The organism is Pseudomonas sp. HMSC066A08 (assembly GCF_001813025.1).
In the GTDB taxonomy this organism is placed as follows: domain Bacteria; phylum Pseudomonadota; class Gammaproteobacteria; order Pseudomonadales; family Pseudomonadaceae; genus Pseudomonas; species Pseudomonas aeruginosa.
The window spans coordinates 90878-147013 of the sequence record NZ_KV811323.1; the positions used below are offsets into that span (position 1 = coordinate 90878).

Sequence of the window (56136 nt, forward strand, 5' to 3'; positions counted from 1 at the left end):
TTCTCCACCACCACGATGGCGTCGTCCACCACGAAGCCGGTGGCGATGATCAGCGCCATCAGCGACAGGTTGTTCAGGCTGAAGTCGCACAGGTACATGACCGCGAAGGTGCCGATCAGCGAGACCGGCACCGCCAGGCTGGGGATCAGCGTGGCGCGGCCGTTGCGCAGGAACAGGAAGACTACCAGGATCACCAGCGCCACCGAGATCAGCAGGGTCAGCTCGGCCTCTTCCAGCGACGCGCGGATCGACGGGCTGCGATCGTCCATCACGTTCAGCTTGACCTGCGGCCCGAGCAGTTCCTGCAACACCGGCAGTTGCGCGTGGATGGCGTCGGTGGCCTCGATGATGTTGGCGCCGGGCTGGCGGGTGACGATCAGCAGCACCGCCGGCAGGTCGTCGGAGAAGCCGGCGTTGCGCACGTCCTCCACCGAGTCGCTGACCTTGGCCACGTCGCCGAGGCGCACCGCGGCGCCGTTGTCGGCGTTGTAGTGGATCACCAGCGGCTCGTACTCGCGGGCCTTGCGCAACTGGTCGTTGGCGTCCACCTGCCAGTGCTTGTCGTCCTTCTCGACGGCGCCCTTGGGGCCGTTGCTGTTGGCCGCGGCGATGGCCGTGCGCACGCTGTCCAGGGACAGCCCGTACTGGCTCATGGCATCCGGGTTGAGGTCGACCCGCACCGCCGGCAGCGAGCTGCCGCCGATGCTCACCTGCCCTACCCCCTGCACCTGCGACAGCTTGGGCGCCAGCACGGTCGAGGCGAGGTCGTACATCTCGCCGCGACTCTGGGTCTCCGAGGTCAGGGTGAGGACCATGATCGGCATGTCCGAGGGGTTGGCCTTGCGGTAGCTGGGATTGTTCGGCATACCGCTGGGCAGCAGGCTCATCGCGCCGTTGATCGCCGCCTGCACCTCGCGGGCGGCGCCGTCGATGTCCTTCTCCAGGTCGAACACGAGCACCACGGTGGTCGAGCCCAGCGAACTGCTGGAGGTCATCTCGCTGATCCCGGCGATCCGCCCCAGCGAGCGCTCCAGCGGCGTGGCCACCGACGAGGCCATGGTTTCCGGGCTGGCGCCCGGCAGGCTGGCGCTGACCACGATGGCCGGAAAGTCGACGTTGGGCAGCGGCGCCACCGGCAGCAGGCCGAACGACAGGGTGCCGGCCAGCAGCAACGCCAGGGTCAGCAGCGTGGTGGCGACCGGGCGGCGGATGAAGGGCGTGGACAGGCTCATCGCCCGGCGTCCCCGTCGAACCCGGCCTCGGTGTTCAGGTCCAGCCCGCGCTGCTTGCGCCAGGCCGCCCAGCGACGGGCCAGGCGGTCGAAGTAGAGATAGATCACCGGGGTGGTGAACAGGGTCAGGACCTGGCTCAGCAGCAGGCCGCCGACCATGGTGATGCCCAGCGGCTGGCGCAGCTCGGCGCCGGCACCGCCGGCGAGCATCAGCGGCAGCGCGCCGAGCAGCGCGGCCATGGTGGTCATCAGGATCGGCCGGAAGCGCAGCAGGCAGGCCTGGTAGATCGCCTCATGGGGCGGCTTGCCTTCGTTGCGCTCGGCGTCGAGGGCGAAGTCGATCATCATGATCGCGTTCTTCTTGACGATGCCGATCAGCAGGATGATGCCGATGATCGCCACGATGCCGATCTCCTGCCCAGCCAGCATCAGCGCCAGCAGCGCGCCGACCCCGGCCGAGGGCAGGGTCGAGAGGATGGTCACCGGATGGATGAAGCTCTCGTAGAGGATGCCCAGGACGATGTACATGGTCACCACCGAGGCGAGGATCAGCAGCAGCGTGTTCGACAGCGAAGCCTCGAAGGCCAGCGCCGCGCCACGGAAGCTGCCCTGCATGCTCAGCGGCAGCTCCAGGCTGGCCTCGACGCCACGGATCGCCTCGACCGCCTCGCCCAGGGAGTAACCCTTGGCCAGGTTGAACGACAGGGTCGCCGAGGGGAACTGGGCGATATGGTTGATCGCCAGCAGGGTATGCCGCTCCTCCACCTTCGCCAGGCTCGACAGGCGCACCTGGGTGCCGTCGCTGGAGGGCACGTAGAGCTGCTCCAGGGCCTGCGGGCCGAGCTGGAACTGCGGCGCCACCTCCAGCACCACGCGGTACTGGGTGGCCTGGGTGAAGATGGTCGAGATCAGTCGCTGGCCGAAGGCGTTGTAGAGCACGCTGTCGATGTCGGAGAGCTTCACGCCTAGGCGCGAGGCGGTGTCGCGGTCGATGTTCAGGTAGGCCTGCAAGCCCTTGTCCTGCCAGTCGCTGGCGACGTCGGCGAGCTGCGGCAACTCCTGAAGCCGCGCCACCAGCTTCGGCACCCACTCGGCGAGCACGTCCGGGTCGGCGTCCTGCAAGGTGAACTGGTACTGGGTGCGGGCGACCCGGTCTTCGATGGTCAGGTCCTGCACCGGCTGCATGTAAAGCTTGATCCCGGGCAGTTGGTCGAGTTCCGGCTGCAGGCGCTGGATCACTTCGCTGGCGGTGACGTCGCGCTCGCTGTGCGGCTTGAGGTTGATCAGCAGGCGGCCGGTGTTGAGGGTCGGGTTGCTGCCGTCGACGCCGATGTAGGAGGACAGGCTGGCCACCGCCGGGTCCTTCAGCACCACCTCGGCAAGGGCGCGCTGGCGCTCGGACATGGCCTGGAAGGAGATCGACTGCGGCGCTTCGGCGACGCCCTGGATCACCCCGGTGTCCTGCACCGGGAAGAAGCCCTTGGGCATGGCCAGGTAGAGCAGCGCGGTCAGCGCCAGGGTGGCGATGGCCACCAGCAGGGTCAGCGGCTGGTGCCGCAGGACCACCCGCAAGGCCTTGGCGTACTGTGCGATCAGGCCATCGATGACCCGTCCCGCGGCGCGCGCGAAGCGGCCTTGCTGGTCCTCGTCGATGTGGCGCAGCAGCTTGGCACTGAGCATCGGCGTAAGGGTCAGGGAGACGAAGCCGGAAATCAGGATCGCCACCGCCAGGGTGATGGCGAACTCGCGGAACAGCCGCCCGGCGACGTCGCCCATGAACAGCAGCGGGATCAGCACGGCGATCAGCGAGAAGGTCAGCGAGATGATGGTGAAGCCGATCTGCTTCGAGCCCTTGAGCGCCGCTTCCAGCGGCGAGTCGCCCTGCTCCAGGTAGCGGGCGATGTTCTCCACCATGACGATCGCGTCGTCGACCACGAAGCCGGTGGCGATGGTCAGCGCCATCAGGGTCAGGTTGTTGATCGAGAAGCCGGACAGGTACATCACGCCGAAGGTGCCGATCAGCGACAACGGCACGGCGAAGCTGGGAATCAGGGTGGCGTAGACGTTGCGCAGGAACAGGAAGGTGACCATCACCACCAGCGCCACCGCCAGCGCCAGCTCGAACTGCACGTCCTTGACCGAGGCGCGGATGGTGGTGGTGCGGTCGGTCAGCACCTGCACGTCGAGATTGCCCGGCAGGGTCGACTGCAGCTGCGGCAACAGCGCCTTGATCCGGTCGACCACCTCGATCACGTTGGCCCCCGGCTGGCGCTGGATGTTCAGCACCACCGCCGGCAGGTTGTTGGCCCAGGCGGCCAGGCGCACGTTCTCGGCGTCGTCCTCGACGCTGGCGACGTCGCGGATGCGCAGCGGCGAGCCGTTCTTGTAGGCGATGATCAGGTCGCGGTAGGCATCGGCCGAGCGCAACTGGTCGTTGGCGTCCAGGGTCGAGGCCCGGGTCGGGCCGTCGAAGCTGCCCTTGGGGCCGTTGAGGTTGTTGCTGGTCACCGTGCTGCGCAGGTCCTCCAGGCTCAGCCCGGCCGCCGCCAGCGCCGTCGGGTTGGCGCGCACCCGCACCGCCGGGCGCTGGCCGCCGCTGATGCTGACCAGGCCGACCCCGGAGATCTGCGAGATCTTCTGTGCCAGGCGGGTATCCACCAGGTCCTGGATCTGCGGCAGCGGCATGCCGTCGGACATCACCGCCAGGGTCAGGATCGGCGCGTCCGCCGGGTTCACCTTGCTGAACACCGGCTGGTTCGGCAGGTCGTTGGGCAGCAGGCTCTGCGCAGCGTTGATCGCCGCCTGGACCTCCTGCTCGGCGACATCGAGGTTGCTCTGCAGGCTGAATTGCAGGGTGATCACCGAGGCGCCGCCGGAACTGCTGGAAGACATCTCGTTGAGCCCCGGAATCTGCCCGAGCTGGTTCTCCAGCGGCGCGGTGATCGACGAGGTCATGATCTCCGGGCTGGCGCCGGGGTACAGGGTGACCACCTGGATGGTCGGGTAGTCCACTTCCGGCAATGCCGAGATCGGCAGGAAGCGGTAGGCGATCAGGCCCGAGAGCAGGATCGCCACCATCAGCAGGGTGGTCGCGACCGGCCGCAGGATGAACGGGCGGGACGGGTTCATTCAGCGCTCCCGCTACCCACCGAGTCGCCCTGGAGGCCGCTGGGGCGGCCAGTCTGCGGTTTCTGCGGCTCGCCCTCGAGGACCTGCGGGGAAGCCTCGGCGACACGCACTTCCATACCGTCGCGCAGGCGGTCGGTGCCTTCCACCACCACCTGCTCGCCGGCCTTCAGGCCGCTTTCCACCACCACCCGCTCGTTCTCGCTGGTACCGATGGCGACGCTGCGCTGGCTGACCTTGTTGTCGGCGCCGACCACGTACACATAGATGCCGTTGGTGCCGCGCTGCACGGCGTTGGCCGGAATGGTCAGCACGCCCTTGAGGGTCTGCGCCAGCAGGCGCACGTTGACGAACTGGTTGGGGAACAGCTTGCCGTCGGCGTTCTCGAAGCGCGCCTTGAGCTTGACCGTACCGGTGGTGGTATCGATCTGGTTGTCCAGGGTGGTCAGGGTGCCTTCGGCGAGAACCTTGTCCTGGTTGCGGTCCAGCGCGGTGACCGCCAGCTTGCCGGGGCCGTTCATCTGCTCGACGACGGTGCCGATCTGCTGCTGCGGCAGGCTGAACACCACCGAGATCGGCTTGACCTGGGTGATCACCACCAGCGGCGTGGTATCGCCGCTGGTGACCAGGTTGCCGATGTCCACCTGGCGCAGGCCGAGGCGCCCGGAAATCGGTGCGCGGACCTCGGTGAAGGTCAGGTTGAGGCGGGCGTCGTCGACCTGGCCCTGGTTGGTACGGATGGTGCCCTGCAACTGGCGGACCTGGGCTTCCTGGGTATCCAGGGTCTGCTTGGCGATCGAGTCCTCGGCGTACAACCCCTTGTAGCGCTGCAGGTCGATCTCGGCGTTCTTCAGCTGCGCCTGGTTCTGCATCAGCGTGCCCTCGGCCTGGGCCAGCGCCGCCTTGTAGGTACGCGGGTCGACCACCGCAAGCAGGTCGCCGGCCTTGACCTCCTGCCCCTCCTGGAACAGCACCTTGACCAGCTCGCCGTTGACCCGCGGCTTGACATTCACCGTGTTGAAGGCGGTGACGGTGCCAAGCGCGTTGAAATGCAGCGCCAGGTCGCCCTGCTCCACCCTGGCCACGCCGACGGTGAGCGCGTTGGCCTTGGGCAGCGCGGCGCCCGGCTTGCCGCCGCGACCGGGTCGCCCGTCGGATGACGGCGCCGAGGCGGGCGCCGCCAGCCACATCACCAGGCCGATCACGGCGGCGAAGGCCAGGGCGGTGATCAGCCACGGGCGCAGGGTACGGAACTTGGATTTACCGGTCGTTGGAGTCATGGTTCTTCTTCAGGCTTAGAACGGAGGCGCTTTTTCCAGGCTGCACGATAAGCATTGCGGGGGCCCAGGCAAAGCCTCTTTACCCGCTATTTACCCTTGCTTTACCGATAGTTAGGCATTCCGCCCGCATGCTTCGGCGAGCCACCCGCAGCCTGGCACCAGGCTATGACAACAAACGGCTTGCTCCGTTACGGGCGAAGGCTTGAAATAGAGCGCTCTCCATCCGCCCACTCCGCAATCGGCCAGGGACGCACAGATGATCGACCAGTTGCAACAGCGGTTCGCGGCGCTCCGCAGTCGCGCCGAATTCCACTCCTTGCGCTACGTCCAGCGTAGCGGCGAGTACCTCTCGGTGCGCCGCAACGTCAGCGAGCCACCGCACTTCAGCCAGGACCGCGGCGCCATGCTCTGCGTACGCTTGAACGGCGTGGAAGCCTACGCCGCCACCAACGATCTCTCCCCGGCCGGCCTGCAAACCGCCCTGGAGCAGGCCGAACGGCAAGCCGAGCTCATCGCCCGGCATGCCCTGGTCGACGTCCGCGGATTGCCGCCGGCAAGCGGCCGCTCGCAGTATCGCTCGCCGAACCAGGACGCTCCCTTCCCCTCCCTCGCCGAGTGCTACGAACTGCTCGCCGAGGAGTCCGCCAAGGTACCGCGCGACGAGCGGCTGGTGAACTGGAGCGTATTCCTCGAAGTCAGTCGCCAGGAACAGCTCTACCTGAACAGCGCCGGCGCCGAGCAGTACCACGAGCAGCGCTTCGTCTATCCCGGCGCCAGCGTCACCGCCTACGACGGCCATGACAGCCAGACCCGCAGTTTCGGCGGGCACCATGCCGGCCAGCAGGGCGGCGCCGAAGTGATCGAGCGCCTCGGCCTGGTCGGCGCCGCGCCGCGCATCGCCGACCAGGCCCTGCAACTGCTGGCGGCGCCGAACACCCCGAGCGGCCGCTGCGACCTGCTGCTGATGCCGGACCAGATGATCCTGCAGATCCACGAGTCGATCGGCCACCCGCTGGAGCTGGATCGCATCCTCGGCGACGAGCGCAACTACGCCGGTACCAGCTTCATCAAGACCGAGGACTTCGGTCGCTACCAGTACGGCTCCAGCCTGCTCAACGTCAGCTTCGACCCGGAAATCCCCGAGGAGCTGGCCAGCTACCGCCAGGACGACGACGGCAGCCCCGCGCGCAAGGAATACCTGATCCGCGAAGGCCGCCTGCTGCGTCCGCTCGGCGGCGCCCTGTCACAACACCGCAGCGGCCTGGAGGGCGTCGCCAACAGCCGCGCCAGCAGTTGGAACCGCGCGCCCATCGACCGCATGGCCAATCTCAACCTGGAGCCCGGCGACAAGAGCTTCGCCCAACTGGTGGGCGGTATCGAGCGCGGGGTGCTGATGTCCTACAACCGCTCCTGGTCGATCGACGACGCACGCAACAAGTTCCAGTTCGGCTGCGAATGGGGCCAGTTGATCGAGGACGGCGAACTCAAGGGCGTGGTGAAGAACCCCAACTACCGGGGCATCTCCGCGCAGTTCTGGCGCAACCTCAGCGCGGTGGGCGACGCCGGCACCTTCGAGGTGCTCGGCACCCCCTACTGCGGCAAGGGCGAGCCGAACCAGGTGATCCGTGTCGGCCACGCCTCGCCGGCCTGCGTATTCAGCGATGTGGACGTATTCGGGGGAGACGCCTGATGCACCAGAGACAGCATTTCGAAGCCCTCGCCGAGGACCTGCGCCGGCATCTGGCCGAGGGCGAGGACTTCACCCTCTGGTACAGCGCCGAGGACTCCGAGTTCATCCGCTTCAACCGGGCGCGGGTGCGCCAGGCCGGCCGGGTGCGCCAGGCCAGCGCGCTGCTCCGGCTGATCCGCGACGAACGCCAGGCGAGCCTCGACCTGACGCTCTCCGGCGCGCCGGAAGAAGACCGCCAGCGTCTGGCCGAAGGCCTTCGGCAACTGCGCCAGAGCCTGGCCTGGATTCCCGCCGATCCCTATCTGCTGCTCGACACCTCGGCCTGGCAGCGAGAGCACCAGGACCTCGGCGAAGCGCCCGACAGCGGCGCGCTGCTGGCCAGCCTCGAACGCCAGGCGCGCGACCTCGACCTGGTCGGCATCTATGCCGCCGGACCGCTGTTCCGTGGCTTCGCCAACTCCTGGGGCGCCTTCGGCTGGCATGCCGGCAGCAGCTTCAATTTCGACTGGAGCCTGTTCCATGGCAACGGCCAGGCGGTGAAGGCCGACTACGCCGGCCAGCGCTGGGACGACGAAGCCTTCGCCCGACGCTTCGAACGGGCCCGGGAACAGCTCGGCCACCTGGGCAAGCCGCTGCGCCAGTTGCGCCCCGGCGACTACCGCGCCTACCTGGCGCCGGCGGCGCTCGAGGAAGTCATGCAGATGCTCTGCTGGGGCGGTTTCTCCGCGCGCGCCCTGGCTACCGGCGAAAGCCCCCTGCAACGCCTGCAGAACGGCGACGCCCTGCTCAGCCCGCTGCTGAACCTCGCCGAGCGCCCTGCCACCTCGCCCTCCCCGGCATTCAGCGCGGAAGGCTCGCCGCGCGCCGAGGTCGAACTGGTCGGCAACGGCCGCCTGAGCGGACGCCTGGTGAGTTCGCGCAGCGCCCGCGAATACGGCCTGGTAGCCAATGGTGCCGGGGCCAACGAGGCACCCACGGCGCTGGACATGGCCGGCGGCAGCCTGGAGCAGGCGCGCATCCTCGAGGCCCTGGATACCGGCCTGTACATCGGCAACCTGTGGTACCTGAACTACTCGGACATGCCCGCCGCGCGCCTGACCGGAATGACCCGCTTCGCCACCTTCTGGGTGGAAAACGGCCAGATCCGGGCACCGGTCAGCACCATGCGCTTCGACGACAGCCTGTACAGTTTCCTCGGCGCCCACCTGGAAGACCTCGGCCACGAGCGCGAACTGCGCCTGTCCAGCAATACCTACGGCGAACGCCAGACCGACTCGATGCACCTGCCGGGCGCGCTGACCGGGCGCTTCACCCTCACGCTCTGAACCCGCGCGGCGCTCCCGGGCGGCGAGCCGCCGGGGAGCGCCTGGTGCGCAATCCGAAGATCGCCCGCCGATATTCCGGCGCCATTATCACGCCACCATAAACGGACCGGCTCCCTCCTCGTTATCCACTCTGGTGACACACGCCCGAGAGGAACCCACCGCACGCATATCCCATTCGGTACACGGAGGTGAAGCTATGCCCGCTTTGAGTCGTCGTTCGTTCGTGACCCTGACCGCCCTGGCCTCCAGCAGCATCCTGCTGAGCCCGCGAGCCTTCGCCGGGAGCGGCGCGACAAGCGCCGCCGGCAAGCCGCAAGAGACCTTCCTGGATTTCAACGAAAGCCCCTACGGCCCCTCCGCCAAGGCCAGGGCCGCCATGCAGCGGGCGGCCGCGCTCTGCGGCCGCTACGACTACGACGCGCAGGACGCCCTGGTCGGCCTGTTCGCCAAGCAGAACGGCATCCCCGCCGAATGCGTGCACGCCTACTGCGGCTCGCGCCAGCCGCTGCAATACGCCGTCGCGGCGTTCACCGGCAAGGAGCGCGGCCTGGTCATCGCCGATCCCTCCTACGACTCCGTGGTCGGCGCCGCCCAGGCCCAGGGGGCGAAGGTCGCTGCCGTGCCGCTGGACGCCGAGGCGGCCCACGACATCGAGCGCATGCTCGCCGCCGCGCAACGGGACGCCGGGCTGATCTATATCTGCAACCCGAACAACCCGACCGGCACCCTCACCCCGCACGAGCGGATCGTCAGGGCGATCGAACGCAAGCCCGAGCACAGCGTGGTGCTGGTCGACGAGGCGTATATCCATTTTTCCGACGCACCCAGCGTCGTCGGCCTGGCCGTCCAGCGCCAGGATGTGCTGGTCCTGCGTACCTTCTCGAAACTCTACGGGATGGCCGGCGCCCGGCTCGGCCTGGCCATCGGGCATCCGCAGCTGCTGGCGCGGCTGGAGCGCTTCGGCGGCCACAACGTGGTGCCCTCGCCGACCGCCCACGCCAGGCTGGAAAGCCTGCGTGACGACGACCTGGTGCCACGGCGCAAGCAGCAGAACGCAGAGGTCCGCGAGCGCACCATCGCCTGGCTGCGCCAGCAGGGCTTCCGCTGCACCGCCTCGCAGTCCAACTGTTTCATGGTGGATATGCGCCGCCCCGCCGAGCTGGTCATCGCCGAACTGGAGAAACAGCGGGTGCACGTCGGCCGCCCGTGGGCTTCCTGGCCCAACTGGGTCCGCGTGACGGTAGGCAGCGAGGAAGAGATGCAGGCGTTCCGGAGCGCCTTCGCCAGCGTCAGCCGGCGCCACCAGGTCGCCATGCGCTAGCGCTGCGTCTCTACGACGCAGGGCGGATGACCGCGCCGCGATCATCCGCCCTGCTCATGACCCGAGGCGAGCAGCCAAGGGATTCGGGTTCGCCCGTTACCAGCCAGGCAGGCTGACGGTCATGGGACGAAGCGGGTTGGTCGTGGGGCTCAGAGAACCGCCAGGGCCGCCGCGTAGTTCGGCTCGTCGGCGATTTCGCCGACCAGTTCGCTGTGCAGCACCTTGTTCTGCTCGTCGAGCACCACCACGGCGCGGGCGGCCAGGCCGGCCAGCGGGCCGCTGGCGATGGCCACGCCATAGTTCTCGAGGAACTCGCGACCGCGCAGGGTCGACAGGTTGACTACGTTCTCCAGGCCTTCGGCACCGCAGAAGCGCTTCTGCGCGAACGGCAGGTCGGCGGAGATGCACAGCACCACGGTGTTGGCCAGCTTGCCGGCCTCGACGTTGAACTTGCGCACCGAGGTGGCGCAGGTCGGGGTGTCGACGCTGGGGAAGATGTTCAGCACCTTGCGCTTGCCGGCGAAGTTTTCCAGGGTCACGTCGGCGAGGTCGCCGCCGACCAGGCTGAAGGCCGGAGCCTGGGCGCCTTTCTGCGGGAGCTGGCCATCGACGTTGACCGGGTTGCCCTTGAGAGTCACTTGAGCCATTGCGTTGATCCTTCTAGTCAGTGAGAAGCCGCCGGCCCTGTGGCCGGCGGCGGAAGCATTCGGGGCCGGCGACGATGCTAGCACGCTTTACCCGAGCGAAAACCTCGGGTTTGAGCGCCGCCGTCCCCTGCGGCTCAGCTCCTGGCCTTGGCGAAATACTCCCGGGTCAGGCGGAACACCACCGGACTCAGCAGCAGCAAGGCGATCAGGTTGGGAATCGCCATCAGCGCGTTGAGGGTATCCGCCACCAGCCAGGCGAAGTCCAATTGGGTCATGGCGCCGAACGGAATCGCCAGGGTCCAGACGATCCGGAACGGCAGGATCGCCCGGGTGCCCATCAGGTACTCCCAGCAGCGCTCGCCGTAGTAGCTCCAGCCAAGGATGGTGGTATAGGCGAACACCACCAGGGCCAGCGACAGGATGTAGTGGCCGACGCCCGGCATCGCCGCCTCGAACGCCGCCGAGGACAGCGCCGCGCCGCTGGCGCCGCTGGTCCAGACGCCCGAGGTGATGATCGCCAGGCCGGTCAGGCTGCAGATGATCAGGGTATCGATGAAGGTGCCGAGCATACCGATCAGGCCCGAACGCACCGCGCTATGGGTCGTGCCGGCGGCCTGGGCGATGCCGGCGGTGCCGAGGCCGGCCTCGTTGGAGAAGATCCCGCGTGCGACGCCGAAACGGATCGCCGCCATCACCGCTGCGCCGGCGAAGCCGCCGGTGGCGGCGATCGGCGTGAAGGCGTGGGTGAAGATCAGTTGGAACGCGCCGGGAATCGCCTCGGCATGGACCACCAGGACGATCACCGAGGCGACGATGTAGCCGACGCACATGAACGGTACCAGGGCTTCGGCGACCTTGCCGATACGGCGGATGCCGCCAAGGATCACCAGCCCGGTGACGAGCATGGTGGCGACCCCGGTGACCCAGTCGGGCACGCCGAAGGAAACCTCCAGGGCATCGGCCATGCTGTTGACCTGGACCATGTTGCCGATACCGAAGCCGGCGAGCCCGCCGAACAACGCGAAGGCCGCGCCGAGCCAGGCCCAGCGCTTGCCCAGACCGTTCTTGATGGCATACATCGGACCGCCGACGTGTTCGTTGCGCTCATCCTTCTCGCGGTAGTGCACCGCCAGCACCACTTCGGAGAACTTGGTGGCCATTCCCACCAGCGCGGTGCACCACATCCAGAACAGCGCGCCCGGGCCGCCGAGGAAGATCGCCGTGGCCACCCCGGCGATGTTGCCGGTACCGACGGTGGCCGCCAGGCAGGTCATCAGCGCCTGGAACGGACTGATCTCGCCGCTGCTCTCGTCATCCTTGCTACGCCCCTGCCAGAGCAGGCGAAAGCCGACTCCCAGGCGCACCAGGGGCATGAACTTCAACCCCAGCATCAGGTACAGGCCGGTGCCGAGTATCAGCACCAGCATCAACGGCCCCCAGACCACGCCGTTCAGGTCGACCACCCACTTCTGCAAACTTTCCATCAGCCATCCTTATTCTTGTTCGAATGAGTGCGGCCTGGCGGCAGCGGGCATCCGGAACTCGGACGAACGTCCCTGCTCGACAGGCCAAGGCTGCCGATCCTAACGAGGTTCTCCCGGCGAAATCGAGAAAAATCTTCGCCCGGAAAGCCTGCGTCTCATTGCGTCTCGCCGGCCGCCTGGCGACCGAACAGTTCCACCAGCCAGTCGACGAACACCCTCACCCGCGGCGACAACTGGCGCTGCGAGGGATACACGGCATGCAGCGGCAGCGATGGCGGCAACCATTCGCCGAGCACTTGTCGGAGGCTGCCGTCGGCCAGGCCGGCGGCGACGTGATAGTGCGGCGCCTGGATCAGTCCGAGCCCGGCCCGGCAGGCGGCGACGTAGGCATCGGCGTTGTTGACGCTGACCCGGCTGCGCATCGGCAACGTGCGCAGGCGCCCGTCGACCCTGAACTCGAAGTCGAAGGTACGCCCGCTGGAAGGCGATTGGTAGTTCACCGCCAGGTGCCCGCCGAGTTCGGCGAGCTGCCGCGGATGGCCATGACGCTCCAGGTAGGCAGCGCTGGCGCAGGTCACCTGCGGCAGCTCGGCCAGGTGCCGGCCGACCAGGCTGGAATCGTGCAGCTCGCCGACCCGCAGCACGCAGTCCGCACCCTCGCGCAGCAGGTCGACCAGGCGATCGTTGCTGCTCAACTGCAGCTCCAGTTCCGGGTAACGCTCGCAGAACTCCGGCAGGAACGGAATCACCCGCATCCGCCCCAGTGCGCCCGGCAGGTCGACCCGCAAGCGCCCGCGCGGGTTGTTCAGGACGCGTGGAAAGCAGCTTTCCGCCTCCTCCAGGTCCGCCAGCAAGCGCACGCAACGCTCGTAGTAGGCCTGCCCGTCCAGGGTCAGGCTGACCTGCCGGGTGGTGCGCTGCAGCAACTGCACGCCAAGGTGCGCCTCCAGTTGCTGGATCGCCTGGGTCACGCTGGCGCGCGGCAGCTCCAGGCTGTCCGCGGCCTTGCCGAAGGCGCCCAGCTCGACGATGCGGGTGAAGGCCTGCATGGCCTGGAAACGATCCATCGGACACCCTCGATTATTTGGAAAATACGAATGGTAAAACCGTAATTATGGGCTTTATCCAGACCAATGCGGAGCGAAGAATGACGGCGTTTTCCTTCCCTCCCGCGAGGCTCGACACATGAAAACCCGTCAACTCGGCCACAACGGCCCATCCGTCTCCGCCATCGGCCTCGGCTGCATGGGCATGACCGACTTCTACACCACCGGCGGCGACCGTCAGGAGGCCATCGCCACCCTGCATCGCGCCGTGGAACTCGGGCTGAACTTCTTCGATACCGCCGACATGTACGGCCCGCACAGTAACGAGGAACTACTCGGCGAGGCCCTGCGCGGCAAACGCGAGCAGGTGTTCCTGGCCAGCAAGTTCGGCATCGTCCGCGACCCTGCCAATCCCCAGGCGCGTGGCGTCGACGGCAGCCCGGCGTATATCCGCCGCGCCATCGAAGGCAGCCTGAAGCGCCTCGGTACCGACCGCCTGGACCTGTACTATCAGCACCGCATGGACCCGCAGGTGCCCATCGAGGACAGCGTCGGCGCCCTCGCCGACCTGGTGAAGGCCGGCAAGATCCGCCACATCGGTCTCAGCGAAGCCTCGGCGGAAACCCTCGAGCGTGCCCACCGGGTGCACCCGATCAGCGCGTTGCAGAGCGAGTACTCGCTGTGGACCCGCGATCCGGAGGACACCGGGGTGCTCGCCGCCTGCCGTCGCCTGGGCATCGCCTTCGTCCCCTACAGCCCGCTGGGCCGAGGTTTCCTTACCGGCACCCTGAAGCGCCCGGAAGACTTCGCCACCGACGACTACCGTCGTTTCAGCCCACGCTTCCAGGGCGAGAACTTCGCGAAGAACCTGAAGCTGGTGGACAAGGTCGGCGAACTGGCCGCGGCCAAGGGCGTGAAACCCTCGCAACTGGCGCTGGCCTGGGTGCTGGCGCAGGGCGATGACCTGATCCCGATTCCCGGCACCAAGCAGCGGCGCTACCTGGAGGAGAACGTCGCCGCGACGGAACTGCGCCTGAGCGCGGCGGAACTGGCCGAGCTGGATGCGATCTTCCCCGCCGAGGCGGTCGCCGGCAGTCGCTATAGCGAGGAAGGCATGCGCCTGGTCAATCTCTGAGGCAGTGAAGCTGCGGTACTCGATAGATGCCGTCCACTCGTCCCCTCCGCAACGATTTCGCTCGATCTCCTGACCGGGCGGATTCGCTGCCCACGTGGAGTGGCGAGCATGACTTCGTGCCTGCACGCCCCCATATGCCGGAGCCTGGTTGTAGGGCGAATCACCGCTTGCGGTTATCCGCCGCTTATCCGGGGTATCGGCGGATACCGCCTGTGGCGGTATTCGCCCTACGGGTCTCTATCGCTCGCAATTTCCTGGCTGCCTACACGGTGGGGAAACGGCAACGGGGCGGCCGCCATCGGCAACCGCCCCGCTCCCCTCGGCGCCAGGCGAACCTCAGGGGGTCCACCAGTAGCGCACCACGTGGAAGAAGATCGGCGCGGCGAAGCACACCGAGTCCAGGCGGTCGAGCATGCCACCGTGACCTTCGATCATGTGCCCCCAGTCCTTGACCCCACGGTCGCGCTTGATCGCCGACATCACCAGGCCGCCGAAGAAACCCAGCAGGTTGATCAGCAGCGCGATCAGCGCCGCCTGCCAGAGGTTGAACGGCGTGATCCACCACAGCGAGGCGCCGATGGCGGTGGCCAGGGCGATACCGCCGACGAAGCCTTCGACGGTCTTCGACGGCGACAGGTTGGGAGCGATCTTGCGCTTGCCGAACAGCTTGCCGCAGATGTACTGCATCACGTCGGAGAGCTGCACGACGATCACCAGATAGGCGATCAGCAGCAGGTTGCGCCCCTCGAAGCCGGGGATGTCGAGGGTCAGCAGCGCCGGCACGAAGGAGATACAGAACACCGCCAGCATCAGGCCCCACTGCACTTTCGAGGCGCGCTCGAGGAAGTGCTTGGTGTCGCCGCCCAGCGAGGCGAGGATCGGCAACAGCAGGAACACGTACACCGGGATGAAGATCGAGAACATGCTGTACCAGTCGATGTAGATCAGCAGGTACTGCATCGGCAGCACGAAGTAGAACGCCGCCACCAGCGCCGGGTAGTCGCTGCGCCGGGTCGGGGTGAGGGTGATGAACTCGCGCAGGGCGTAGAACGACACGCCGTAGAACAGCAGGATCACCGCCGCCTGGCCAAGCCAGAAGGCGAAACCGATCACCAGGACCATCGCCCACCAGGCGTTGATCCGCGCGTTCAGGTTGTCGATCACCGCATTCGGGCCGGGGCCAGCGCGCCACTTGAGGACGAAGCCGACCAGCGAGGCGAGCAGCAGCAGCGCGCCGATCCCGCCGAAGAGCATCCAGGTCTGTTCGTTCATCTCAGGCCTCCTCTTCCGGCGCCAGGTCCAGCAGGGCCATGCGTGCTCGTTCGAGGAACGCCTCCTTGCCCTCTTCCGCCGTGGCGACCAGCGGCTTGCCGAAGCTCAGGGTGCAGAGCAGCGGCAACGGCAGCATGCGGCCCTTGGGCATGACCCGGTTGAGGTTGGCCAGCCAGACCGGCACCAGCTCGACGTCCGGGTGGGCCAGGGACAGGTGGTAGATACCGCTCTTGAATGGCAACAGCTTGACCTCGTCGTCCAGGTTGCGGGTGCCCTCGGGGAAGATGATCAGCGAATCGCCGCCGTCCAGGGCGCGGTCGAGGGGTTCGAGCGGATTGGCATTGGCATCGCTGCGCTGGCGGTCGACCAGCACGCCGTTGAACACCTTGTTGATCACGTAGCTGCGCAGGCCGGCCTTGTTCCAGTAGTCGGCGCCCGCCACCGGCCGGGTACGCCGCCGCACCTCCGGCGGCAACGAGGCCCAGAGCAGGACGAAGTCGCCATGGCTGCTGTGGTTGGCGTAATAGATGCGTTGCTTGGGGATCGGCGTGGTGCCCAGCCAGAGGCTGCGCAAGCCGGTGATGGCGCGGGCGCCGGCGATGATGCCATAGGCGACGACTGATTCGAGCATGGGAAGACTCTTCAGGTTTGAGCGTTGAATAGAGGGATCGACAACAGGCACGACAAGGCCAGCAGGAACTGGGCGCCACAGGCCAGCGCCTGCCAGCGTAGCAGGCGCAGGGCGCCGCGGCTGCGCTGGATCCAGGTGCGCCCCGCGGCGTCCGCGCGGGCCAGGCCGAGATCGGCCAGGGCCCGGTCCAGGTCTTGGGTCTGCGCTTCCAGCCTGTCGCCGACGCGGCTGAAACGTTCGAACAGTTCGGCGTCCAGGGCCACCCGCAGCGCCCAGTACTTCTGCCACAGGCCGAGCATGGCGATCGCCAGCATCGCCACCGCGAAATAGCGCCAGCCGACGCCCTGCACGGCCTGGTACAGGCCCAGCCCGATGGCCAGCAGGGTCAGCGCGGCGGACAACCGGTCGATCTCGCGGCCACGGCGCAGCAGCGCCGCCACCAGGGCCAGGGATTGCTCAGGCATGGTGCACCTCGCCCAGTTCCGCCGATGGCTCCGGCGCGGTCCCGCTCAGCGCCGCGAGGGTCCGCCGCTGGGCTTCGCCCAGCACCACTTGCGGTCGCGCCCGGCGTAACACCGCCACGGCCGACTCGACGTCCGCCGCGCGACCGCTGAGCAGCAGCCAGGCGGCGACCAGCGTGGCGCTGCGCGAATAGCCCAGGGCACAGGCCACCAGCAGCGGCCCTTGCGCCAGCAGTTCGTCGATCAGCGCGGCGGCGTGCCGGCAGTCCTCGACGTCCGGCGCGACCAGGTCGAGCAACGGCAGGCTGCGATAGGCCAGCCCCTGCGGCTCGCAGGAAAGTTCGGCGGTAGCGTCGAGCAATGCGCGGAAGCGGCCGTCGGCCAGTTCCGCGGACGACGGCAGGCGCCCCAGCCAGAGGCCCGGCAGCACCTCGTCCGGCTGCGGCCGGCGACGGGTCCAGAGCCAGGCGTTGATCCGCGCCGCAAGCAGATACGGCGCCAGCAGCCAGCGCGCGGCGACGCTCAGGCGGCCAGTGCTGCCCTTCTGGAAGCCGGCGGCGCCGAACAGCAGGTAGTTCAGCGCCACCAGCGCCAGCGCCAGCGCCGGCCAGCACAGCCACAACGCCGCACCGCCGAGGGCGAAGGCGACGGCGGCGCAGGCCAGCGCGCCGAGGCCATAGCGAGCGGCCAGCCGCCGCCGTTGCCGGTCGAGGCTCAGGCTGGCGCGGGCGAACGGCGCGGGCTGCGCCTGCGGCCACAGCCAGACGCACAGCCAACCGGCCAGCGCGCCGGTGGGCACATCGATGAAATGGTGCTGCCAGGTGGTCAGCACCGATAGCCCGATCAGCGCGAACCAGCCATGCAGCAGCCAGCGCCAGGCGCCGCTGGCGTAGCGCGCGTAGCAGACCCAGAGCACTACCAGCAGGGCGATGTGCAGCGACGGTGCCTGGTTGAACGGTTTGTCGAACCCCATCAGCACGTCGAACAGCCAGCCGAACACGCCGCCCAGTTCCGGCCGTTCGAAGGTGAAGCGCAGGGGGAACAGCAGGAAGCAGGTCACCGACAGCACCTGGGCGCTGAGCAGGCGCAGGCAGTGGATGTCCAGCTCGCGCTTGTCCCGCGGCAGCAACAGCGACAGGCCGTAGAGCAGGTCGATCGACCAGTACGGCAGGATGGTCCAGGGCCACAGCGGCATCCCGCGTTCCCAGTCGAAGACCAGGCTGCCGACGTCGCCGCGCCGGCTGGTCAACCAATTGGCCAGGCCATAGCTGGCGAAGAAGAACGGGCCGAGGAACAGCAGCCAGAGCACCGCCCGCTTCAGTACCCCCGGCTCGCGCGGCACCATCAGCGGGCGACCTTCTGCGCCAGCGATACGCTGAAGATGCCCCACTGGTCGACCCGCTGGGTGATCTTGCGGAAGCCGGCGGCGGCCACCAGTTGGTCCATTTCCGCCTGGGTCCGGCGCCGCATCACCCAGGCCTGGCCCTGGCGGTGACTGGTCAGCGCACGGGCGATCAGTTCCAACTGCGGGTGCCAGGGCTGTCCGGTGTAGACCAGGTAGCCGCCCTCCTCCAGCGCCTCGCCGAGGCCGGCGAGGGAGTCGCCGACCATGCGGTTGTCGGCGAACAGCTCGTAGAGCCCGGAAACCACCCCGAGGCTCGGTTTCGGTTGCAGCGCCGCCAGGTCGGCGCGATCGAAGGCGTCGCCCTTGACGAAGCGGGCGATGCCGGCGAGGCCCTTGCTTTCGATCAGGGCGCTGCCGTCACGCACGTTGATCTCGCTGTAGTCGCGCAGGAGGACGCTTTCCGGCAGCGGCTCGACGCCCTGCAGGGCTTCGAGGATGTAGCGGCCGTGGCCGGCGGCGATGTCGACGATGCGCACCTCGCGCTGTTCTTCGCGCAACCGCTGCATGGCCAGGCGCAGCAGTTCCTCGACGTGCAGCTTGCGCTGGCGGATGCCGCGCCAGCCGATGGAGTCCAGGTAGTTGCGGTCGATCAGGCGACCCAGCGGGCCGCTGCCGCTGGGCTGGTTGCGGTAGACGTAGTCGAGGGTGCTGCCGGAATCGAAGCCGGTGTCGAAGCCCAGCTTGACCCCGTCCGACCACAGGCTGCCCAGGCGCAGCCCGGCACGGGTGGCGCGCCAGTAGAGATCGCGCGGCGAGTTCTTCGGCAACGGCGCGGCCAGCGCCTCGGCCTCGGCGCAGGTATGACCCAGGCGGTCGGCATCGAGCAGGCTCGGTCGTTCGGGTGCCGTGGCGAATGCCTCGAGGAGGAAGCGCCGGGCACGGGCGACGGCCAGGTGACGATCGCGCTCGCCAAGGGTGTCGTGGAAGAAGCCGGGCAGGATGTGCTTTTCCTTGCGCAGGCTGCCGAGACGCTCGAAGAAACGCTCCTGCGGCGCACGATGGACGACGAAGTCGGCCCCGGAAATCAGCAGTTGGGTGGGAATCTGGATCGCCTGTGCGTCCGCTACCACCCGCTCGGCAGCTTCGTAGAGGCCGAGCAGGACGTTCACCGAGATCGCCTTGGCGATCAGCGGGTCGCTGTCGTAGGAGGCGATTCGCTGCGGGTCGTGACTGAGGAAGCGTGCCTTGACATAGCTGTTGACGAAGAAATTGCCGCGCCACAGACGCATCAGTTTCAGCCCGCTGCGGGCGAACGGCACGTAGAGCTTGACCTGGAACGCCGGCGAAGCCAGCACCAGTGCGCGCACCTTCGGCGCGTAGTCGTGGGCCCAGGTGGAAACCAGCACCGCGCCGACGCTCTGCGCCACCACCGCCATACGCTCTTCGGCGACACCATGGACGGCCTGGATATGGTCGACGAAGGTCTGCACGTCGCGCACGCTGGTGGCGAAGCTCGGGCTGTCGCCGCGGGCGCCTGGCGAGAGGCCGTGGCCACGGGCGTCCCAGGCGAAGAAGTCGTGTTCCGGCAGGTCGAGTTCGTCGACCAGGTGGGCGATCCGCCCGGAGTGCTCATGGCCGCGGTGGAACAGCAGCACCGCCTGGCGCGTGCCGTCCGGCGCCGGGCGGCTGGCCGGCCAGTGGCGGTAGAAGAGCTCTACCCCGTCGTGGGTGGTGAAACGCAATTCCTGTACGTCGCGCATGTGATGTCCCTATGTCGTTGCCCCGGCCGGGATCCCGGCCGGGTTGCTTCCTGCGGGCGCCCACCTCCATGGCGTTCGCCCGTTCCCTCTCAGGCCTGGCCGTCGCTGCCCCGTCGACTCGCGGCCAGCTCGGCCAGGCCCTGGCGCACGCGGTTGCCGATGGTCAGCAACAGCAGGGCCGCGATCAGCAGCATCAGCCAGTCGATCCAGGCCAGCGGCAACAGGCCGCTGGCCACCCCGGCGCCGATCACGCCGAAACACAGCGCCCGGTCGCTCTTGCCCATCGGGCCGTCGTAGCGGCGCGAAGCGCCGACCATGGTGCCCAGCGCGCCGGCATATTCGCTGATCAGCGCCAGCAGCACCACCAGCACCACCCACAGCGGGTTGACTCCCGGCAACAGGGCGAACGGCAGGTACAGGCCGCTGTCGGCGATCACGTCGGTGAGTTCGTTGAGGTAGGCGCCCAGGTCGGATTTCTGGCCGAACTCGCGGGCGAGCATGCCGTCCACCGCGTTCAGCGCCATGCGCAGGAACATCCACAGCGGAACGAGAGCGAACAGCCAGAGATGGCTGGCGAAACCGGCGACCAGCGCGCCGACCAGCAGCGACAGCAGGCAGGCCGCCAGGGTCACCTGGTTGGCAGTGATGCCGCGCCGGTAGAGGCGCTGCACGCCGGGACGAAGAAGATTCTGAAAGCGCGGTTTGAGTTGATAGACGGAAATCATGTCAGCCAGTCCTTGTGCCGAGTTGCTACGGGCACCGACCTGGCGGTCGGCGCCCGCTCCATTCTACGACGTCGATGCGCCGCTAAAAGTGACACACTTTTATGCGTTACGCATGGTCCGTATCAGCGCATCCGTCAGAAATCGCGCTTGAAGAACAGGTCCAGCGAACTGGCCAGGCCGCTCGCCGCTTCGAGATAGAGGCGTTTGCTCAACTGGTAGCGCAAGGCGATGGTATTTGCCGGTTCGAACACTCCAACACCATAGCGCAGGCTGAGCTTGTCGGTGATATTCCCGCTGGCGACCACGCTGGTGCTGTTGCCGGTGCCCTCGGTGTCCAGCTGGAAGTCCTGGATGCCGAGCTGCTTGGCGATCTCCCCGGTGAGCGGCGCGCTGCCGGCCAGGCCCAGGGCCAGGGCCGCCTCGCCGAGCATGTTGCTGTCTTCGCCGGTGCTCATCGGCCGCCCCAGCACCAGGTAGGACAACGCCTGCTCCTGGCTCATCGCCGGTTCGGAGAATACCGCGCTGGTCGGCTGCTCGGCGCTGCCGGTCAGGCGCAGGCCGGCGACCACGTCGTCGACCCGGCGGATCGCCTCGATATCCAGGTACGGCTGGTCGATCGGTCCGGCGAAGAACAGCCGCGCCCTACGGATCGTCAGGCGCTGGCCGTAGGCACGATAGCGGCCCTTGTTCAGGTTCAGCTCGCCGCGGGTATCCAGGTTGTCGCCGATGTGCAGGTGGCCGGCCAGTTCGGCGCTGAGGCCGAAGCCGGAGAACGCCAGCTTGTCCTGGCCGACCTCGACATCGATGTCCATCTTCATCTTCAGCGGCTGCTGCTCGGGCTGCTCGGAGCCGACGATCACCGCGTCGTCGGAGACCTTGACCGTGGATGGCGGCAACTGGCGGATGGTGATGTCGCCACGCGGCACCAGGACCTTGCCGGAGATCGCCAGCTCCTGCCCGGCCATGCCGATCTTCAGGTCCGGCTCCACCTCCAGTTGCGCATAGGGATCGACCACCACCGGCAGGCGGTTGCCACGGATGTTCAGGGCGACGTTCAGCGCCTCGCCCCAGCTCAGGTTGCCGGACAGGCTGCCCTGGCCGTACCTGCCGCTGCGCCAGCCGCCGCCGAGTTCCAGGCTTTCGCCAGCGATGCGAGCGTCGAGGGAAAGGTTCTCGAAGCTGGTCGGCAGCTCGCCGCCGCCGATGTTGCCGTCGCTCAGCGTCACCCGTCCGTCGACCCGCGGCGCCAGCAGGCCGCCGGACAGCCGGCCGCTGCCGTTCAGCCTGCCTTGCAGTTTCTCCACCATCGGCACGAACGGGCGCGCCAGCGACAGGTCGAGGCCGGCCAGGCTGAACTCGCCGCTCAGCGGCTTGCTCGCCGGGCGCGGGTCGATCTGCGCCTGCATCCGCAGCTCGCCGAGCTTCGGTCCGCGGAAGTCGAGGGAGGTATCGACGCGGTTGGGCGCCAACCGGCTCTCCAGGCGCAGGCTGTCGTAGCCGACGTCGACCCACTGGCCCTGGTCGCGCAGGCGCAGCGTACCGCTGCCGGCGTCCAGGCTGACCACGCCGCTCGGGCCGCGGGCCGGAACGTCCAGTTGCAGGTCGCCGTTCAGCTTGCCCTGCCAGGCGAAATCCTCGGGGAACCATTGCTTCAGGCTGTCCAGCGGGAAGTCGCGCAGGGTGTAGCGCAGCCGCGGCTCGGGCAGCAGGCGCTGCTCGCCGCCGCAAAGGCTGGCGGCGCCGGATACCCAGCAATGTGCGCCGAAATTGACCTTGCCATCGGCCAACCGCTCCAGGCGCGCCGGCTGCTGTAGCTTCCAGTCCTGGCCGCCGCTGCTCAACTCGCCGCGTGCCAGGCGACCGCGCCAGTTGCCGCGCTCCAGTTGCCCGTCGAAGGCCAGGCCGAGCTTGAGCAAGGCGCCTTGCAGGTCCAGTTCCAGTTGCTGGCGGCGTTGGTCGCCGCGGGCATTGGCCTTGAACAGGCCGAGATCGGTTTCGCCGCTGCGCAGGCCGGAAGCGACCAGCGCCAGGGTACCGTTCTGCCGGGCATCGAGGTTCGCCTGCAGGTCGAGGCCGGCGATGCGCTGTTCGGCGTAGGCGATCCGCTGTCCCTTGAGGTTCAGCCTGCCTTGCGGCGCCGCGAGGCTGCCAGCCAGGTCGAGGTGTCCGTCGAGGCGACCGAAGAGTTGCGGCCAAAGCTGGCCGAGACGGTTCAGGGCGATGTCCAGGCGGCCTTGCAGGCGCTGGTCGAGCGCCCCGCTGCCCTGCACCTTGTTATCCCCCAGACGCAGATCGAGGTTGCCCAGCGTCCAGCGCTGCCCCTCGCCCTCGACGCGCGCCTGGAATAGCGCCGGCTGGCCGCGCAGGCGGCCCTTGACGTCGAGATCCATACCCAACGCCAGCCGCTCGTCGCGAACACTTCCCTGGCTGCGCAAGGGACCGGCCAGTGAACCCGGCAACTCGGCGACCCAGTAAGCCGGATTCAGTTCGCTGAGCTGCAGGGCGGTATCCCAAGCCACGCCATTGTCGAAACGCAACGTCACCCGCCCCTCGGCCTGGCCTTGCCCGGCGCGGAGCTGCAGCGACGGCAGGTTGAGCTGGACGAGGTCGCCGGACACCGGCCCGGCCAGCGTGAAATCGCCCGCCGGACCGCTCGCCGCCGCGCTGAAATTGCCCAGGTAGCGCTGGTCCTGGTAATGCACTTCCGCCTTGAAGGTCTTCAGCGTCACCGGCGGCGGCTCCGCCAGCGGATACAGGCGCAGCCAGGGGAACTCCTTCCAGTCCAGGGTCGCGTCGGCGGCCAGGCTTTCGCGCCAGTCCAGGCGTCCGACCAGGTCCAGGCGCTGCTCGCCGCCAGCGTCCAGGCGCAGTTGGCGGATATCCGCGCCCTGGGCGTCGACCCGCCCGTCCAGGCTCAACGCCACCGCCCCGCCCTCGCCCGGCAGGCTGGCACCGCCGCGGATCAGGTAACCGCTCTTGAGATCGCCGCCGGCATCGAGCTGGATGGCATTCAGGGTCAAGGTGTCCGGTAGCCCGGCCGCACCCTTGAAACCGTCGGCGCGGATCAGCAATCGTGCCGGCAGGTTTTCCGCCAGCGCCTGCAACTGTCCTTCCAGGCTGCCGTCCAGATAACCGCTGCTGCGGCCTTTCAGGGTCAGCGCCTTCTGCAGTTCACCGCCGACCTGGACGGCCAGCTTCCACGGCTTGCCTTCGGGAGCGGGCAGGCCGAGCGTGGCTTCGGCCTGCAAGGGCCAGTCGCCGCTCGGCTGCAAGCGCCCCTGGAGCGCCAGGTCCAGGCCGAAGCCCCGCGCCGTCAGCGAGTCGATGTGCAGGCCGTCGGCCAGCCAATGGGCCGCCAGCTTGAGTTCGGCGACCTGCTCGTTGCCGTCGAGCAGGAAGCTGCCGACCGCCACTTCGCCGAGTTCGATGCTCAGCGGCAGTTTCAGCGTCGGCAGGCCGATCGGCCCGCTGTCGGCGCTGTCGCCGCTCGGCGGCAGGTCCAGCGCGACCCGCTCGGCGGCCACCCGTTGCAGGCACAGGCGCAGCCCCGCCAGGCAGGCCGGCGACCAGCGCAGTTCCGGCCGCTCGACGACCAGTTGCGTACCGTCCTGCGCCCAGGACAGCCGCTGTGCCTGCCAGGCGCCACCGAGGCGGCCCTCGAAGCCGCTGACCTGCAGGCCCGGCACGTGGCCGAGCAGCCAGGCGCTGCCGGCCTGGGTGCCGAGCAACGCAGCGAGTCCCAGGAGCAGCGCGAGGAGCAGCCCGAATATTGCCAGCAGGGTGATCTTCAGCGCCTTCACAGTTCTGGCCCCATGGAAAAGTGCAGGCGGAAACCGCCGTCGTCGTCGAGCGCATGGGCCAGGTCGAGGCGCAACGGGCCGACCGGCGAGACCCAGCGCACGCCGAAGCCGACCCCGGTCTTGATCGACGGGAAGTCCAGCGAGTTGAAAGCGTTGCCCTGGTCGACGAAGGTCGCCAGGCGCCAGCGCTCGGCCAGCGGATATTGATACTCGACGCTGCCGGCGATCATGTAGCGGCCGCCGATCTTGTCGCCATCGGAATTCTCCGGCGACAGCGTCCGGTAGTCGTAGCCGCGCACGCTCTGGTCGCCGCCGGCGAAGAAGCGCAACGAGGGCGGGATCGACTTGTAGTCGTTGGTGGCGATTCCACCTACCTGCAGGCGGCCGAGCAGGCGATGGCCGCCGGCGAAGCTGGTCAGGCCCTTGGCCATGGCGTCGACATGGAGCACGTCGGCGTCGGCCAGCAGGCCTTCCTTCGCCCCCTTGACGTTGAACTGCAGGCGGTAGCCATGGCTGGGGTCGACCTTGTTGTCGGTCTCCAGCAGCGAGTAGCCGATCCCCGGCATCAGGAAGCTGCTCAGCCCGGAGTCGTCGCCCAGCTTGTACTCCTCGCGCATCCAGTTCAGCGAAACCACCCGCTGCCAGCCATCGGGCTGCTTGCTGTGCCATTCGCCGCCAAGGGTCAGCAGCTTGCTCTCGGTGTCGACCAGGTCTTCGAACTGGTAGCCGCTGGTGAAGCGCAGCTTGTCGGTGAGCGGCGGATCGAGGGGAATCTCGTACCAGGCGCCGACGTTCTGCCGTGGTGCGGAGATTTCCGACTCGAATCCCAGGCTATGCCCTTCGGCATTCACCCAATGGCGGGTCCAGTTGAACCTCGCGCGCGCCCCGACGTCGGTCGAGAAACCGAGGCCGACGCCCATGGTCCGGGGCTTGCGCGCCTCCAGCCGGACCGCTACCGGGATCGCCTGGCGCGCGCCGTCGGCCTGCGCCTGAGCCGGCGCGGCGTCGACCCGCACGCCCTCGAAGTAGCCGCTGGATTGCAGGTTCTGGTTGAGTTCGGCAATCAGTTCGGAGTCATAGGGTTGGCCGGCCTTGAACGGCACCATGCGGCGTAACAGTTCTTCCTCGATGATCGAGTCGCCGTCGAAGCTCACCTTGCCGAAGGTGTAGCGCTGGCCGCTGTCGTAGACCAGGTCGATGTCGGCGATGCCGGCGCGCGGATCGATGCTCAGGCGCTGGGTGCTGAAGCGGCCCTGGAAGAAGCCGTAGCGCGAGGCCTGGTTCTGGATCAGCCGCTTGGCATCCTCGTAGACGCCCTGGTTCAGCTTCGCGCCCGGTTTCAGTTGCTTGCCCGACGGCAAGCGGAAGCTCTCCAGGCTGGCGGCCTCACCGAGCACCTGGATATTCACCTGGCGCAGGCGCACGGGCTCGCCGGGCACTACCTTGAGCGTGAGCTTCGGCGGCTTGCCGTCCTTCACCTCGCTGTCGATCTGCGCCTGGAAGTAGCCGAGCGCCTGGGCCGCCTTTTCCGCCTGCGCCTCGGCATTGCGGCGGAAACGTTGCAACGCCGCCTCGTCCCGCTCGCCGAGGCTACCCACGTAAGCCTCGATATTGGCCTTCAGGGCGGCATTGGCGGGGGTGACGCGCACGCTAAGCTGGCTCTCCGCGAAGGCGGCCGTACTCAGGCACAGCAGCCCGGCCAGCGGGAACCGGAACAATCCTTGAGTCAGTCTCATGGCGCGGATGCTACGCAGGCGGGTGGCGCGCGTCCAGATTTGCGCGGACGCCGCCGACCACCTCCTGACATTCGGGTTTTATGACGCCAAGCACCTGACAGGCATGGCTTTTCTCGCGCGTCCGGGGAACGCTCAGGTCGCCGCCGGCGTCTCGCCAGGATGCAGGAGGACGTGCTCGCGCACCGCTCCCAGCGTCACCTCGCCGATCTCGCGGTAGCCGTGCCGCTGGTAGAAGTCCAGGTAGCGGGCATTGCCGGTATCCAGGACCAGCCCCTGCGAAGCGGAGTCCTCGGCGCACCAGCGCTGCACGGCCGCCAGCAACTGCTCGCCGATCTGCCTGCCCTGGTACTCGGGATGCACGCCGAGCATCGGCAACTGGTGATGGGGGCCGACCGGCAGGCAGGCCTGCACCGCCCGGTGGTAATCCAGGTAGCGCCGGGTCGCGGCCAGGCCGACGCTGAACAGCATGCGCAGGCGCCAGCTCCAGCTCTCGGTGATATCCAGGCGGCGCTGCGGCGGCGTGATCAGGGCCGCCGCGACCAGCCGATCGTCGATGAACAGGCCGATGGCCGGCAACTCTTCGCCCAGATGGCGCTCGACCATCTCCCGGACGCAGGCACGCACGCGCTGGTCGTAGCCGGCGCGCTGCGCATCCATCAGGTAGGCGAAGGTCGGTTCGTGGCGGTAGGCGTGGTAGAAAAGCGAGCGGACTTCGCGGCTATAGCCGTCGTCGAGCAGACGGACATCGGTGACCTGATCAGGCATGGAACGCATTCCTTGTCGGCCGCCGGCGCAGCGACACGCACGCTTCGCCACGGCGATTGGTCGAGCGGATGGCCTGGCCATCCCCGTCCGCGGCAGACCACAGGGCCGGCAAGGCGCCAAGCCACACAGCCATCGGGTACCCGGCGGACACTAGCACAGCGCCTCCAGGGTCGCCAGGCATCCCCCGGCTGGGCTAGCATTCCTGTTTTTGCCAGGACGCCCACCATGAAAATCGTCTCTTTCAATATCAACGGTCTGCGCGCCCGGCCGCACCAACTGGCGGCGCTGATCGAGCGGCACCGGCCCGACGTGATCGGGCTGCAGGAAACCAAGGTCGCCGACGACCAGTTTCCCCAGGCCGAGATCGAGGCGCTCGGCTACCACGTCCACTACCACGGGCAGAAAGGCCACTACGGCGTCGCCCTGCTCTCCCGCCAGGCGCCCCTGGAGCTGCATCGCGGCTTTCCGAACGACGGCGAGGAATCGCAGCGGCGCTTCATCTGGGGCACCTTCAGCGACGCCCAGGGCAACCCGATCACCGTGATGAACGGTTACTTCCCGCAAGGCGAGAACCGCGAGCATCCGACCAAGTTCCCGGCCAAGCAACGCTTCTACGCCGATCTCCAGTCGCTGCTGGAGAACAGCTTCAAGCCCGAGCAGGCCCTGGTGGTGATGGGCGACATCAATATCTCGCCGGAAGACTGCGATATCGGCATCGGCGAGGAGAACCGCAAGCGCTGGCTGAAGACCGGCAAGTGCAGCTTCCTCCCGGAAGAGCGCGAGTGGCTGGCGACCCTGAAGAACTGGGGCCTGGTCGACAGCTTCCGGGCCCTGAATCCGGAGGTGGACGATCGCTTCAGCTGGTTCGACTACCGTAGCCGCGGCTTCGAGGACAATCCCAAGCGCGGCCTGCGCATCGATGTGATCCTGGCCAGCCGGGTGCTGCAATCGCGCTTCAAGGACGCCGGCATCGACTATGACCTGCGCGGCATGGAAAAACCCTCCGACCACGCGCCGATCTGGCTGGAACTGGCCTGAAGCCAGGCCCATGAAAAAGGCCCATCCGCGGATGGGCCTTGCGTCGCGGTCAGGCGGCGTCCTTCACCAGGGTGGTCTGGCCGACCTCGGCGATCACCGCGATGGCCTCGCGCCGGGCCACCTCGGAATCGTACAGGTGGCTGGTGATCAGCGCTTCCTTCTCCGCCCCACGGAGGACGAAGTAGTTCTTCCCGCCCGAGTGGATGAGCTTCTGATAGCGCTCCTCCTGGCCACAGTGACGACGGAACTCGACGACCGCCTTTTCGACCGCCTCGCGATCCTGGTAAAGCCCGCTTTCCAGCAGAGTCGAACCGTCCCGGGATTTCAGACGGAAGCGGAAGGTTCCGCTGGTGTTTGTCTTCAACTCGTACCAACTGCTCATGACTGCTCCTTACTGGCAATGCAGAGGGGTCGTGGCATGCTCCGGCGACAACCGGCCGGACAAAAGCATGCCGGCCACCCCCGCGTTGGACGGGGGCGGCGCTCGACCGACAATGTAAAACCGCATGGCGACGCGGATATCCGGGCATCCGCGTCAGGGGCAGCACCTTAGTAGCAATGCTCGGAAAAATATGCCGGTAAATTCCTAATATTCAGTAGGAATTTACCACCCACATCAGGCTCCGCTTTCCACCACGGGCCCTTTCAGCTCGACTCGATTGCCGTCCGGGTCGAAGAAGTACAGCGACCAGCCATCGCCCTCGGCACCGAAGCGAATCTCCGCAGGAACCTGCGGTAGCAGGTCGAAGCGTTCCAGGTGGGCGACCAGCGCCGCCTCGTCGAACGGCTCTATGCGCACGCAGAAATGGTCGACGTTGCGCCCTTCCCCACCCGGCGCCGCACCGCCCTCCCGGCCGAGCGACCCGGACACCGCGACCAGATCGAGCATCGACGTGCCCAGGCGCAGATGGGCCAGTTCCAGGTCGTCGCGCCACTTCACCACCACGCAACCGAGGACATCGCGATAGAACGCGATGCTGCGTTCCAGGTCGCGGACCCGCAGGACGATGTGATCGAGACGTTCGACGACGAAGGGTTGCATGGTCATTCACCTCTTGGACCGTGGACTATGGCGAGACTTTAGCCAGCGCACCCCGGGTTGATAATGCTTTAATCCCTGATTCATTGATTACTGACAGTGAATTATCCACGTGGATCACCTCACCGCCCTCAAGGTCTTCCGCGCCGTGGCCGCGAATGGCGGCTTCGCCGCCGCGGCCCGGCAGATGAATCTCTCGCCGGCCGCCGTGAGCAAGAACGTCGCCGAACTGGAAGCGCACCTCAAGGTGCGCCTGATCAATCGCACCACCCGCAGCATGAGCCTGACCGAGGCCGGAGAAGTCTACCGGCAGCGCCTGGAGCGCATCCTCGACGACCTCGAGGCCGCCGACGCCGCGCTCACTTCGATGCAGCAGGGCCCCAGCGGCCTGCTGCGGGTCAGCGCCCCGCTGACCCTCGCCCTCACCTGCCTGACCCCGGCCATTCCGGCTTTTCTCCAGCGTTATCCGGACCTGCGCCTGGAACTGCTCCTGCAGGACGGCCGCCAGGACCTGATCGCCGAAGGCATCGACCTGGCCCTGCGCGGTAGCGACCGGGTTGCGGACTCCGGCCTGGTCGCCCGCCCGCTGCTGGTCCTGGAGCACGTGCTCTGCGCGGCGCCGGCCTACCTCAGGCAGCGTGGCCAGCCGCTGCGGCCGGAGACCCTGCGCGAACACGAGTGCATCCGCTTCAGCCTCTCTGGCCATGCCGACCGCTGGACCTTCCGCAAGGACCGCGAATGCATAGCGGTGCCTATCGCCGGCCGTTACCGGGTGTCCTCCAGCCTGGCGGTGCGCGATGCCCTGCTCGCCGGCTTCGGCTTGAGCCTGATCCCACGGCTGTACGTACAGGCGGAACTGGCCGAAGGCCGCCTGGTTGAATTGCTGGCTGGCTGGAAGGCCGACGAAACGGCGATCCACGCGGTCTATCCATCGCGCCAACTGGCCGGCAAGACCCGGGTGTTTCTCGACTTCCTGACCGAGACAATGGCGCAGGGCCATGATTCCCCAACGCTGTAACCTTAGCGTCACCCGTCTGACTTAATCTCGCCGGCAAATTCCCTTCCCCCATAGAAGACGATGCCCGCGATGCCACACCGCCAGCGCGCCAGTGACAAAGACCTCTGGAGCCGTACCCTGAGCCTGGTTTTCCTCGGATTCCTCTGTTACGCCTTCCCCTGGACGGTATTCGCCGCCCCCTTGCCGATCCCCACGGACGACACGCCGGCGCTGCGCATCCAGGGTTCCAACACCATCGGCGCGAAGCTCCTGCCGGCCCTGGTCGAGGGCCTGATGGAAGAGGAAGGCCTGGAGGATATCCGCCGTACCCCCGGAGAACGGGAAAACGAACTCCATCTGCTCGGCAAGCGCCGCGACGGCCGCCTGGCGAGGGTGGAGCTATCCGCCCACGGTTCGAGCACCGGCTTCGCCGCCCTCCTCGAACGTCACGCCGAACTCGCCGCGGCCTCGCGTCCCGTCAAGGACAGCGAAGTTCGCGCCCTGGCCGGCTTTGGCGACCTGCGCAGCCCATATGCCGAGCAGGTGATCGCCATCGACGGACTGGCGATCATCCTGCATCCGGACAACCCGCTGGCCTCGCTGGACACCGCGCAACTGGCGGCGGTGTTCGCCGGCGAGGTGCGTACCTGGGAAGAACTGGGCGGCAAGGGCGGCGCCATCCGCCTGTACGCTCGCGACGAACAGTCCGGCACCTACGACACCTTCAAGGAACTGGTGCTGGCCAGTCACGGCAAGAGCCTGGCCAGCGACGCCCGCCGCTTCGAATCCAACGATCGGCTGGCGGCCGCGGTGAGCACCGATCCACACGCCATCGGCTTCGTCGGCATTGCGTCGGTGGGCCGGGCCCGTGCCTTGGCCATCGCCGACGGCGAATCGCTGCCGATGGCGCCCCAGGAAAGCCTGATCGCCACCGAGGACTACCCGCTGTCGCGCCGCCTGTTCCTCTACCTGAAGCCCGGCGAGAAGAACCCCTGGGCCCAGGCCCTGGTACGTTTCGCCCAGGGCCCGCGCGGCCAGGCGATCGTCACCCGCAGCGGCTTCGTCGCGCAGAAGATCCAGGCGGTGCAGATCGCACCGCGCCCGCAGATGCCTGCCGAATACCGCAAGCTCGCGGAACAGGCGCGGCGCCTGACGGTGAACTTCCGCTTCCAGGAAGGCAGCGCGCTGCTCGACAACAAGGCACTGCTCGACGTACAGCGTTTGCTGGACTACCTACGGCAAAATCGGAAACTGCAGGAGCGCACCGTGCTGGTGGGCTTCGGCGATCCCAAGTCCGACGCCGAGCGTTCGGTCCTGCTTTCGCGCCTGCGCGCCATGGCCGTGCGCCGCGAACTGGCCCGCGGCGGCGTGAGTTTCCGCGAGATCGCCGGCTTCGGCGACGAGTTGCCGGTCGCCAGCAACGACCAGGAACTGGGCCGACAGAAGAACCGGCGAGTGGAAGTCTGGGTCTACTGAACGCTGTAGCACTTTGTAACCTCGCCGTTTTGCCGGCACCCGGAGCCTGGTTTATTTTTTCCGAGTGACTGCGGGCCCCTCTGACGGTAAGCAATTGCCGCCATGTCGGAGTCACATGACCATCCGACAATTCGAAGCGAGGGGGCCCAATGGCAGCTCTGCATGCATTTCTCACCGAACCGTTCCTCGGTACGGCTACCTGGTTCTGGCTGGCCTTCCTGGCCATCGTCATCGTTCTCCTGGTCCTCGACCTCGGCGTGCTGCAACGCGACCACCACGAAATCGGCGTGCGCGAAAGCCTGCTGCTGTCCGCCGGCTACTTCGCCTGCGGCCTGGCCTTCGGCGGCTGGGTCTGGTACGCCTTCGGCCCCACCAGCGCGGTGGAGTACTACACCGGCTTCCTGGTCGAGCAGTCGCTATCGATGGACAACGTCTTCGTCATGGCGATGATCTTCAGTTTCTTCGGCATCCCCCGCCGCTACCAGCACCAGGTACTGTTCTGGGGCATCCTCGGCGCCATCGTCCTGCGGGCGATCATGATCGGCCTGGGCGCCGCGCTGGTGAAGGAATTCGACTGGATCATGTACGTGTTCGGCGCCTTCCTGCTGTTCAGCGGCGTGAAGATGCTGTTCAACAAGCACGAGGAAGAACCCGACCTGGAGCACAACCCGGTGCTGCGCTTCCTGCGCAAGCACATGCGGGTGACCAAGGAACTGCACGAGCATCACTTCTTCGTCCGCCTGCCGGACGCCAGCGGCAAGCTGGTGCGCTACGCCACCCCGCTGTTCTTCGCCCTGGTGCTGATCGAGCTGGCCGACCTGGTGTTCGCGGTGGACAGCGTGCCGGCGATCTTCGCCATCACCCAGGACCCGTTCATCGTCTACACCTCGAACATCTTCGCCATCCTCGGCCTGCGCGCCCTGTACTTCTCGCTGGCGGCGATGATCCACCGCTTCGTCTACCTGAAGTACGCCCTGGCCCTGGTGCTGGTGTTCATCGGTGCGAAGATCATGCTCCACGGTGTGATCGGCAAGATTCCCGCCGGCCTCTCGCTTGGCGTAACCTTCGGCCTGCTGGCGGGCGGTATCCTGCTCTCCCTGCTGAAGACCCGCACGCCGAAAGCCACCGTCGAGGACAAGGCCGAACCGAATGCCGAACACGCTCTGGATCGAACGTCTGGACACCCACGCTGAACCTTTCTGGCGGGTCCGCCTCGGCACGCGTGGGATCTGCTTCCGCAACGAGCGGGCGGCCCGCGAGTTCGCCGCCCTGCTGCACAGCCGTCGCGCGTGGCAGCTGGAACGCAACGCCGAGGAAAAAGGGGCGGAGTCCCCGGAATGAAAAAGGCCCGCATCCGCGGGCCTTTTCCCTATACCACAGCCGTCAGCGGCTGCTGCGCAGCATCTCCCTGGGCACGTACTTGCCCAGCTCGAACTTGCCGATCGCCGCGCGGTGTACCTCGTCCGGACCGTCGGCCAGGCGCAGCGTGCGCTGCATGGCGTACCAGTAGGCCAGCGGGAAGTCGTTGGAAACCCCGGCGCCACCGTGCATCTGGATCGCCCGGTCGATCACCTTCAACGCCACGTTGGGCGCCACCACCTTGATCTGGGCGATTTCGCTCTGGGCGATCTTGTTGCCCACGGTATCCATCATGTAGGCGGCCTGCAGGGTCAGCAGGCGCGCCATGTTGATCTCCATCCGCGAGTCGGCGATGTGATCGATGTTGCCGCCCAGGCGCGCCAGCGGCTTGCCGAACGCGGTACGACTGACCGCGCGCTTGCACATCAGTTCGAGGGCGCGCTCGGCCATGCCGATGGAACGCATGCAGTGGTGGATGCGGCCCGGGCCGAGGCGCCCCTGGGCAATTTCGAAACCGCGGCCCTCGCCTAGGATGACGTTCTCGTAAGGCACCCGCACGTTCTCGAACAGCACTTCGGCATGGCCGTGCGGCGCGTCGTCGTAGCCGAACACAGGCAGCGGACGAAGGATCTTCACCCCGGGGGTGTCGACCGGTACCAGGATCATCGAATGCTGCTGGTGGCGCGGCGCGTCCGGGTTGGTCAGGCCCATGAATATCAGGATCTTGCAGCGCGGATCGCAGGCGCCGGAGGTCCACCACTTGCGCCCGTTGATCACCCAGTCGTCGCCCTGGCGCTCGGCGCGCGCCTCCATGTTGGTCGCGTCGGACGAGGCCACGCCCGGTTCGGTCATGGCGAAGGCCGAGCGGATCTCGCCGCTCAGCAGCGGTTCCAGCCAGGTGCGCTTCTGCTCTTCGCTGCCGTAGCGCACCAGCACCTCCATGTTGCCGGTATCCGGCGCAGCGCAGTTGAAGGGTTCCGGCCCGATCAGCGAACGACCCATGATTTCCGCCAGCGGCGCGTATTCGTGGTTGGCCAGCCCGGCACCGTACTCGGACTCGGGCAGGAACAGGTTCCACAGTCCTTCGGCCTTGGCCTTGGCCTTCAGCTCTTCCATGATCGCCGTCGGCTGCCAGCGGTCGCCCTCGGCGACCTGGCGCTCGAACACGGCTTCGGCGGGATAGACATGCGCTTCCATGAACGCACTGACGCGTTCACGCAGCTCCTGGACCTTGGGGGAATAGGCGAAATCCATGGGGGATACCTTCTGACGGGTTGGCAGGCGAGGCATCGGACAAAGGCGCTGGTAACGATGCCGGAACAGGGCTTAAGATTTGCCCAGTCTATTTTTTCCGTCCATGAACATTCATGATCCATATGGGGGTCATCCAAGCCCCCAATAACAAGAAAAGTCGCGGAGCCAGTGCCATGAACCTGAACAAAGTCGACCTGAACCTGTTCATCGTGTTCGATGCGATCTACACCGAAGCCAACCTGACCCGCGCCGGGCAGATCGTCGGCATCACCCAGCCAGCCGTATCCAACGCCCTTTCCCGCCTGCGCGAGACCTTCAACGACCCGCTGTTCGTGCGCACCGCCCAGGGCATGGTGCCGACCCCGATGGCGCAGAACATCATCGGCCCGGTGCGCAACGCGCTGCAGTTGCTGCGGGTTTCGGTGCAGGAGAGCCGCAGCTTCGATCCGCAGCAGGCGAACAAGACCTACCGCATCAGCATGACCGACCTCACCGAGGCGGTCATCCTACCCCCGCTGTTCCAGCGCTTGCGCCGCCTGGCGCCGAACGTGCATATCGAGAGCTTCCTCGCCAAGCGCCGCGAGACCACCAAGGAACTCGCCGCCGGCCGCCTCGACTTCGCCGTCGACGCGCCGCTGAACACCGATCCCCAGGTGCGCCACGTCAAGCTGATGGAGGACCGCTACGTCTGCGCCATGCGCCGCGGACACCCGCTGGCGGGCAAGCCGAAGCTGGCCCTGGACGATTACCTGGGCCTGACCCACATCCACATTTCCAGCCGCCGCAGCGGCCTCGGCTACATCGACCTGGCGCTGGGCAAGATGGGTATCCAGCGCAAGATCGCGCTGCGCTCGCAGCACTACCTGATGGCCTCCACGGTGGTCCAGCAGACCGACATGGCGATGACCGTGCCGGAACGCTTCGCCCGTCACCACGACCTGCATTACGCCGTGCTGCCGGTGAGCGACGTGCCGAAGCTGGAAACCCACCTGTACTGGCACGAGAGCACCGATCAGGACCCGGCCAACCGCTGGATGCGCGAACAGATCATCGAGCTGTGCCAGCAGGTCACCGCGCGCGAGAACAAGGCGGCACAGCCGGCGTGAGCACCTGCCAAGAGGCGTAGGGCGAACGAGGCTCGGGCGTTTGCTTCCGAGGTGCCTCAGCGCGCCCTCTCCCTGAAGGGAGAGGGCGCGGTTCGAACCTGGGGCGACCCTCGCGCGAGGCGCATACCAGCCACAGGTGGTATGCGCCGGTGCGGAAACGACGGATAGTCGCCTCTACAGGCTGCGCGCGATCACCAGGCGCTGCACGTCGCTGGTGCCCTCGTAGATCTGGCAGACCCGCACGTCCCGATAGATGCGTTCCACCGGGAAGTCCTTGAGGTAGCCATAGCCACCGAGGGTCTGGATCGCCGCGGAGCAGACTTCCTCGGCCATTTCCGAGGCGAACAGCTTGGCCATCGAGGCTTCGGTCAGGCATGGCAGGCCGGCTTCGCGCAGGCTGGCGGCGTGGTGGACCATCTGCCGCGCCACGGCGATGCGGGTGGCCATGTCGGCCAGGCGGAAGGCCACCGCCTGGTGTTCGATGATCGGCTTGCCGAAGGTTTCCCGCTCGTGGGCGTAGTCGCGCGCCGCCTCGAACGCCGCGCGCGCCATGCCGACCGCCTGGGCGGCGATGCCGATGCGGCCGCCTTCGAGGTTGGCCAGGGCGATGCGGTAGCCCTCGCCCTCCTCGCCCAGGCGCAGCGCGGCCGGGATACGCAGGTCGTTGAAGGCCAGCTGGCAGGTGTCCGAGGCGTGCTGGCCGAGCTTGTCCTCGATCCGCACCACCTCGTAGCCGGGCGTGTCGGTGGGCACGATGAACGCGCTGATGCCGCGCTTTCCGGCATCCGGATCGGTGACCGCGAAGACGATCACCATCCCCGCGTGGCTGCCCGAAGTGATGAACTGCTTGGCACCGTTCAGCACGTAGTGGTCACCGTCGCGGCGGGCGCGGGTCTTCAGGAAGCTGGCGTCGGAACCGGCCTGCGGCTCGGTCAGGGCGAAGGCGCCGAGCATCGAACCCTGGGCCAGCGGGCGGAGGAAGCGCTCCTTCTGCTCGGCGCTGCCGAACTTGTGGATCGGCATGCAGCCGACCGAGTTGTGCACGCTCATGATGGTCGAGCAGGCGCCGTCGCCAGCGGCGATCTCCTCGAGGGCCATGGCGTAGGCCAGGTGCCCGGTCTGCGCGCCGCCCCACTCCTCGGGCACCAGCATGCCGAGGAAGCCGAGGTCGGCCATCTCGCCGATCGCCTCGGCCGGGAAACGGTGCTCGCGGTCCCAGTCGGCGGCGAACGGTTTCAGCCGTTCCTGGGCGAACTGCCGCGCCATGTCGCGGATCTGGATCTCTTCTTCGCAGGGAATCATCGCGGGTTCCTCTTCTTCACTGCCTGCATCAGCGCAAGCGCTCGACGGCGATCGCGGTCGCCTCGCCGCCGCCGATGCAGACCGCCGCCACGCCGCGTTCCAGGTCGTACTGCTGCAGGGCGTTGAGCAGGGTCACGACGATCCGCGCGCCGGACGCGCCGATCGGGTGGCCCAGCGCGCAGGCGCCGCCATGCACGTTGAGGCGCTCGTGGGACAGGTCGAGGTCGCGCATCGCCGCCATGCCGACCACGGCGAAGGCTTCGTTGACCTCGAACAGATCGACCTCGCCGAGCGACCAGCCGGTGCGCTGCATCAGCCGTTGCACCGCGCCGACCGGGGCGGTGGGGAACAGGTTCGGCGCGTCGGCGAACGAAGCATGGCCACGGATCGCCGCCAACGGCGCGAGCCCGCGTCCCTCGGCCTCGGAAAGGCGCATCAGGACCAGCGCGGCGGCGCCATCGGAAATCGAACTGGAGTTGGCCGCGGTCACCGTGCCGCCTTCGCGGAACGCCGGCTTCAGGGTCGGGATCTTGTCCAGCCGGGCCTTCGGCGGCTGCTCGTCGCTATCCACCCGGCGCTCGGTCTTGCCGGCGGTGACCGTCAGCGGCACGATCTCGGCCTCGAAGCGCCCGTCGCGCATGGCTTGCTGCGCGCGGGTCAGCGAGGCCACGGCGAACTCGTCCTGTGCTTCGCGGGTGAAGCCGTAGGCCTCGGCACAGTCCTCGGCGAAGGTGCCCATCAGGCGGCCCTTGTCGTAGGCGTCTTCGAGGCCGTCGAGGAACATGTGGTCGAGCACCTTGCCGTGGCCCATGCGGTAGCCGCTACGGGCGCGCTCCAGCAGGTAGGGCGCGTTGGACATGCTCTCCATGCCGCCGGCCAGGGCAACCCGGGCACTGCCGGCGAGCAACGTGTCGTGGGCGAGCATCAGCGCCTTCATGCCCGAGCCGCACATCTTGTTCAGCGTCGAGCATGGCGTGCCGCGCGCCAGTCCGGCGCCAAGCACCGCCTGGCGCGCCGGCGCCTGGCCCTGGCCGGCGGCGAGCACGCAGCCGAGCACGGCCTCGTCCACTTCGTCGGCTTGCAGGCGCGCCCGCTCCACCGCGGCGCGCACCGCCGCGGCGCCGAGGGTAGCGGCGTTGACGTCCTTGAAGTCGCCGAGGAATCCGCCCATCGGGGTGCGGACGGCGCTGACGATGACGATCGGATCTTCGCGGGTCATGGGATCTTCCTCCTGTATTAGCGTGCGGCCATGCGGATGGCGCCGTCGAGACGAATCACTTCGCCGTTGAGCATGCTGTTCTCGATGATCTGCCGGACCAACGCGGCGTACTCGTCCGGACGCCCCAGGCGCGGCGGGAACGGCACGCTGGCGCCGAGGGAGTCGCGCACCTCCTGGGGCATGCCGGCCATCATCGGTGTCTCGAAGATGCCCGGGGCGATGGTCATCACTCGGATGCCGAAGCGCGCCAGCTCGCGGGCGATCGGCAGGGTCATGCCGACCACCCCGCTCTTCGAGGCGGAATAGGCGGCCTGGCCGATCTGCCCGTCGAACGCCGCCACCGAGGCGGTATTGACGATAACCCCGCGCTCGCCGCCCTCGTCCGGCTGGCCCTGGGACATGGCCTCGGCGGCCAGGCGCAGCATGTTGAAACTGCCCAGCAGGTTGATGTCGATGACCCGGCGGAAACTCTCCAAGGCATGGATGCCATTGCGCCCTAGGACCTTCTCGGCCGGCGCCACGCCCGCGCAATTGGCCAGGCCATGGAGACCGCCGAAGGCCTCCAGTGCAGTGGCCACGGCCTGGCGGCCGTCGGCCTCGCTGGCGATGTCGGCCCTGACGAAGCGCGCCTGGGCGCCAAGCTCGGCGGCCTTGGCCGCGCCGGCCTCGGCGTTGATGTCGGCCAGCACCACCTTGCCGCCCTGCTCCACCAGCATCTTCGCGGTGGCGGCGCCGAGGCCGGAGCTGCCGCCGGTAACCAGGAACACTCGATTTTCGATACGCACGTCGTTTTCTCCTGCTGAATCAGTTCGCGGCGGCCGCCCGTGGGGCCGCCTCGCGTTGCCGGGCGATCTCCTGGTTGCGCAGGAGAAAGCGCTGGATCTTGCCGCTGGGAGTCTTCGGCAGTTCCTCGAGGAACTCGATCTCCCGCGGGTAGGCGTGCGCCGACAGGCGCTGGCGCACGTATCGCTGCAATGCGTCCGCCAGTTCCGGCGTCGGCCGGTGGCCGGCGCAGAGCACGACGAAGGCCTTGACCAGTTCGGTGCGCTCCGGGTCGGGCTTGCCGATCACCGCCGCCTCCATCACTGCCGGGTGTTCGATCAGCGCGCTCTCCACATCGAACGGGCCGACCCGGTAGCCAGAGGTGGTAATGACGTCGTCGGCGCGGCCGACGAAGCTGATGCTGCCGTCTTCGTTGAGTTCGACGGTATCGCCGCTCAGGTAGTAGTCGCCGACGAAGGCTGCGGTTTCCAGGCCCTGGTAGCCGGGAAACCACATCAGCGGCGAACGCCGCCGGTCGAGGGCGAGGATGCCTGGCTGGCCGGGCGGCAGTTCGTTGAGATCGTCGTCCAGCACTACTACCCGGTGCCCGGGACAGGCGAATCCGGCGGCGCCGACCCGCACCGGATGCGCCAGGGCATGGTGGTTGCACAGCACCATGCCCAGCTCGGTCTGCCCGTAATGATCGTGGATGGTGGTGCCGAGCCTGTCGGCGAACCAGCGGATCACCTCCGGCGTCAACGGCTCGCCGGCGCTGCTGACCGCGCGCAGGCGCCCCTTCAGCGCAGTTTCCGCGGCCGCGCCGGCGGCCATCAGCAGGCGATAGGCGGTGGGCGATCCGGCGAGGTTGGTGATGCCGTAGTCACGGATGATCCGGCAGGTGCTTTCCACGCTGAACGGCCCTTCGTAGAAGGTGGTCGGATGGCCCATGGCAAGGGGACCGGCGACAGCGTAGTAGAGGCCGTAGGCCCAGCCCGGATCGGCGAGGTTCCAGAAGGCGTCCTCGGGGCGCAGGTCCACCGCCTCGCGCAGGTAGCCGACGAAGGCGAGGATCGCCTTGAGCGGCACCGGCACCGGTTTGGCCAGGCCGGTGGTGCCGGAGGTGAACATCATCAGGAACGGATCCTCGCCGCTGCGCGGAACCGGCTCGAATTCGGCCGGATAGCGCTCCAGCTCGGCCCAGAAGCTGAAATCGCCGCGACGGATGCCCTGCCCCTTCGCTCCGCCGACGGTGACGGCCAGAGGCGGATCGGCGAGTTCATCGAGCTTGTCGCGGTTGGCCGCATCGGTGACCAGCACCTTGCTGCCGGCGGTCGCCACGCGATGTTCGATGGCCTTCGGGCCGAAGGCGGTGAACAGCGGCTGGTACACCGCGCCCAGGCGCCAGGCGCCGAGGATGGTGACCAGCAGCTCGGGCGTGCGCGGCAACAGGCCGGCGACGCAATCGCCCGGGCGTACGCCCTGGGCCTGGAGGAAATTGGCGAAACGCCCGGAGAGCGCTTTCAGCTCGCTGAAGGTATAGCTGGCGCGACTGCCATCCTTGCCCTCCCAGAACAACGCGATCCGTCCCGGCAGGGCATGCCGGTCGCAGCATTCGACGCAGGCGTTGAGCGCCTGGAGCGTACCGGAAAGCGTGGCGGCGGCGGTCCGCTGCAAGTCGAACCCGGCGGCAGTGGTGGCGTAGTCGCGCATTGCAGGACTCCTCGGCTTGTTTTTGTATGGAGTAGCCGGAATCTTCACGCCGTGGCTGGCGCGGGGCAATGTCGAAAGGCTTCAATCTGCCTGAGCGGATTGGACAATCCGTGCTGGCTGCCTGCCCCGCCGAACCGTTCGCCCTATCGACGGCCGAGCGTTTCGGACAACACGCCTGACGATTCGGCCGACGCGGTTTCCGCCGCGACCTGCGCCCGGTACTGCCCGGGGGTCGAGCCGGTCCACTTCTTGAACGCCTTGTGGAACGCGCTGCCATCGGCGAAGCCCAGCTCCAGCGCCAGTTCGGCGAAATTCGCCGCGCCGGCGTCCAGCCGCGCGATGGCCAGGTCGCGGCGGACCTGGTCCTTCAGCGCCTGGTAGCTCTGCCCTTCCAGCGACAGCTTGCGGCGCAGGGTCGAGGGCGCCATGAAGAAATGCCCGGCGAGCGCGTCCGCGTCCGGCCAGCGTCCCGGCCGCAGGCTGCGCAGGTAGGCCTTGATCCGCGCCGCCAGGCTCTGCGGATCGCGATAGCGGACCAGGATGTTGGCCGGCGCGCCGAGCAGGAAGCGCCGCAGCTCCCGCTTGTCGCGGCGGACCGGCAAGGCCAGGCAGTCGGCATTGAACAGCAGGCGGCTGAGGGGACGGGAGAAACGCAGGTTGTCGCTGAACATCACCCGGTAGTCCTCGATGTAGTCCGGCTGCGGACAACGCAGGTCGATGGCCAGGATCGGGATGCGCCGGCCGACCAGCCAGCAGGCCAGGCCATGGGTGATCATCCACAGGGTGAAGTAGGACAGCGCTCGCCCGTACCGGCCCGGCGCCTCGTCGAGGACGATTTCCGCCAGGCCGCCGCGGCGCTGCAGGCGCGGCTGGAAGTCGTCGAACTGCAGGCAGAGGAATCGCAGGATGCCGGTCAGCGCCGGCTCCAGGGTCTGCTCGTGGATCGCGCAGCGGCTCATGAAAGCGAAGCTGCCACTCTTCAGGCGCCGCGCGTCCATGCCGAAGAACTCGTCGTCCATGCGCCGCGCGAGATCCAGCCAGAGCCGCGAATAGGCGTGCGAGGTGACCCGCGCGTAGGGTTTGCCGAGCAACTGCGGATCGATACCGGCGGCCTGGAGGACCTCCCCCTCCTCGCCGCCCTGGCGGCGCCACTCCACCAGCGCCTCGCCGACCAGGCGCACCGAGATGGTGCCCTTGGTGCTCGCCTGAGTCTCGTCGTTCTTCACCCGTCCCTCTCGCCTCGCTGCGCGCCGCCCGCCACCTTAGCGCAGGAGCGGGGCGCGGCTCCATCCTCTCAACCGCGACCCTCGCGCAGCGCGAGTAGGCGAATCTCTTCGATGCTGACCTCGCGCATGCGGAACTTCTGGATCTTGCCGGTAACGGTCATCGGGAACTCGTCGACGAACCTGAAGTGGCGCGGGATCTTGAAGTGAGCGATACGCGCCTTGCAGAACGCCCGCAACTGTTCGTCATCGGCGTGGTGGCCCGGATGCAGCTTGATCCAGGCGACGATTTCCTCGCCATAGCGTTCGTCGGGGATGCCGATCACCTGCACGTCGGCCACCGCCGGGTGAGTGAAGAAGAACTCCTCCAGCTCGCGCGGATAGATGTTCTCGCCGCCGCGGATGATCATGTCCTTGCTGCGCCCGACGATCCGCACGTAGCCGTTGTCGTCCATCACCGCCAGGTCGCCGGTGTGCATCCAGCGCGCCGGGTCGATGGCCTCGGCGGTGGCCTGGGGGTCGTTCCAGTAGCCGAGCATCACGCTGTAGCCGCGGGTGCACAGCTCGCCGATCTCGCCGCGCGGCACCAGCCTGCCCGTCTGATCGACGATCTTGCTCTCCAGCCTCGGCTGGGTGCGTCCGACAGTGGTCACGCGCAGCTCCAGGCCATCGTCCGGACCGGTCTGCAGCGACACCGGACTGGTCTCGGTCATGCCGTAGGCGATCTGCACCTCGGCCATGTGCATGTCGCCAATGACCCGCCGCATCACCTCGATCGGGCAGGTGGCGCCGGCCATGATTCCGGTGCGCAGGCTGAAAAGGTCGAATTCGCGACGGCGCGGATGATCCAGCTCGGCGATGAACATGGTCGGTACCCCGTACAGCGCGGTGGCGCGCTCTTCCGCCACGGCCAGCAGGGTCGCCTCGGCGTCGAAGCTGGGCGCCGGGTAGATCATGGTCGAGCCGTGGGTGACGCAGCCGAGGTTGCCCATCACCATGCCGAAGCAGTGGTACAGCGGCACCGGGATCACCAGGCGGTCTTCCGCGCCGAGTCCGAGGCTTTCGCCGACCATGTAGCCGTTGTTGAGGATGTTGTAGTGGCTGAGGGTGGCGCCCTTGGGGAAGCCGGTGGTACCGGAGGTGTACTGGATGTTGATCGGCTCGTCGAACTGTAGCGAGGCCTGGCGCTGGCGCAGTTCCTCGGCGTCCACCGCGGCGGCCAGCCCCGGCAGGCCCTGCCAGTGCAGGAAGCCCGCCGGCGCCCGCTCGGCCAGGCTGATCACGCCACGCAGCTCCGGCAGGCGCTCGCTGGCCAGTTCGCCCGGACGCGCCCGCGCCAACTCCGGCAGCAGGTCGCCGAGCATCGCGTGGTAGTCGCTGGTCTTGAAGGCGTCGGCGCAAATCAGCCAACTGCAACCGGACTGCTTGAGAGCGTATTCCAGCTCGCTGCTGCGGTATGCCGGGTTGATGTTCACCAGGACCGCACCGACCTTGGCGCTGGCGAACTGGGTAATGCACCATTCGGCGCAGTTCGGCGCCCAGATCCCCAGGCGCTCGCCGGGGCGCAGGCCCAGGGCGATGAAGGCGCGGGCGTAGGTATCGACCCGCTCCGCCAGTTGCCGCCAGCTGTAGCGCAGGCGTTGATGCCGCACCACCAGCGCCTCGCGCTCGGCATGACGCGCGACGGTGGCATCGAAGGCGTCGCCGACGGTGGTCGCCAGCAAGGCGACATCCTGGCGACCCGAGGTATAGCTCGGCTGATTCATGGCTTTCCCTTGTTGTGGTTGTTCTGGGAATGTCGCTGAACCGTCGTCCTGCGCCGCCAGGGCGCTACGACGGACACCGGCGAGCGGTGTCGGTGAAGTCGAAGAGCATGTTTACGTTAACGTAAAGGTAAACGCAAGGGGCTTGTCCGCCCAGGGCCGCCGGCCCCGGCGCGGCCCAACGGAACGGCGTACAATGGGCGGTTTTTCAAAGGAGCACAGCATGACCCCGGAAATCGCCATCGGCCTGGTGACGGCCCTCGGCCTCGGTGCGCTGGTCGGTCTCGAGCGGCAATGGCGACAACGCTCTTCCGGCATGGCCACCCACGCGATGGTCGCACTCGGCGCGGCCAGCTTCTCGATCCTGCCGCTGTTGCTCGACAACGAGGTCAGCGTGACCCGCATGGCGGCCCAGGTAGTCAGCGGCATCGGTTTTCTCGGCGCCGGCGTGATCATGCGCGACGGCCTCAGCGTACGCGGCCTGAGCACTGCGGCGAGTATCTGGAGCACCGGCGCGATCGGCGTACTGGCCGGCAGCGGTTTCATCCTGGCGGCCTGCATGACGACCGCGCTGATCGTCATCGCCAACCTGTTCCTGCCCGCTCTCGGCCGGGTGGTGGACCGCCACACCTCGGGCGAAGCCGAGCAGGAGCGCTTCTACCAGATCAGCGTGTCCTGCGAGGCGCGCAACGAAGCGCTGGTACGCATGCAGTTGCTGCAACGCATGGGCGACAACCGCCTGAACCTGCAGAGCCTGGAAAGCCACGCGCTGAAAGGCAGCGGCAACGTGGAAGTGAACGCCGTGGTGTTCACCCTGCACAAGGAGGATTCGCTGGTGGAACAGATGGTCGGCGAGCTGTGCCTGGCACCGCAGGTCACCGCCGCCAGTTGGGTGATGAATCCCGCCGCGGAATGAACCGGCGAATTTAGGTTGCCCATTCTAGACGCTTCGCCGCAGGCTTTTCCCACCTCCAGACAAGAACAAGCCGGAGTGAACCACACCACCACTGCCTGTTTCGTGGACGGGGCGAGCCGCCCCGCAGGGAGGAGTCATGCGCTTGCGTTGTTTCTTGCGAGGTTGCCGCTGGGACGAGGGTAGCCTGGTCACGGTAGGCCCCGACCTGATGCTGCGCCAACGTTGCCGGCGTTGCGGCGCCCATCGCTATCTCAGCGTCGAGGCGCCGCCCGAGGAAGCCTGAGCGACGCCGGCCGCGTCCAGGCGTCGGCCGGCTAGCCCTTCAGCGCAGGACCAGGCTGGCCCGGGTGCGCAGGTAGCTCTGCCGGTAGACCACGCTGTTGGCTGGACTGGCGGTATATACCAGGGAGTACATCGCGCGCTGTCCCAGGGCCATCGCCACTATCTGGGTCAACAGCACCTCGTTGCCCTGGCTGATCCGGCAGTGGGTCTCCAGCGATGCCAGGCCGCCGAGGTTCGAGCGGATCGGTGTGGTGCAGCGCGAGCCCAGCCCGGCCTTGCGATAGCCCGACTGGACGACATCGAAGACGCTCTGGAACTGGCCGTCGATCTCCACCGACTCCTCTTCCATCATCTTCAGGCTGAGCAACTCGATGCTGGCTTCCTTCTCGCCTCCCGGCCCGAGCTTGGTCGCCAGTTGCCGGGAGCCCAGTTGTTCCACGTCGCTGGCCTCGGGCGGGATGCTCTCGGTGATCACCTGCCAGCCGGCCGGCCAGTCGACCTCGGGCTGATAGCCACTGCTGGCGCAACCCGCCACAAGCCCCGCCACTACTACCAGCGCCAAGCCGGACGCCCTGCTTCTCATAGCATTTCCTTACTCGCAAAACCCATCGGAGGGAAAGGTCGGACCTGTCGCCATGGCGCCGTCCGCGCAGTCTCCGAGCCCATGGCGACAACGTTCCCAGCTTACCGGAGAGACGGCGAGCGCCAAGGCGCAAGCCTGAACAAGCTAGCCGACTTGGCGAGGAACGCACAAATTTCATCGGCTGGCGTACAGGTATGGGACATCGGTACCAATAGCGAAGTCGCGTAATCCGTCAGTTTTTTTGAATTTTTGCCATTGGAAAAAGTCTGTTCAGCGCAGCGTTTTTCCAAGTCCCATCCGGCCCGCAAGGAGAACCCATGGCTGAACCCCAGGACAAGTACACCCGGCGCACAGGCAGGACCTGGGCGGACGACCAGGCGACCTACAACCGTCTGCGCGAAGAAGCCGACGCCGCTCGCCAGAAGCTGCGCGAAAGCGGCTACAGCGGCGCCGAGTACGACCAGTTGCGTCAAGCCGCCTTCGATCTCAACCGCAAGGCCAACCAGTACTGGGAGCAGATGCTCAGCGACCTGCGCCAGGAAGACTGATCAGCGCCACGCCGGGAGACTGCCGCTCTCGGCCCGCCCCCCTCCACTCTTTGCGTGCTCCTGGCGTCGACTCACTCGGGCGCATCCGGGTAGTGCACCTCGTCCAGCAGGCGAAACCCCACGTTGTCGGCGTCCAGCGCGCTGAGCAGCTCGATCTGTCGATCGATGTCCTGGTTGATATTGGCCAACTGGCCGATGAAGGCATTGGCCGCCTGGCGGGTGCCAGGGTCGGAGCTGCGCGACAACTCGAAGCCGAGCTGGGTCAGGGCAGCGGCCAGGTGAGCGAGATTGCGCACACTCAACGAGTGCAACTGGCGGGAAACGGCCTGTTCATCCTGAACGGTGGGAGGGACATCCATGAGTCAGATCCTTCGACTGGCACAATGTGACATTCGTCACAGAGACTAACCCAAGCCCCGCAGAACATCCATGCCAGCTATTTCCCTTCGTCGGCTCTGGCCCGGCCCCTGCGTCGTCCTCAAGTTGTCAGATCCGCTGTCGATACTCTGCGAGCCGGAACACGCGCCATGCCCGCCTCGCCGGGCCACAGGGACGTCCTCGGCTGCCTCGTCGCAGCCTGCGTGCCGGTCCAACCTGGCAATCCATCGAGGCGTTCCATGCTGCAACAATCCCTACGTGCGCAAATCCTTGTCCTGCTCGGCGGCAGCCTGGCGGCGCTGCTACTCATAGCCCTGGCCTGCTTCGGCTCGCTGACCGGCGACGTACGCGCCTACCGCGAGCTGCTCGGCGGCCCCGTGCGGGCGGCGCAACTGATCGACGAGGCCAACCTGCAGTTCCGCGGCCAGGTCCAGGAATGGAAGAACGTCCTGCTGCGCGGACGCCAGACAGAGGCCCAGACGAAATACTGGAGCCAGTTCGAAGCCCAGGAGCGAGCGGTGCAGGACATCCTCGGGCGCCTGGGCAGCGTGGCCGAAGGCGAGTTGAAGGATCGTGTCGAGCGCCTGCGCGAAGAACACCGGCGACTCGGTACGGCTTACCGACAAGGCAGGCAACGGTTCCTCGAGGCGGGCGCCGACCCCATCGCCGGCGACCAGGCGGTGACCGGCATCGACCGCGCCACCACCGCGCAGATGCAGGCCCTGCGCGACGAACTGCACCAGGCCAGTGATCTCCGCTCCTCCGCCATCAGCGCGGAGGCCCGGCGCACCATGCTGCTCGGCAGCCTGGTGCTGATCGGCGCCAGCCTGGCCGTCGCCCTGCTCAGCCTGTGGCTGGTCAATCGCAACCTGGTCCGTCCGGTGCAACGCCTGATCGAGCACATCGCCCAGCTCAGCCATGGCGACTTCGGCGAGCGCATCGAGATCCGGCGCAAGGACGAACTCGGCAAGCTGGCCCTGGCCGCCAACACCCTGCGTGACTTCCTGGTGGACATCTTCGACCGGCTGCGGCGCAGTACCCGCGACCTGGACAGCGCCAGCGGCTCGCTGAACGCGATCGCCAGTCTGATGGCGGCCGGTACCCGCGAGCAGTTCAGCCGCACCGACCAGGTGGCCACGGCGATGCAGGAAATGTCCGCCACCGCCCAGGAAGTGGCGCGCTACGCCGGCGACGCGGCCAGGGCCGCCGACGAGGCGGACGACTCCGCCCAGCGCGGCGAAGACGTGATGGAAGAAACGATTCGCAGCATCGGCGAGATGCGCAAGGAAATCGACCATACGGTGGAGGTCATCCGCCGATTGGAAAGCGATAGCGGCAGGATCGGCAAGGTCCTCGACGTGATCCGCGGCATCGCCGAGCAGACCAACCTGCTCGCCCTCAACGCGGCCATCGAAGCCGCCCGCGCCGGCGATGCCGGCCGTGGCTTCGCGGTGGTCGCCGACGAGGTCCGCACCTTGGCGCAGCGCACCGCCGAGTCCATCGCCGAGATCCACCAGATCATCGATACCGTGCAGAACGGCGCGGTGAATGCCGCGCGCGCCATCGAAAGCGGGCAGTCGCGTAGCGAGGCCGGTGCCGAGCAGGTTGCCAACGCCGGCGCCATGCTGCGCCAGATCACCGCCGCGGTCGAATCGATCCGCGACATGAACCGCCAGATCGCTACCGCCGCCGAGGAACAGACCGCCGTGGCCGAGGACATCTCCCGCAACCTCACGGAAATCGCCTCGATCGCCTCCAGCAACCAGGAACAGGTGGAGCAGACCGAAGCCGCCAGCCGCGACCTCCACGGCCTCTCCGCGCAACTGGGCGATGCCCTGCAACGCCTGCGGGCCTGACCTGGGGTAAGTAAACGGCTTCCACGAGGTAAGGCGGACAGCCGCAACACGGTTATCCGCCACTCCAACGGGAGGTCATGGCGGATAGCGCTGTGGCGCTATCCGCCCTGCACAGCCAGGGTTCGATCAGTCGAGGACGTTGTCCAGCACCTCGTAGATCAGCCCGGTCGCCACCGCCACCAGCAGCAGGTCGGTGCCGGCCTGCATCCACTCGTAGCCGTCGTAGTGCGGCAGGCGGCCTAGCAGGCGGCCGTCGAGTTTCTTGGCGATGCCGGGCGGCAGCGGCTTGCCGCGCGCCAGGTTCTTCTGGATGCCGGGCGGCAGGGCCGGCCCCGGGTTCCAGTAGCCGCGGTTGTCGCCGAGGATCACCCGTACCCCGCCGACGTCGATACGCGGCCCCGAGTCCCAGTTGCCGCCGCCGTTGCCCTTCTGGCCGGCGCCGCCGCCCTTGTTGCCGGGGCCGCCATGGTTGTCGTGGCCACCCTGGTTGCCTTTGTTGCCCTTGTTACCCTTTCCGCCGTCCACCTGGTTACCGTGCGGGTTGCCCTTGCCATTGCCCGGGTCAGCCAGGACGGCAGGCGTACCGCCGATCAGGGACAGGCTCACGACCAGCGCGAGCACAGAACGAGTGTTGAACATGATGATGTTCTCTCCATGCGAGGACGATCCCTCGATAGCTTAGAACCGTTTCGCTTGTTTGGTTCCATGCCGTCGATCGCGACGCAACCCAGGGAAAGCCCGAGCTGCAGGCTTGGTCGAATCGGCTATTGCCGCTCCCTGCAAGCGGCTACCCGCTACTCCCCGATGACCTGGCTGCCCACTCCGCCATAGCCATGCCTGCCCCTTCCGGTCACGGTCCGAACGACCGTGGCCAGCATTCGTTCGCCTGAACGCCTGTCATCATCCCTTGTTTTTTCCAATGCCATCCCGCGGCCCTGGGTATCCCGATGCTACATCGGCTGGCCGGTCTACGCGATGACCGCCGCGGGCCTGGCTATCGTCTACGGCTTCCCACACCTGCCACGGCCCTCTCCGCTGGTATGCATCCTGGTCCTCACCGGCGTATCCATCTACCTGGGCCTGGACATCCGCACCATCGGCGACATGGGCCAGTTGCCCGACAGCCTGCCGCTGTTCCTCTGGCCGAACGTGCCGCTGAACCTCGATACCCTGCTGATCGTCCTGCCCTACTCCCGCCGCCCATGGCGGCCCTGGTGGCGGTGATGATCATGGTGTCCATCGGCACCTTCCGCTGGGAGTCGGTCCGCAACCTGAAGCGCTACCCGCTATCGACCAACCTGGTCATGCTGGTGACGGTCGGCGTGGTCCTCGCCACCCACAACCTGGCCTTCGGCGTGGTCTCCGGCGTCCTCCTGGCCTCGCTGTTCTTCGCCAACAAGATCGGGCACTACCTCGCTGTCGAGAGCGAACGCTCCGCCGACGGCAACCGTCGCCACTACCAGGTAAGCGGACAGGTGTTCTTCGCATCGTCCGGCAGGTTCGTCGCCGCCTTCGACCTGAAAGAGACGCTGGAGCATGTGCTCATCGACCTGCGCCACGCCCACCTGTGGGACGTCACCGCCGTCGCGGCACTGGACAAGGTAGTCCTGGGCTTTCGCCAGCGCGGCATAGAGGTCGACGTGCTGGGCCTGAACGCCGCCAGCACGGCCCTGGTCGATCACTTCGGCGCCCACGACAAGCCGGGCGCCGTGGACATTCCCTCCGGTCACTGAAACGCCCGTTCAGCGGCCGAGACTGGCGACGATGAATACTCGGCGGAACGGGAACAGCGTTCGTCCATCCAGCTCCCGAGGATAGTGACGGTGCAGCAGCTCCAGGTAACGGTCGAGGAAGCGCCGGCGCGCCTCCTCGTCCAGTTCGCCGAGCACCGGACGCAAGGCGGAAACCTTGATCCAGTCGAAGATCGGATCGTTGCCGTCCACCACTTGCAGGTACTCGGTCTCCCAGATGTCCAGCTCCGCCGTCAGCGGTGCCAGTAGCCGGTAGTAGTTGTCCAGCGACAGCACATTGCGTTGTTGCAGCAGGTAGCGCAACGCGGGACTGCCCAGCGGGGCGCCGCCGGGGCCCGCACTGTCCAGCGCATCGAGCATCAGGCGGTACCAGGAAGCATCGCGCCAGTTCGGCATGTGCGCCGCCAGGCAGCCCCCCGGAGCCAGTTGCCGCAGCAGGCGCGGCAGCAGCTTGCCGTGATCGTCGAGAAAGTGCAGTACCGCCGCTGCGAACAGCAGGCTGGCAGGGCGCTCAGCGCACCAGTGGCGCAAGTTGGCGCGTTCCCAACTGGCCTTGATCGGCAAGCGAGCGGCCTCCTCGAGCATCTCCACGGAGCTGTCCACGCCATGCAGTTCGGCCAACGGCCAGCGGCGGGCAAGCAGTTCGGTGGCGATGCCGGTTCCGCAGCCAAGATCGTAGATCCGCTCCGGACAGCACAGTTCGATGTGGTCGAGCAACTCGACCACCGGCCGCTGGCGCAACCGGGCGAACTGCATGTAGGCGGAAGGGTTCCAACGCCCCTCGAGATCCGCACGATCGCGGAGAAGGTCACGCACCATGGGCAACCTCCTGCTCCGCGGCGAGCTGACGCCCCAGGCTGCGCAAGCTACCCAGCACAAGAACCAGGCCGCGCCGGGTATCGGCGTCGCGCAGCAACCGCAGCAGGTCTTTCAGGCTTGGCGACTGCTCTAGGAGCAGCTCCGCCCTGGCCACGCGTACCGCGTTGCCGACCGACCAACCGACGCTGGTGACCTGCTCGAAGAGCAGCGCCAGCTTGTCCACCATGGCCGGGTCCAGCAGATCGACGATATCCGAAAGCAGTGACAGCAGATCCACCAGGTTGTCCAGGCGGTGTCCCTCGATCAGCGGCTGCAACTTGACAGCCAGGGCCTGGAGACTCTCGCGGGTCTGCTCGGGAAACAGAGTGGTATCGGCCTGCGCCTGCGACGCGCATGGCTGCTGATGGCTATCCATGTCGGCTCCTCCCCGTGCGGGGTCAAAGCATTCCACGGGCTACGGCCCAGTACAGGCCGCGATTGAAACCCTGGCGCAACAACCCGCCAAGCTTGGTCGGCGGGGTCGGCTGTACATCGTGCCGATAGTCGTACCAGAGCGGCATTCCAGCGTTCAGGCCCATCTGCGCGACAGCCTGGACTCTCCCATCGTAGATCGCGCAGGGCTTGCCGAGACGAACCTCGGCAGCGATGTTGCTGGCGACTACCGGCGCCTGGTTGTGACAAGCCCCGCCCGCCTTGCTCACCGGCAGGTCGACGGTATCGCCCAGGGTATACACCCGGTCGACGCCGTACACCTGCAAGGTTTCATGGTTCGTCGGCAACCAGCCTTCGTCGGCGGCGGCCTGGGACAGGCCGCACTCCCTGACCGCATCCACGGCGTGGATCGGCGGTGTCGCCATGAGCAGGTCGAACGGCTGTTCGTCGCCCTCCTCCGAATAGGCGATGCGCCGGTCCGGGTCGACCCTGGTCAGGGTGAAACCGCGCTGGAAACGGATGCCGCGCTGCTCGAACAGGCTCGGCAGGATTTCGCAGGTCGGTCGTTGCAGGAACAGGCAATTGCGCAGCAACTGGGCCGTGGTGGGATAGGTGTAGACGATCTCGACACGTTCGCGGACGCCCCGGCGGCGCAGGTAGTCGTCGAGCATCAGGGTCGTCTCCACAGGCGCGATCCCGCACTGGTGGGGCACATTCGGCGTCCTCGGGAAGCTCACCGTGATGAATACCCGCCCCGACTCCAGGCTCGCCAGCCGCTCGGCCAACCGACGGGCCGGCTGGTACTGGTAGAAATGGTCGCCAGCCTCTTTCAGCCCCTCGATGCGTTCCGGAGCCGGCACGCAACCCGTGGCGATCACCAGGTAGTCGTAGCCATGGCGCCTGCCGCTGCGGGTTTGCAGTTCCTGGCGAGCAAAATCGAAACGCTCGACCCGGTCGACCTGGAACGCCACTTCCGGCCGCAGCAGCGATCGTTGCGGTCGCTTCAGATCCTCGAGGAAGAACTGCTCGAAGGCCACGTACATGAAGGCGGGCTTGTAGTAATGATCCGGCGAGTCGGAAATCAGCAGTACCTGCACCTCGCCGCCGAGTATCTCCGGATAGAGCCGGACCACCAGCTGGTTGGCGAGCATGGTGCCGCCCACCCCTCCACCGACGATGACGATTCGTTGCATGACTTCTCCTTCACCCTGAGGAAGCCATGGGTATATCTAGATGAACCGGGGGATTAGGCAAGCACGGATTCGCCACGGAAACAGGGGAAATCCGGAAACTTCACCCTGCTCAGGCATTTGCCTGCGAAGACCCGCCGCCTACCAGAACTGGCAGGGGAAAACGACGGGAATACAGCGCTGCCTCGCTGACGCCTCGTGTCTAGCGCCTAGACCGGGCGAGCGCCCGGAACGTATCGAACGCCAGCACCAGCACCAGCATCGGCATGAGCAACGGGACGAGTGCGGACATGGCGTCCTGGTAAGGCCGCCCCAACCACCACAGGACGAGGCTGGCGCCGCCGATCAGCAGGACGACGAGAAGGATGACGAACTTGCAGAGACGCGAGGCGAAGGAGAGCGTGTCGGACATGTCTTTTCTCGGTGGAAGCATGTGCGACCGTTTTAGCGAGCGATGGTACCGGTCGATATAGGAATAGTCCGATTACCAAGTAATCGATTTCGCAGAGCTGGCATCAACGTCGAAGACCGTACCGGCATGACCGCGATCAACCACCATGCCCTTTCATCGCTGCAATCTGGGAAAAGAGCCCGCGCCCCACGAAATAAAGGCACAATGACATCATTGATTGCCGATGCACGACATCGCAGTAGCCCAGGAGTCCAGCATGGCAACCCCACCCAATCCCGCGAACGAGCATTCCAGGCAAACCTACGTCGACCAGCTCGGATTGCTGGAAGAAGGTGCGGACGAGGTATTCGAGGAAATCCTCGCCGCCGCTACGTCTTACTTCCAGACGCCCATCGCGCTCATTTCCATCCTCGACCACCAGCGCCAGTGGTTCCGCGCGAGCATCGGCCTCGATATCCGGCAGACGCCGCGACGGGATTCGTTCTGCGCCTACGCGATCCTGGGCAAGGGAGTCTTCGAGGTGGCCGACGCCACCCTCGACCCGCGCTTCCGGGACAATCCCTATGTGCAAGGCGAACCGCGCATCCGCTTCTACGCCGGTGCTCCGCTGGCCACCGCGGAGGGCCTCAACCTCGGCAGCCTCTGCGTCATCGACCGGGAACCACGCGGGCCGCTGGCCGAGCGGGACATCGCCATGCTCGAGCATTTCGCCCGGCTGGTGATGGCCCGTATCCATACGCTGCGCTCGACCAACTACATCGACGAGCCAACCGGCCTGTACAACCGTCTCCGCCTGCAGGAGGACGTTTCCCTGCGCCTGCAGCGCGACGGCGCCCTCACCGTCATCGCCGCCGACCTCCTGCCCCTCGCACTGCTGAATACCATCATCCGTACGCTGGGCTATCCCTTTTCCAACGACCTCATGCTCGAGGCGCGCGACCGCATCCGCGCGGAACTGCCGGATTTCACCCTCTACAAGATCAGCCCGACGCGCTTCGGACTGCTCCTGCCACGGCAGCAACAGGAAGAAACCGAGTCGGTCTGCCTCCGCCTGCTGCGGGCCTTCGAAAGCCCTGTCGTATGTCGCGGGATCCCGATCAAGGCCAACGTGGGCCTCGGCGTACTACCGCTTGCCGACGATCCCCTCGACGGCGACCAGGACTGGCTGCGCCTGGTGGTCAGCGCGGCCGACGACGCCCGCGATCGCGGTGTCGGCTGGGCCCGCTACAACCCTCCGCTGGACCAGGCCCAGCAGCGTGCCTTCACATTGCTGACCTCGCTATCCCAGGCGATCGGAACCGAAGAAGGCTTCCATCTGGTGTATCAGCCGAAAATCGACCTGCCGACAGGCAGGTGCACGGGCGTGGAAGCGCTGCTGCGCTGGCGGCACCCGCAACTCGGCTTCGTCAGCCCCGCCGAGTTCGTGCCCCTGGCGGAGAAAACCGCACTGATGCGCCCCCTCAGCGACTGGGTGCTGCGCCATGCCATGGCCCAGCTGGCGCAATGGAACGCACGGAACATCCCGCTCAGGCTGGCGATCAACGTCTCGGCATCGGACATGGAAGACAGCAGTTTCCTGGAAGAGGCCGTCGGACTCGCCAAAACCTACGACATCGACCTTTCCGCCCTCGAGCTGGAATTCACCGAAAGCGTACTCATCCGCGACGCCTCGGCGGTCGGCTCGGTGCTGCTGCGTGCCCGGGAGCTTGGCATGGGCATCGCGGTGGACGACTTCGGCACCGGCTACAGCAACTGGACCTACCTGCGCGATCTGCCGATCACCGCCATCAAGCTCGACCAATCGTTCACCCGCGACCTCGCCGGCTCGCCGAAGGCGCAGAGCGTCACCCTGGCGGTGATCGGCCTGGCCAGCCAGTTGGGTTATCGGGTGGTCGCGGAAGGCATCGAGACCCACGACACCTTCCACCTGTTGCAGGCCTGGGGCTGCCACGAGGGCCAGGGCTATCTCATCGCCCAGCCGATGCTGCCGGAGCAATTGGAGGACTGGCTGCGGCGCTAGCCGACGCAGGCACGTGGAATGGGCTGTACGAGCATGCTCGCCAGCCTCAGCGCGTCGCTCAGGGACTGGCGAGCAAGGCCCAGACCAGATAGATCGAGTAAAGGGTCAGGAGTATCAGTGCCAACGGCACCGCCCTGCTGGCATGGCGCGCAACCACCCAGCGGGAATTGCGCCCGCAGCGCCAGACCACGACGAGGCTGAGGCACAGGTAGGCCAGCCTTACCAGCTCGACACCGACCATTCCCCACAAGGTCAGGGCCACCGCATGTTCGCCGGGAGCTTCCTGCATCAGCGGATCGACAATGGTCACCATCGCCTGTCTGGCAGCGATACTGAGCAGTACGAAACCCGCGGCGAAGAACAACCAGAATGCTTTCCACAGCGGCTGTCCGCCGGAAAGGAAGCCTCCCGCAGCAGGCTTCCCATCGGCGAGGTCTGCGGACGGCGTCTTGTATGGGTGTTCCATGCCCTGCGTTCTCCCTGCAAACGGACACCCTAGCATATCCCGAGCCGCTCGCTTCCCTCAGCGCGGAACGCCTTCCGCTACACCTCGCGGCGCTCCAACGCCCAGGGTGTGCGGCCGGCAGTCCGACGGCGTCTCTAGCGCGGGCAGGAGACCTGCGCACCTTCCACCTTGCGGATGTGATCGCGATAGGAACCGGAAACCAGGATCGATTGCGTACTGCCCTTCTCGCTGAGAATGCCATCGCAACTGTAATCGCAGCCAAGCTCGATGCTGAGGCACACATCCTGCCCCTCGAAACGGTACAGGTTGGCGGGCCATCCCGAACAATCGTACAGGCCTGCGCCAGGGCATTCGACGGCTTCGAGCCTTCCGGCAGCGACGATGGTCGAACCTGCCATGTCCTTGAGTTCTTCCGCGGCACCAGCGGCAATGGAGAAGAGAACGGGAAATACAACCAGGGAAAGTCGGCGGGGCATCGGCTTCGGTACTGTCTGTTATGTGGAGGGAATTCTGAATCGGGTGAGGAATCGATATTCCCGTTCAGACCGAAGGGCGTTAAAGCAGTTCCCGTCCCCCTCGCACGATTTCCCGGGACCGCGAAAGTCCCACGGGATCGATACCATCACCATTGATAATCGCAACTGCGAAACTCTCTGCCTGTCTGTTTATAACGGACCAGGCGGGCAAACGTCACTTTATCGAGATTTTAAAAAAGAGCCCTTTAGGGCTCTTTTTTCGGACACAGGTGATCAGGACTGATCCTTTCCAATACTGACACTGAACGATCCGGAGTTGTTGCCATAGGTTCCGGGCACATCGTTGTAGACAAGGGTAATTGCACCCTGGACATTATTGGGTGCCACCCAACGGAACAACCCGGTATTGACCGGAATAGTTCCGCTATTGCCAATCTTCATGACCAGTGCGCCACAAAACGCATCGTGGCAGATCAGCCCTTGGTCCGGATGCTCCCGATCGCCCTGCGGCCCCCATTTCTGGGTAGGTCCATAACTGGCCCAACCGGCGGCGACGATGGTAATTACATCGCCGGGATTATAGATAATCGATGTTACCTGCCCTGCTTCGTTATTAGCCAGAACCTCACCTTTCCAAGCCATGATGAATCTCCGATATGAATTCCTGTTCATAGACGAAAGAGGCGAAAAACCCTGATTCGCGATCCTTCGCTGTCAGCAAAGCACAGCCACCAGAAAGTACCGCCTATCAATTCATACAGGAGAAAATAGAATAATTCCGCCAGTGAATTGAATATATTCGGAAAGGAAATTAAAAAGCAGGAAAACAAGATAACGAAAAATCAAACTTTCAAGTCAACTACTTTAAACGGCACAAACACTCCCACTCGCCAGACAGGGCGAACCCTATACGGAGCCGCAGTAGAATGAAACGCCTCCAAGGCCGAGGAGGAAAAGAAGGCAACGTCGACTCGTTGAC

47 protein-coding genes and 3 pseudogenes are annotated in these 56136 nt (G+C 66.8%); 16 read left to right on the forward strand and 34 right to left on the reverse strand.

Annotated elements, in window-relative coordinates; translation table 11 throughout:
• The 3 genes and pseudogenes from muxC to muxA all read right to left on the reverse strand — a co-directional run.
• A pseudogene (gene muxC, locus HMPREF2886_RS20025) lies at nt 1-1232 on the reverse strand (multidrug efflux RND transporter permease subunit MuxC); the annotation flags it as partial.
• Nucleotides 1229-4360 carry a multidrug efflux RND transporter permease subunit MuxB gene (gene muxB / locus HMPREF2886_RS20030; protein ID WP_033978192.1) on the reverse strand — a complete coding sequence of 1044 codons (3132 nt, stop codon included), beginning with the start codon at nt 4358-4360 and terminating at the stop codon, nt 1229-1231. The pseudogene muxC and the gene muxB, both read right to left, overlap by 4 nt.
• On the reverse strand, nt 4357-5637 hold the full coding sequence (muxA, locus tag HMPREF2886_RS20035) for a multidrug efflux RND transporter periplasmic adaptor subunit MuxA (protein ID WP_003111498.1): 1281 nt from the start codon (nt 5635-5637) through the stop codon (nt 4357-4359). The genes muxB and muxA overlap by 4 nt, the downstream gene beginning before the upstream one ends.
• A 256-nt stretch (nt 5638-5893) precedes the next feature.
• On the opposite strand from muxA, the gene HMPREF2886_RS20040 reads away from it, so the two are divergent.
• The 3 genes from HMPREF2886_RS20040 (at nt 5894) to HMPREF2886_RS20050 (ending at nt 9973) form a co-directional block, all read left to right on the forward strand.
• Nucleotides 5894-7327: a TldD/PmbA family protein gene (locus tag HMPREF2886_RS20040; protein ID WP_033978191.1), complete on the forward strand. Its 1434-nt coding sequence runs from the start codon at nt 5894-5896 to the stop codon at nt 7325-7327.
• Nucleotides 7327-8652, forward strand: a complete 1326-nt coding sequence (locus tag HMPREF2886_RS20045) for a TldD/PmbA family protein (RefSeq protein WP_033978190.1) — start codon at nt 7327-7329, stop codon at nt 8650-8652. Before HMPREF2886_RS20040 ends, HMPREF2886_RS20045 begins: the two co-directional genes overlap by 1 nt.
• A 196-nt stretch (nt 8653-8848) precedes the next feature.
• Complete coding sequence (locus HMPREF2886_RS20050) at nt 8849-9973, forward strand: pyoverdine biosynthesis transaminase PtaA (protein ID WP_070748171.1); 1125 nt, start codon at nt 8849-8851, stop codon at nt 9971-9973.
• A 149-nt stretch (nt 9974-10122) separates the two neighbouring features.
• On the opposite strand, the gene tpx is transcribed toward HMPREF2886_RS20050, so the two are convergent.
• From tpx to HMPREF2886_RS20065, 3 genes are all read right to left on the reverse strand, one after another.
• On the reverse strand, nt 10123-10620 hold the full coding sequence (gene tpx / locus HMPREF2886_RS20055; protein ID WP_021264872.1) for a thiol peroxidase: 498 nt from the start codon (nt 10618-10620) through the stop codon (nt 10123-10125).
• 134 nt (nt 10621-10754) lie between these two features.
• Nucleotides 10755-12104, reverse strand: coding sequence for an alanine/glycine:cation symporter family protein (locus tag HMPREF2886_RS20060; protein WP_039027393.1), 1350 nt, complete (start codon nt 12102-12104; stop codon nt 10755-10757).
• Between the two features lie 155 nt (nt 12105-12259).
• Nucleotides 12260-13171: a LysR family transcriptional regulator gene (locus tag HMPREF2886_RS20065; protein WP_039027394.1), complete on the reverse strand. Its 912-nt coding sequence runs from the start codon at nt 13169-13171 to the stop codon at nt 12260-12262.
• A 118-nt stretch (nt 13172-13289) separates the two neighbouring features.
• On the opposite strand from HMPREF2886_RS20065, the gene HMPREF2886_RS20070 reads away from it, so the two are divergent.
• Nucleotides 13290-14285 (forward strand): aldo/keto reductase, encoded by a 996-nt coding sequence (locus HMPREF2886_RS20070; RefSeq protein WP_039027395.1) that lies wholly within the window; start codon nt 13290-13292, stop codon nt 14283-14285.
• Nucleotides 14286-14621: 336 nt separating this feature from the next.
• Here HMPREF2886_RS20070 and HMPREF2886_RS20075 read toward each other — a convergent pair whose 3' ends face one another.
• From HMPREF2886_RS20075 to HMPREF2886_RS20115, 9 genes are all read right to left on the reverse strand, one after another.
• A complete protein-coding gene (locus HMPREF2886_RS20075; protein WP_003089962.1) occupies nt 14622-15557 on the reverse strand; it encodes a phosphatidate cytidylyltransferase in 936 nt (311 codons plus the stop codon).
• A 1-nt stretch (nt 15558) separates the two neighbouring features.
• Nucleotides 15559-16188 (reverse strand): lysophospholipid acyltransferase family protein, encoded by a 630-nt coding sequence (locus tag HMPREF2886_RS20080; protein WP_003089964.1) that lies wholly within the window; start codon nt 16186-16188, stop codon nt 15559-15561.
• An 11-nt stretch (nt 16189-16199) separates the two neighbouring features.
• A complete protein-coding gene (locus HMPREF2886_RS20085; RefSeq protein WP_033978182.1) occupies nt 16200-16652 on the reverse strand; it encodes a hypothetical protein in 453 nt (150 codons plus the stop codon).
• A complete protein-coding gene (locus HMPREF2886_RS20090) occupies nt 16645-17994 on the reverse strand; it encodes a phosphatase PAP2/dual specificity phosphatase family protein (protein WP_070748173.1) in 1350 nt (449 codons plus the stop codon). Before HMPREF2886_RS20090 ends, HMPREF2886_RS20085 begins: the two co-directional genes overlap by 8 nt.
• On the reverse strand, nt 17994-19754 hold the full coding sequence (locus tag HMPREF2886_RS20095; protein ID WP_070748175.1) for a bifunctional alpha/beta hydrolase/class I SAM-dependent methyltransferase: 1761 nt from the start codon (nt 19752-19754) through the stop codon (nt 17994-17996). Before HMPREF2886_RS20095 ends, HMPREF2886_RS20090 begins: the two co-directional genes overlap by 1 nt.
• Before the next feature lie 89 nt (nt 19755-19843).
• Nucleotides 19844-20479 (reverse strand): CDP-alcohol phosphatidyltransferase family protein, encoded by a 636-nt coding sequence (locus HMPREF2886_RS20100; RefSeq protein ID WP_039027399.1) that lies wholly within the window; start codon nt 20477-20479, stop codon nt 19844-19846.
• A 134-nt stretch (nt 20480-20613) separates the two neighbouring features.
• The gene (locus tag HMPREF2886_RS20105; protein ID WP_070748177.1) at nt 20614-24279 is read right to left on the reverse strand and encodes a translocation/assembly module TamB domain-containing protein; all 3666 of its coding nucleotides are present in this window, start codon (nt 24277-24279) and stop codon (nt 20614-20616) included.
• Entirely contained in the window at nt 24276-26015 is a 1740-nt protein-coding gene (locus HMPREF2886_RS20110) for an autotransporter assembly complex protein TamA (RefSeq protein WP_070748179.1), read from the reverse strand. Before HMPREF2886_RS20110 ends, HMPREF2886_RS20105 begins: the two co-directional genes overlap by 4 nt.
• A gap of 132 nt (nt 26016-26147) precedes the next feature.
• Nucleotides 26148-26861, reverse strand: a complete 714-nt coding sequence (locus tag HMPREF2886_RS20115) for a GNAT family N-acetyltransferase (protein WP_003139068.1) — start codon at nt 26859-26861, stop codon at nt 26148-26150.
• A gap of 144 nt (nt 26862-27005) precedes the next feature.
• On the opposite strand from HMPREF2886_RS20115, the gene xthA reads away from it, so the two are divergent.
• Nucleotides 27006-27818, forward strand: coding sequence for an exodeoxyribonuclease III (gene xthA / locus HMPREF2886_RS20120; RefSeq protein WP_033978172.1), 813 nt, complete (start codon nt 27006-27008; stop codon nt 27816-27818).
• Nucleotides 27819-27867: 49 nt separating this feature from the next.
• On the opposite strand, the gene HMPREF2886_RS20125 is transcribed toward xthA, so the two are convergent.
• Nucleotides 27868-28200 (reverse strand): YegP family protein, encoded by a 333-nt coding sequence (locus tag HMPREF2886_RS20125; protein ID WP_070748181.1) that lies wholly within the window; start codon nt 28198-28200, stop codon nt 27868-27870.
• Between the two features lie 234 nt (nt 28201-28434).
• Nucleotides 28435-28866: a VOC family protein gene (locus tag HMPREF2886_RS20130; RefSeq protein WP_073648907.1), complete on the reverse strand. Its 432-nt coding sequence runs from the start codon at nt 28864-28866 to the stop codon at nt 28435-28437.
• A gap of 90 nt (nt 28867-28956) precedes the next feature.
• Between HMPREF2886_RS20130 and HMPREF2886_RS20135 the strand changes: the two are divergent.
• The 4 genes and pseudogenes from HMPREF2886_RS20135 (at nt 28957) to HMPREF2886_RS20150 (ending at nt 32671) form a co-directional block, all read left to right on the forward strand.
• A pseudogene (locus tag HMPREF2886_RS20135) lies at nt 28957-29875 on the forward strand (LysR substrate-binding domain-containing protein).
• A gap of 60 nt (nt 29876-29935) precedes the next feature.
• Nucleotides 29936-31330 carry a substrate-binding domain-containing protein gene (locus HMPREF2886_RS20140; protein ID WP_073648906.1) on the forward strand — a complete coding sequence of 465 codons (1395 nt, stop codon included), beginning with the start codon at nt 29936-29938 and terminating at the stop codon, nt 31328-31330.
• Nucleotides 31331-31479: 149 nt separating this feature from the next.
• Nucleotides 31480-32523: a TerC family protein gene (locus tag HMPREF2886_RS20145; RefSeq protein WP_003104462.1), complete on the forward strand. Its 1044-nt coding sequence runs from the start codon at nt 31480-31482 to the stop codon at nt 32521-32523.
• Nucleotides 32480-32671, forward strand: coding sequence for a hypothetical protein (locus HMPREF2886_RS20150; protein ID WP_003160407.1), 192 nt, complete (start codon nt 32480-32482; stop codon nt 32669-32671). Before HMPREF2886_RS20145 ends, HMPREF2886_RS20150 begins: the two co-directional genes overlap by 44 nt.
• Before the next feature lie 42 nt (nt 32672-32713).
• Here the strand turns inward: HMPREF2886_RS20150 and HMPREF2886_RS20155 are convergent, their stop codons facing one another.
• A complete protein-coding gene (locus HMPREF2886_RS20155; RefSeq protein WP_003089998.1) occupies nt 32714-33943 on the reverse strand; it encodes an acyl-CoA dehydrogenase in 1230 nt (409 codons plus the stop codon).
• 173 nt (nt 33944-34116) lie between these two features.
• Here HMPREF2886_RS20155 and HMPREF2886_RS20160 point away from each other — a divergent pair, with 173 nt between their 5' ends.
• Entirely contained in the window at nt 34117-35049 is a 933-nt protein-coding gene (locus HMPREF2886_RS20160; protein WP_003090000.1) for a LysR family transcriptional regulator, read from the forward strand.
• Nucleotides 35050-35223: 174 nt separating this feature from the next.
• Here the strand turns inward: HMPREF2886_RS20160 and HMPREF2886_RS20165 are convergent, their stop codons facing one another.
• The 6 genes from HMPREF2886_RS20165 to HMPREF2886_RS20190 all read right to left on the reverse strand — a co-directional run bounded on the left by HMPREF2886_RS20165 (nt 35224) and on the right by HMPREF2886_RS20190 (nt 43031).
• On the reverse strand, nt 35224-36351 hold the full coding sequence (locus HMPREF2886_RS20165; protein WP_033978164.1) for an acyl-CoA dehydrogenase family protein: 1128 nt from the start codon (nt 36349-36351) through the stop codon (nt 35224-35226).
• A gap of 28 nt (nt 36352-36379) precedes the next feature.
• Nucleotides 36380-37570: an acetyl-CoA C-acyltransferase gene (locus HMPREF2886_RS20170; RefSeq protein WP_039027405.1), complete on the reverse strand. Its 1191-nt coding sequence runs from the start codon at nt 37568-37570 to the stop codon at nt 36380-36382.
• 17 nt (nt 37571-37587) lie between these two features.
• On the reverse strand, nt 37588-38355 hold the full coding sequence (locus tag HMPREF2886_RS20175; RefSeq protein WP_033978160.1) for a 3-hydroxyacyl-CoA dehydrogenase: 768 nt from the start codon (nt 38353-38355) through the stop codon (nt 37588-37590).
• A gap of 19 nt (nt 38356-38374) precedes the next feature.
• Nucleotides 38375-40042: an acyl-CoA synthetase gene (locus tag HMPREF2886_RS20180; RefSeq protein WP_070748183.1), complete on the reverse strand. Its 1668-nt coding sequence runs from the start codon at nt 40040-40042 to the stop codon at nt 38375-38377.
• A 143-nt stretch (nt 40043-40185) separates the two neighbouring features.
• On the reverse strand, nt 40186-41268 hold the full coding sequence (locus HMPREF2886_RS20185; RefSeq protein WP_033978157.1) for an AraC family transcriptional regulator: 1083 nt from the start codon (nt 41266-41268) through the stop codon (nt 40186-40188).
• 68 nt (nt 41269-41336) lie between these two features.
• Entirely contained in the window at nt 41337-43031 is a 1695-nt protein-coding gene (locus tag HMPREF2886_RS20190) for an AMP-binding protein (RefSeq protein ID WP_070748184.1), read from the reverse strand.
• Nucleotides 43032-43251: 220 nt separating this feature from the next.
• Here HMPREF2886_RS20190 and HMPREF2886_RS20195 point away from each other — a divergent pair, with 220 nt between their 5' ends.
• Both HMPREF2886_RS20195 and HMPREF2886_RS34625 read left to right on the forward strand, forming a co-directional pair.
• Entirely contained in the window at nt 43252-43944 is a 693-nt protein-coding gene (locus tag HMPREF2886_RS20195; RefSeq protein ID WP_003102512.1) for an MgtC/SapB family protein, read from the forward strand.
• A gap of 136 nt (nt 43945-44080) precedes the next feature.
• Nucleotides 44081-44227: a PSPA7_2676 family Cys-rich small protein gene (locus HMPREF2886_RS34625; RefSeq protein WP_003090016.1), complete on the forward strand. Its 147-nt coding sequence runs from the start codon at nt 44081-44083 to the stop codon at nt 44225-44227.
• A 39-nt stretch (nt 44228-44266) separates the two neighbouring features.
• Here the strand turns inward: HMPREF2886_RS34625 and HMPREF2886_RS20200 are convergent, their stop codons facing one another.
• Nucleotides 44267-44809: a DUF4946 domain-containing protein gene (locus HMPREF2886_RS20200; protein WP_023106557.1), complete on the reverse strand. Its 543-nt coding sequence runs from the start codon at nt 44807-44809 to the stop codon at nt 44267-44269.
• 317 nt (nt 44810-45126) lie between these two features.
• On the opposite strand from HMPREF2886_RS20200, the gene srfA reads away from it, so the two are divergent.
• On the forward strand, nt 45127-45357 hold the full coding sequence (gene srfA / locus HMPREF2886_RS20205) for a stress response facilitator SrfA (RefSeq protein ID WP_003090022.1): 231 nt from the start codon (nt 45127-45129) through the stop codon (nt 45355-45357).
• A 71-nt stretch (nt 45358-45428) separates the two neighbouring features.
• Here the strand turns inward: srfA and HMPREF2886_RS20210 are convergent, their stop codons facing one another.
• Nucleotides 45429-45716, reverse strand: a complete 288-nt coding sequence (locus tag HMPREF2886_RS20210) for a type 4 pili assembly inhibitor PlzR (RefSeq protein ID WP_033978151.1) — start codon at nt 45714-45716, stop codon at nt 45429-45431.
• Between the two features lie 168 nt (nt 45717-45884).
• Between HMPREF2886_RS20210 and ctpH the strand changes: the two genes are divergently transcribed.
• Nucleotides 45885-47591, forward strand: a complete 1707-nt coding sequence (gene ctpH / locus HMPREF2886_RS20215) for a methyl-accepting chemotaxis protein CtpH (RefSeq protein WP_073648902.1) — start codon at nt 45885-45887, stop codon at nt 47589-47591.
• Nucleotides 47592-47717: 126 nt separating this feature from the next.
• Here ctpH and HMPREF2886_RS20220 read toward each other — a convergent pair whose 3' ends face one another.
• Complete coding sequence (locus tag HMPREF2886_RS20220; protein ID WP_033978148.1) at nt 47718-48230, reverse strand: anti-virulence regulator CigR family protein; 513 nt, start codon at nt 48228-48230, stop codon at nt 47718-47720.
• A gap of 315 nt (nt 48231-48545) precedes the next feature.
• On the opposite strand from HMPREF2886_RS20220, the pseudogene HMPREF2886_RS20230 reads away from it, so the two are divergent.
• A pseudogene (locus HMPREF2886_RS20230) lies at nt 48546-49324 on the forward strand (SulP family inorganic anion transporter); the annotation flags it as partial.
• 9 nt (nt 49325-49333) lie between these two features.
• Here the strand turns inward: HMPREF2886_RS20230 and HMPREF2886_RS20235 are convergent.
• From HMPREF2886_RS20235 to HMPREF2886_RS20250, 4 genes are all read right to left on the reverse strand, one after another.
• Entirely contained in the window at nt 49334-50161 is an 828-nt protein-coding gene (locus HMPREF2886_RS20235; RefSeq protein ID WP_033978147.1) for a class I SAM-dependent methyltransferase, read from the reverse strand.
• Complete coding sequence (locus HMPREF2886_RS20240; RefSeq protein ID WP_043548182.1) at nt 50151-50576, reverse strand: DUF1641 domain-containing protein; 426 nt, start codon at nt 50574-50576, stop codon at nt 50151-50153. Before HMPREF2886_RS20240 ends, HMPREF2886_RS20235 begins: the two co-directional genes overlap by 11 nt.
• Nucleotides 50577-50598: 22 nt before the next feature.
• Nucleotides 50599-51786 carry an NAD(P)/FAD-dependent oxidoreductase gene (locus HMPREF2886_RS20245; protein WP_033978145.1) on the reverse strand — a complete coding sequence of 396 codons (1188 nt, stop codon included), beginning with the start codon at nt 51784-51786 and terminating at the stop codon, nt 50599-50601.
• A gap of 199 nt (nt 51787-51985) precedes the next feature.
• Complete coding sequence (locus tag HMPREF2886_RS20250; RefSeq protein ID WP_039027411.1) at nt 51986-52195, reverse strand: hypothetical protein; 210 nt, start codon at nt 52193-52195, stop codon at nt 51986-51988.
• A gap of 256 nt (nt 52196-52451) precedes the next feature.
• Here HMPREF2886_RS20250 and HMPREF2886_RS20255 point away from each other — a divergent pair, with 256 nt between their 5' ends.
• Complete coding sequence (locus tag HMPREF2886_RS20255) at nt 52452-54215, forward strand: cyclic di-GMP phosphodiesterase (protein ID WP_039027412.1); 1764 nt, start codon at nt 52452-52454, stop codon at nt 54213-54215.
• 58 nt (nt 54216-54273) lie between these two features.
• On the opposite strand, the gene HMPREF2886_RS20260 is transcribed toward HMPREF2886_RS20255, so the two are convergent.
• The 3 genes from HMPREF2886_RS20260 to lecA form a co-directional block, all read right to left on the reverse strand.
• Nucleotides 54274-54681 (reverse strand): hypothetical protein, encoded by a 408-nt coding sequence (locus HMPREF2886_RS20260; protein WP_033978139.1) that lies wholly within the window; start codon nt 54679-54681, stop codon nt 54274-54276.
• A gap of 134 nt (nt 54682-54815) precedes the next feature.
• Nucleotides 54816-55157, reverse strand: coding sequence for a hypothetical protein (locus tag HMPREF2886_RS20265; RefSeq protein ID WP_033978137.1), 342 nt, complete (start codon nt 55155-55157; stop codon nt 54816-54818).
• Nucleotides 55158-55430: 273 nt separating this feature from the next.
• Nucleotides 55431-55799, reverse strand: coding sequence for a PA-I galactophilic lectin (gene lecA / locus HMPREF2886_RS20270; RefSeq protein ID WP_033978136.1), 369 nt, complete (start codon nt 55797-55799; stop codon nt 55431-55433).
• Nucleotides 55800-56136: the final 337 nt, after the last annotated feature.

Bases quoted from the DNA above. Each gene is read 5' to 3' on its own strand.
- HMPREF2886_RS20115 (WP_003139068.1), bottom strand. From the start codon at position 26,861: ATGGCCAGGCCATCCGCTCGACCAATCGCCGTGGCGAAGCGTGCGTGT.
- HMPREF2886_RS20195 (WP_003102512.1), top strand. From the start codon at position 43,252: ATGACCCCGGAAATCGCCATCGGCCTGGTGACGGCCCTCGGCCTCGGT.
- muxA (WP_003111498.1), bottom strand. From the start codon at position 5,637: ATGACTCCAACGACCGGTAAATCCAAGTTCCGTACCCTGCGCCCGTGG.
- HMPREF2886_RS20130 (WP_073648907.1), bottom strand. From the start codon at position 28,866: ATGACCATGCAACCCTTCGTCGTCGAACGTCTCGATCACATCGTCCTG.
- HMPREF2886_RS20075 (WP_003089962.1), bottom strand. From the start codon at position 15,557: ATGAACGAACAGACCTGGATGCTCTTCGGCGGGATCGGCGCGCTGCTG.
- HMPREF2886_RS20240 (WP_043548182.1), bottom strand. From the start codon at position 50,576: ATGGATAGCCATCAGCAGCCATGCGCGTCGCAGGCGCAGGCCGATACC.
- HMPREF2886_RS20085 (WP_033978182.1), bottom strand. From the start codon at position 16,652: ATGCCTGAGCAATCCCTGGCCCTGGTGGCGGCGCTGCTGCGCCGTGGC.
- HMPREF2886_RS20165 (WP_033978164.1), bottom strand. From the start codon at position 36,351: ATGATTCCCTGCGAAGAAGAGATCCAGATCCGCGACATGGCGCGGCAG.
- HMPREF2886_RS20090 (WP_070748173.1), bottom strand. From the start codon at position 17,994: ATGGTGCCGCGCGAGCCGGGGGTACTGAAGCGGGCGGTGCTCTGGCTG.
- HMPREF2886_RS20180 (WP_070748183.1), bottom strand. From the start codon at position 40,042: ATGCGCGACTACGCCACCACTGCCGCCGGGTTCGACTTGCAGCGGACC.
- muxB (WP_033978192.1), bottom strand. From the start codon at position 4,360: ATGAACCCGTCCCGCCCGTTCATCCTGCGGCCGGTCGCGACCACCCTG.
- HMPREF2886_RS20145 (WP_003104462.1), top strand. From the start codon at position 31,480: ATGGCAGCTCTGCATGCATTTCTCACCGAACCGTTCCTCGGTACGGCT.
- HMPREF2886_RS20065 (WP_039027394.1), bottom strand. From the start codon at position 13,171: ATGGATCGTTTCCAGGCCATGCAGGCCTTCACCCGCATCGTCGAGCTG.
- xthA (WP_033978172.1), top strand. From the start codon at position 27,006: ATGAAAATCGTCTCTTTCAATATCAACGGTCTGCGCGCCCGGCCGCAC.
- HMPREF2886_RS20125 (WP_070748181.1), bottom strand. From the start codon at position 28,200: ATGAGCAGTTGGTACGAGTTGAAGACAAACACCAGCGGAACCTTCCGC.
- HMPREF2886_RS20200 (WP_023106557.1), bottom strand. From the start codon at position 44,809: ATGAGAAGCAGGGCGTCCGGCTTGGCGCTGGTAGTAGTGGCGGGGCTT.
- HMPREF2886_RS20045 (WP_033978190.1), top strand. From the start codon at position 7,327: ATGCACCAGAGACAGCATTTCGAAGCCCTCGCCGAGGACCTGCGCCGG.
- HMPREF2886_RS20210 (WP_033978151.1), bottom strand. From the start codon at position 45,716: ATGGATGTCCCTCCCACCGTTCAGGATGAACAGGCCGTTTCCCGCCAG.
- HMPREF2886_RS20190 (WP_070748184.1), bottom strand. From the start codon at position 43,031: ATGAATCAGCCGAGCTATACCTCGGGTCGCCAGGATGTCGCCTTGCTG.
- HMPREF2886_RS20140 (WP_073648906.1), top strand. From the start codon at position 29,936: ATGCCCGCGATGCCACACCGCCAGCGCGCCAGTGACAAAGACCTCTGG.
- HMPREF2886_RS20245 (WP_033978145.1), bottom strand. From the start codon at position 51,786: ATGCAACGAATCGTCATCGTCGGTGGAGGGGTGGGCGGCACCATGCTC.
- HMPREF2886_RS20260 (WP_033978139.1), bottom strand. From the start codon at position 54,681: ATGGAACACCCATACAAGACGCCGTCCGCAGACCTCGCCGATGGGAAG.
- HMPREF2886_RS20265 (WP_033978137.1), bottom strand. From the start codon at position 55,157: ATGCCCCGCCGACTTTCCCTGGTTGTATTTCCCGTTCTCTTCTCCATT.
- HMPREF2886_RS20070 (WP_039027395.1), top strand. From the start codon at position 13,290: ATGAAAACCCGTCAACTCGGCCACAACGGCCCATCCGTCTCCGCCATC.
- ctpH (WP_073648902.1), top strand. From the start codon at position 45,885: ATGCCCGCCTCGCCGGGCCACAGGGACGTCCTCGGCTGCCTCGTCGCA.
- HMPREF2886_RS20255 (WP_039027412.1), top strand. From the start codon at position 52,452: ATGGCAACCCCACCCAATCCCGCGAACGAGCATTCCAGGCAAACCTAC.
- tpx (WP_021264872.1), bottom strand. From the start codon at position 10,620: ATGGCTCAAGTGACTCTCAAGGGCAACCCGGTCAACGTCGATGGCCAG.
- HMPREF2886_RS20080 (WP_003089964.1), bottom strand. From the start codon at position 16,188: ATGCTCGAATCAGTCGTCGCCTATGGCATCATCGCCGGCGCCCGCGCC.
- lecA (WP_033978136.1), bottom strand. From the start codon at position 55,799: ATGGCTTGGAAAGGTGAGGTTCTGGCTAATAACGAAGCAGGGCAGGTA.
- HMPREF2886_RS20155 (WP_003089998.1), bottom strand. From the start codon at position 33,943: ATGGATTTCGCCTATTCCCCCAAGGTCCAGGAGCTGCGTGAACGCGTC.
- HMPREF2886_RS20250 (WP_039027411.1), bottom strand. From the start codon at position 52,195: ATGTCCGACACGCTCTCCTTCGCCTCGCGTCTCTGCAAGTTCGTCATC.
- HMPREF2886_RS20100 (WP_039027399.1), bottom strand. From the start codon at position 20,479: ATGATTTCCGTCTATCAACTCAAACCGCGCTTTCAGAATCTTCTTCGT.
- HMPREF2886_RS20095 (WP_070748175.1), bottom strand. From the start codon at position 19,754: ATGCGCGACGTACAGGAATTGCGTTTCACCACCCACGACGGGGTAGAG.
- HMPREF2886_RS20050 (WP_070748171.1), top strand. From the start codon at position 8,849: ATGCCCGCTTTGAGTCGTCGTTCGTTCGTGACCCTGACCGCCCTGGCC.
- HMPREF2886_RS20235 (WP_033978147.1), bottom strand. From the start codon at position 50,161: ATGGTGCGTGACCTTCTCCGCGATCGTGCGGATCTCGAGGGGCGTTGG.
- HMPREF2886_RS20060 (WP_039027393.1), bottom strand. From the start codon at position 12,104: ATGGAAAGTTTGCAGAAGTGGGTGGTCGACCTGAACGGCGTGGTCTGG.
- HMPREF2886_RS20150 (WP_003160407.1), top strand. From the start codon at position 32,480: ATGCCGAACACGCTCTGGATCGAACGTCTGGACACCCACGCTGAACCT.
- HMPREF2886_RS20220 (WP_033978148.1), bottom strand. From the start codon at position 48,230: ATGTTCAACACTCGTTCTGTGCTCGCGCTGGTCGTGAGCCTGTCCCTG.
- HMPREF2886_RS20110 (WP_070748179.1), bottom strand. From the start codon at position 26,015: ATGAGACTGACTCAAGGATTGTTCCGGTTCCCGCTGGCCGGGCTGCTG.
- HMPREF2886_RS34625 (WP_003090016.1), top strand. From the start codon at position 44,081: ATGCGCTTGCGTTGTTTCTTGCGAGGTTGCCGCTGGGACGAGGGTAGC.
- HMPREF2886_RS20040 (WP_033978191.1), top strand. From the start codon at position 5,894: ATGATCGACCAGTTGCAACAGCGGTTCGCGGCGCTCCGCAGTCGCGCC.
- HMPREF2886_RS20170 (WP_039027405.1), bottom strand. From the start codon at position 37,570: ATGACCCGCGAAGATCCGATCGTCATCGTCAGCGCCGTCCGCACCCCG.
- HMPREF2886_RS20160 (WP_003090000.1), top strand. From the start codon at position 34,117: ATGAACCTGAACAAAGTCGACCTGAACCTGTTCATCGTGTTCGATGCG.
- srfA (WP_003090022.1), top strand. From the start codon at position 45,127: ATGGCTGAACCCCAGGACAAGTACACCCGGCGCACAGGCAGGACCTGG.